Genomic DNA, 56,786 nt, shown 5'->3' on the forward strand with positions numbered 1-56,786 from the left:
GTCCAAACCAACCGTCTCTCAACCGCCAGTCCGTCCCAACAGCACACTCAGCGCCGCCGGTGGACGCCTATCTAAGGAACACCTCAAACCATCGCAAGCGGTTTCTTCAAAAAAGACGGGACGCGCCTCGGGAGTGACAATTTAGGTTATTATTATCAGTGCATTAGGGTTCAAAAAAAGTGTGCGGCAGTCCCCGAGGGCACGTTTTGCCGGCGCGGGCAAGCCGTTTGCGCAGATAGATCGAGACCGATGGCCGGCTCTCCGCAGGGTCATCCGCAGAATCCCGGCGTCCGGTTGCGTGATCGCGCGGGTCGGCAAGGGAAACCATATCGCAGGGTCCTCGAATGACTGATGCAGGTTGTCGATGCTCAGCGCACACTCTGCGACACTCCTGTCCGGCCTCCGGGGAGTCTCGCTTCCATAGGCGCTTTTCACGCGACGCGCGGCTTGATATGAGGCCGCGTCTTTAACCAAGGAGATCCTTCGATGGGTTACAGGGTCGTCGTTGCCGGCGCCACGGGGAACGTGGGCCGCGAAATGCTGAATATCCTGGCCGAGCGCCAGTTTCCGGTTGACGAGATCGCGGCGCTTGCCAGCCGCAAATCGCTCGGCACCGAAGTCAGCTTCGGCGACAAGACCCTCAAGACCAGGGACCTCGACACTTTCGATTTTACCGGATGGGACATCGCGCTATTCGCCGTCGGCTCCAGTGCGACCAAGGCCTACGCACCGAAGGCGGCCGCCGCTGGCTGCGTGGTGATCGATAACTCGTCGCTCTACCGCTACGAGCCCGACGTCCCGCTGATCGTGCCCGAGGTCAACCCCGACGCGATCGAGGGCTATTCCAGGCGCAACATTATCGCCAACCCCAACTGTTCGACCGCGCAGATGGTCGTGGCGCTCAAGCCGCTGCACGACCGGGCGCGACTCAGGCGGGTGGTCGTCAGCACCTATCCATCGGTGTCCGGCGCCGGCAAGGAAGCGATCGACGAGTTGTGGAACCAGACCAAGGGCATGTACGTGCCCGGTCAGGAAGTAGAGCCGCACAGGTTCACCAAGCAGATCGCCTTCAACGTGATTCCGCATATCGATGTCTTCCTCGACGACGGCTCGACCAAGGAGGAATGGAAGATGGTCGCCGAAACGAAGAAGATCGTCGATCCGGCGATCAGGGTCACGGCCACCTGCGTGCGGGTGCCGGTATTCGTCGGCCATTCCGAGGCCATCAACATCGAGTTCGAGGATTTCCTCGACGAGGACGAGGCACGCGACATCCTCCGAGAATCGCCCGGCATCATGGTTGTCGACAAGCGCGAGGACGGCGGATACGTCACGCCGGTCGAATCTGTCGGTGAATACGCAACCTATATCAGCCGCATCCGGCAGGATTCGACCATCGAGAACGGCCTGAACATCTGGTGCGTGTCGGACAACCTGCGCAAGGGTGCGGCGCTGAACGCCGTTCAGATCGCCGAACTCCTCGGCAACCGCGTTCTCAGGAAGGGCTGAGCATCCCGGATTCCGGTACGGCGGCGTATCCCGCCGTACCGTTCGCGGCCCGCCTCAGACCTGCACGAAGCACCGCTCGTCCGGCAGGAAGTGTTCCAGCCGGCCCTCGCCGATATCGAACCAGATACCGTGCAGCGACAGCCGCTCTGCCTCGACCTCCTCGCGCACAAAGGGAAACTCCCAGAGATTTTCCAGCGAGACGATAACCGATTCCTTTTCGAGCGCGCGGATACGTTCGCTTTCCGGCTCGATTCCCGCGACACGCTCGTAGCCGGGTCGCAGGATTTCCAGCCAGCGGCCGACGAAACTGCCCTTTTCCTGAAGTTCCGGCGCCTTCCCCGAACACATGCTGTCGCAACCGGCAATGCCGCCGCAATCGGAATGGCCGATAACGACGACATGCGCCACACGCAGGATCCGCACCGCATATTCCAGCGCCGCCGAGGTGCCGTGCGGGTCTCCGTCGGGCAGATAGGGCGGAACGAGGTTCGCAATGTTGCGGTGCAGGAAGATATCACCCGTCTCGGCACTGAAGATACCGTTCACGTCAACCCGGCTGTCGCAGCAGGCAATTGCCATGATACGCGGGTTCTGGCCGTCTTCGGCCAGGCGCCGGTACCAGATCCTGTTTTCGTTGTAATTGGTTGCGCGCCAGCCGTTGTACCGGACCGTCAGATAGGGCGGCAGCGGACCCGCATGGATCTCCCTGTCTCGCGACAGTTTGGCGTCATCCGTCATCTGGATACTCCCGGATTTGGTCCTCCTTCCCTAGGCGGGAATCCGGGAGAATTCGAGACCAAACTTCCCGCACCCTAACCCTTTGTTCAGGACCTTCGGTGCAGGATGCCGAACGCTCCGGGGGACGACAAGGGCGAGGTGGATGTGAAACGAATCTCGATGCTGCTACACGAGGAACCGGTCGGGCTCGACCGGACGCCGCTCGAAACGCTGCACCGCCAACTGGGGCGGGCGGGCGCCGAAAACGTCACCTGCCGGACGCTCGAGGACCTGTCCGAGCGTCTTGCCGACCTCAGGCCCTTTGCCGGAGGCTGCCGGACAGATACCGAGCGGCTGGCGCGCGGTCTTGCCGGCGTTGCCGAGCAGATCGGCCTGACCATGCTGGCCCGGGTTGCCGGCGATGTTGCCTGTTGCGCGAATCGCGGCGATTTCGCGGCACTTTCCGCCACGCTCGCGCGGCTCGAACGGATCGGCGACCGCTCGCTGTCCGCCATCTGGGACCTTCAGGACCTCAGCGTCTGATTGCCCTTGCGGGCGGGACACAGGGCGATAGGGTTCGGCAAACCCCGACCCGAGCCCGCAGGTAGCCCGATGCCCACCTCCCCTGTCCTATCCTTTGCCGATTCCGGCACGCCTTCGACGCCGCTCCATATCGTCACGCAGGAGGATCTGGAGCACTGGCTCGGCAGCCAGCCGGAGACCGTCGCGGGCTGGCTCGGCCGGCTGGGGTTTTCCGGCGCGATAGGGCAAGGGTTTCTGGCACCAACGAGCGATGGCGCGATCGCCGTTGTCGGCTACGGCACACGGCAGCAGCGCGCGCGCGGGCGCTTCCATCTCGCCGCCGGCGCGGCAAGGGTTCCCGATGGCTGCTATCACATCGTCTCTTCGCTGCCACAGGACGAACTTGCCGCCGAAGCCCTCGGCTGGCTGCTTCTCGGCTACAGCTACCACCGGTTCAAGCCGGGCAAGCCACGGGCGCTCGGCCTGAAGGCGCCTGCCGGGCTCGATCCGGATCCCGTGCTCGCCATGGCGCGGGGCGAGGTTCTGACGCGCGACCTGATCAATACGCCGGCAAATCACATGGGACCGGCGGAACTGGAAGCAGCCATGCGCGCGGTTGCCCAGGACTTCGGCGCGACGGTCGCGGCGACAACGGGCGACGCGCTTCTTGCCGCCGACCTGCCGCTGATCCATGCGGTCGGTCGTGCCTCTGATCGCGCACCGCGCCTGATCGACCTGCGCTGGGGGGGCACGGGGCCACGGCTGACACTGGTCGGCAAGGGGGTCTGCTTCGATACCGGCGGGCTGAACCTGAAACCCGCGTCCTCCATGGGGCTGATGAAAAAGGACATGGGGGGGGCTGCCACGGTTCTCGGACTGGCGCAGATGATCATGTCGCTGGACATGCCTGTCCGGCTGCGGGTGCTTGTGCCCGCGGTCGAGAACAGCGTGGCCGGCAACGCCTTCCGTCCACAGGATGTTCTGGCCTCGCGCAAGGGGCTGACGGTCGAGGTCAACAACACCGATGCCGAGGGGCGGCTGGTGCTCGCCGATGCGCTGGCGCTGGCGGTCGAGGAGGACCCCGATATCCTGATCTCGATGGCGACGCTCACCGGCGCCGCCCGGGTTGCGGTCGGGCCCGACATCGCCCCGTTCTTCACCAGCGACGAGGCGCTGGCCGCGGCGCTGGCGCAAGCTGCCGCCGCCACCGCCGATCCGGTCTGGCGCCTGCCCTTTCACGCCCCTTATGAATCGTTGATCGAACCGGCAGTCGCCGATCTGGACAATGCCCCCAAGGGTGGCATGGCCGGCGCGATCACCGCCGCGCTGTTCCTGCGCCGCTTCGCCGAAGGCGCCCGCAGCTATACCCATTTCGACATCTACGGCTGGCAGCCGACAGCCGCACCGGCCCGGCCGGTTGGCGGTGTCGGACAGGGCGCGCGCGCCCTGCTGCGGGCCCTGTCCGGAGTTCTGAACCTGTGACCGACCGCCGCCTGACCCCCGCCAACGCCCGCGTCGCCGCTGCGGAACTGGCGGGAAAGATCGCGGCGCCCCGCTATGTAAAGGGAACGTGGCATCGCCTGCGGCGGCCCGTCACCGACCTTCTGGGCAGCCCGAACGGTCCGCGCGACCGCCAGATTCTGTGGGGCCAGAGGGTCCGCGCGTTCGAAATCTGCGACGGCCACGCCTTCGTGCAGTCAGACCTCGACGGATATGTCGGCTATCTGGATGCGGAGGCGCTCAGCCCCGACGCGAGGGCAACCCACCGGGTGAGCGCCCCCTCGACCCATCGCTACCCGCAACCGTCTCTCAAGGCGCGCGAGCTTGGCTGGCTCAGTTTCGGCTCCCAACTGACCGTTGCCGGGCAATCGGGCAGCTACGCCGAATGCGACGACGGGAGCTTCGTGCCGGTACGGCATATCGCACCCGTCGATTCGCCGATGCGCGATCCGGTGGCCGTGGCCGAGACGTTCCTCGGCACGCCCTATCTCTGGGGCGGAAATTCGCGGCTCGGTATCGATTGTTCGGGGCTCGTGCAGGCGGCGCTTGTCGCCTGCGGCATCCCCTGCCCCGGCGACAGCGATCTGCAACGTGCGGCACTGGGCGCACCTGTCGCCGCCGGCACACCGCCCCGGCGCGGCGATCTGATGTTCTGGAAAGGACATGTCGCGCTGGTGGCGGACCGCAAGCGGCTGATACACGCCAATGCGCACCACATGGCGGTGTCTTTCGAAGATATCGCCAGCGCCCTGCCCCGGATCGCGGCCGATCCGACGGCGGGGCCGCTTATCGCGCACAGGCGCCTCGATCCGGACTGATCCGGCGGGCTATTCAACGACGCGAATCAGCTTTCGCTCCAGCACCCGCAGCACCGCCTTCAGGTCATGGCCGCGCTTGAGGATCTGACCGTCCATTCCCACCACCGCATACATGCCCTGCCTGAGCCGCAGGCGTGGCCGTTTCTCGATCCGGTAAAGCGGGGTTTCGGCGGTGCGGCGGAAGATGGAAAAGACCGCCAGTTCACGCAGGCACGATATCCCGTAATCGCGCCATTCGCCGGCGGCGACCATCCGGCCGTAGAGCCCCAGGATCATACTCAGTTCCGCCCGATCGAACGCCACCTGCTGCGGCAGGTGGCCACTTGTTATTGGGATGGGACACTCCTGATTCATGCCGCGACTCTGTTGTGCCCGGACCGGCAAATCAAGCCCCCGTCGCAGGGGCGGGCATTGACCTGCCTGTCGCCGCACGCTAACCCGCCGCCCTCACAGGACAGGGAAACCAGGCATGGCACGCAGGCGAAAGGGTCGCGATATCTCGGGCTGGGTCATCGTCGACAAACCCGCCGGCCCAGGCTCGACCGCCGTGGTCAACAAGGTCCGCTGGGCGTTCGACGCGCGAAAGGCCGGGCACGCCGGCACGCTCGACCCCGGCGCGACGGGCCTTCTGGCCATCGCCCTGGGCGAGGCGACCAAGACGATCCCCTATGTCACCGACGCGCTCAAGGCCTACCGCTTCACTATCCGGCTCGGACAGGCCACCAACACCGACGACGCCGAAGGCGAGGTCATCGCCGAAAGCCCGCTGCGCCCCGCGGATGCGACGATCGCGGCGGCGCTGCCGGCATTTACCGGCGACATCATGCAGGTGCCGCCAAGATTCTCGGCGGTAAAGATCGACGGCGAACGCGCCTATGCGCTGGCCCGCGACGACGAGGATTTCGAGATCGTCGCCCGTCCGCTCCATGTCGACAGTCTCGATCTGGTCGGCAGGCCCGACACGGACCACGCAGCGCTCGAAATGATCTGCGGCAAGGGCGGCTACGTCCGCTCGATAGCGCGCGACCTGGGCGGGATGCTTGGCTGCCATGCCCATGTCACCGAGCTGCGCCGTCTCTGGTCCGGCCCCTTCGACACCGAAGGCGCGCTGGACTGGACGACGCTCGAATCGCTCGCACGCACGCCGGACCTCGACCGCTACCTGCGACCGCTGGAGGAGGGCCTTGCCGATCTGCCCGCCCTGCCCTGCACCGCCGAGGCAGCGATGCGCCTGCGCAACGGCAACCCGGCCATGGTGCTCTCGGCCGAGGATGTCGAGTACGGCGATACCGCCTGGGCAATCTCTCGGGGGCGGGCGGTTGCCATCGGAATCTATCGCGCCGGAGAACTCCATCCGATGCGCGTGCTGGTACAGGACTGACACGGGATCGGCCGGGTAGGGCCCCAATAGGCCCGGAACAAAGACGGCTTCGATATGTTTTGCGAGAAATAGTCCGACGATGCCCACAATTCACCTTGTGGTCGCGCCAATGATTATCCTTGCGTTGTCAATGCTCTCGCGGCAGAAAAAACCATGAGTGAACCATCCAGTCTGAACGATACAACGCGCCTCCGGATACGTGTGGTTTTCGATGACGATGCGATGCTGGGGCCGGGCAAGGCCGACCTTCTGGAACGCATCCGCGAAACCGGATCGATTGCAGCGGCCGGGCGCACAATGTCGATGAGCTACAAGCGGGCATGGTCGCTTGTCGAGGAAATGAACGCCGTTTTTCGCGATCCGCTGGTGGTATCGACCCGGGGTGGACGCAAGGGTGGCGGCGCACGCCTGACGGAATCGGGCGAAGCCATTCTGACCCACTACCGGAAACTCGAGGAAATCGCCGCCGAAGCGGGGGCTGCGCGGATAGGTCTCATCAAATCCATGCTGAAGGATATTCCCGAAGGAAAATAACGCTTGATCGGGCGCTTCCACGCAGCGATATGTTCTGAAAACCATATCAACGCGGAGAATCCTCATGACAACCGGTAGCTCAACCGTTGCGCGCGCTGGCGTTGCGGCCTTTGCCCTGAGCCTGATGCAGCTCGCCCCAACGATGGCCGGCGCCGATGAAGTGACCGTCTTTGCCGCCGCAAGCCTGACCAATGCGATGGCGGAGATCGAGGAACGGTTCGAGGCGGAAACGGGCCATGATCTGACCGTCTCGCTGGCCGGATCCTCGGCACTGGCACGGCAGATCCAGCAGGGAGCGCCGGCGGATATCTTCATCTCGGCCAATCCCGGCTGGATGGACGAACTGGAGAATGGCGGGTTGCTGGAGCCGGATTCGCGCTTCGATCTTCTGAACAACTCCATCGTGCTGATTGCCCATGGAACCGATGCCGCGCCGGTCGAGATAGGGCCCGAAACGGATCTGGCGGGGCTTCTCGGGGACGGACGGCTGGCCATGGCGCTGGTTGATGCCGTGCCGGCCGGCATCTACGGCAAGGCGTCGCTCGAAAGCCTGGGGCTGTGGGAGGACGTGGAGCCGCAGGTTGCCCAGGCCGACAACGTGCGCGCCGCGCTGGCTTTTGTCGCCACGGGCGAGGCTCCGTTTGGCATCGTCTACGCCACCGACGCCGCCGCGGACGACAATGTGACAATCGTCGGAACCTTCCCGGCCGACAGTCATCCGCCGATCATCTACCCGGCGGCCGACCTCGCCAACCGCGACTCCGAGGCGGAGAATGCGTTCGTCGACTATCTGCGCGGCCCCGTGGCACGCGCGGCGTTCGAGCGTCAGGGCTTCATCGTTCTCGACCAGTAATCGCATGGCGATGCGCGGCGGCCCTGCCGGACGCGGATTGCGCCACCGCCATCAAATCCCTTGCCAACCCGGGGAAGGGCTACCGGGCCCTTCCCTTTCTAGATTCGTCGCCGGCTATGCGGTTAGGCCCAGTACGGCACCCGGGTTCATGATGCCCTGCGGGTCCAGTGCTGCCTTGATCGCCCGCATTGCCGCCAGCCGCGCCGGATCGCCGTAGCGTTCGAGTTCGGCAACCTTGAGCCGCCCGATACCATGCTCGGCGCTGATCGAGCCATCGAATTCGTCCACCAGATCATAGACGGCGCGCGAGGCTGCGGCGCGCAGCGGGTCGTAGTCGCGCCGGCCACGTCCGGCGGCCGGAAACAGGTTGTAATGCAGATTGCCGTCACCCAGGTGACCGAAGCAGTTGATGCGAAAATCGCCCAGCCGCGCCAGCGCTTCCCCGGCTTTCACGATGAAATCGGGGATGGCGGATATCGGCACCGATATGTCGTGCGACGCGACCGCCCCGATGCGCCGGTTCGCTTCGGGAATCGATTCGCGCAGGTGCCAGAAGGCCAGCCGCTGCGCCTCGCTCCGGGCGATTACCCCGTCCTGCACCAGACCGGCCTCCGCCGCTTCGGCGAACAGCCCTTCCAGTTCGTCCGACGGCTGCCGCTCGCCCGACAGGCCCAGCCCGATCAGCACCACCCAATCGGGATGTGGAACGAACGGTTGACGGATTTCGGGCATCGTGCCGGCCAGAAAATCCAGCCCCGTCCCGCCGATCAGTTCGAAGGCCGAAACGCCCTCGCCCATCCGCCGCTGCGCCATCTCGAGCAGCCGCAGCGCCGCCGCCGGGCTTTCGACAACCATGAACGCCGCCCCCCTGATCCATGGGCGCGGGTAGAGCCTGAGGCTGGCCGCCGTGATCACGCCCAGCGTTCCCTCGGCGCCGATCAGAAGGTTGCGCAGATCGTAGCCGGTGTTGTCCTTTCGCAACCGTTTCAGCCCGCGCAGGACCGATCCGTCGGGCAGAACCGCCTCGAGCCCGAGGCAAAGCTCGCGCGCATTGCCGTAACGCAGCACATTGACCCCGCCGGCATTGACCGACAGCAGACCGCCGATCTGCGCCGAACCTTCCGAGGCGAGCGACAGCGGAAACATGCGTTCGGCATCGCGCGCCGCCTGCTGGACATCGGCAAGAACGACACCCGCCTCGGCGACAAGCACGTTTTCCTCCCGATAGACGGCGCGGACGCGCCTCATCCGTTCGAGCGACAGCAGCACCGGCCGCGGCAGGGCCTCGGAAATCTGCCCGCCGACCAGCCCCGTCCCACCGCCAAAGGGGATAACGCCGGCGCCAAAGGCGTTGGCGGCACGAACAACCGCCGCTACCTCCTCCACCGTCGCCGGCGCGACAAGCAATGCGTCGCAGCCGCGAAACCGGCCGCGCGGTTCTTCCAGGTAATGTGGCGCAAGCGGCCGAAATGCCGCCGCCGGAACCTGCGCGCGCAGCGCGGCCTCCATTTCATCGGTAACGGGGTTCAGCATCCACGGGACCTCCCGCGCCGATCAAGCACGCGCACAGACCGGGCGCAAGGCGCAGCGGTCTCAGTCGCCGTCGTCGGACCAGAGATAGGCCCGTTGCAGCACGACGATCGTCGGCCGCGATGGCAGGGTGCGGAGCGAAACCTCGATCGACCCTTCGCTGCGCCTTTCGATCAGGAACTCCTCCTCCATGCCGGACAGGAACGCCGCCAGCGAGGTGGTGGAAAAGTAGTGCATCGGCAACACCAGCGACGACTGGAAGGTCTGCAACACGCGAATCATCGCCGGCAGGGGCAGCGTCATACCGCCGTCTATGGGGGCCATCACCACGTCGAGCCGCCCTATCGCCGCGTATTGTTCGGGCGTCGGTTCGTGGTGCAGGTGCCCCAGATGCCCGAGGCAAAGCCCCGCCACCTCGAAGATGAAGATCGAATTGCCATCGCGTTCGGCACCGCCACCGAAGCGCGAGCGGATATCGGTGGTGACGTTCCGCACCAGCATTTCGCCCAGATCGAGGTGATGCGCCGCCGGCGCGTCGAACTCCCCCCATCCCTCCAGCACATGCAAAATCGCCGGATCGGGATTGGCGGTCCAGTGCGAGGAATGCGCGTGGTTCATCGTCACGACATCCGGAACCAGCACCCCGCCGCCCGGATGGCCGTTGTAGTCGGTCACAACATCCAGTCCGCCCGGCGTCTGGATCAGGTACATCGAATGGTCGATGTAGCTCAGACGGACGGTATCGGAAGGCACCGGATCGCTCAGCGCGGCCCTCCAGATCACTTCCAGCCCCGGTGTGTTCTCGACCAGCGCGATGCAATGGCTTGGTCGCCGTTCCTGAGCCGATGACGCGCCGGCAAGCAGCAGCACGATCGGAATTGCCCACAGAGGTTTCATCCCGCCCCCTTTCGAATCCCTGGCGAACCCGCGTCTCCCCTCCGGCATGTTTCCATGATTCTGCCGGATAACCGCATGACTTTTCTGTCAGCACCGTTCTGTCAGCGCCGTGCGCTGCCAATCGGTGCATGGCCGGGTCCGGTTGGCGAAGTGGACGAAACACCCGTGCGACGACCTGCTGCGACAGGCTGTCGCTGCCAGTTCCGCCCACCCCAACACATTGACTGCAATGTGTTTTGTCCGCAACCCCGACTCGCGCGGCGCGCGGGAACCACAACGCGATACACTTTTGAGTTGATTGCGGATTGCATGATAGCTAGGAGCGTAATACGACTTAATAAATAAGTCTGATTTATAAACGGGTGGAGGAGAAGATGCTGCAACTCGACGCGTCAGAGGTGCAAATCGGGGCGACCGCAAGGAACAAGGCCGAGGCGATCGAGAAGGTCGGCGCCCTTCTTGTCCGGACGGGGCATATCGAGCCGGGCTACATCGACAGCATGAAGGCCCGGGAAAAGGTGGCCAATACCTTTCTGGGCAACGGCATTGCCATCCCGCATGGCATCCCCAAAGACCGCGACCTGATCCTTCGGACAGGCGTTGCCGTTCTCCAGGTGCCTGGTGGCGTGGAGTGGAACCCCGGCGACATCGTTCACCTTGTCGTCGGAATCGCGGCAAAGTCTGACGAACACCTCCAGGTCCTGACCAACCTGACGGACGTTCTGGGCGACGAGACCGAGGCGGCGCGCCTCGCCCGCACAACCGACCCCGCCGATATCGCGCGCAGGCTCTCGGGCGGGGGCGTGGCGACAAAACCCGAGGAAGCAGCCGCCCCCGAAGACCTCGATCACTGGTTCGACGCGGTGATAGTGGGCCCTCACGGGCTGCACGCCCGCCCGGCCACGGCGCTTGTCGAGTTGTCCAAGGGGTTCGCGTCGGACATCCGCGTGCGTAACGGCGCCCGGGTCGGTGACGCCAAAAGCCTGATATCCCTGCTGAAGCTGGGCGTCGAAGGCGGCGCAACCATTCGCGTGATGGCCGATGGCCCCGACGCCATCGAAGCGCTCGCCGCGATCAAGGCCGCCATCGACGCGGGGCTGGAGGACGAGGAGGACGCCGCAGCCGATGCCGCCCCGATCATTCCGGGCCATACGGCCATCGACTATCAGGGGCGCACCGCGGCGGGCATCTCGGCAAGCCCGGGCATCGCGCTCGGCCCGATCCGCCAGTTCGTTCGCGCCCGGATCGTCGTCGAGGCGACAGCCCGCGATCAGGCGGCCGAATCGAAGAAGCTCGACAAGGCCTTCGCCACTGCACGGGCCGAGCTTTCGCAACTGCATGACGAGGTGATGAACCGCTCGGGCGCGGGAAAGGCGGCCATCTTCCGGGCGCAGGCCGAATTCCTCGACGATCCGGAAATGCTCAGGGAAGCCGGCGCACTGATCCGCGCCGGCCGTTCCGCAGGCTGGGCCTGGCAGAACACCTACGAGGAGCACGCCGGCACGCTCGCCTCGATGAACGATCCGGTGCTGTCAGCGCGCGCGCTCGATCTGCGCGATGTCGGCCGGCGGGTGCTCAGGCAACTCGCCGATACGGTAGAGGACGATCCGCAACTGCCGGACTCGCCCGTCATCCTTCTGGCCGATGACCTTACGCCGTCGGATACGGCCGGGCTCGATCCCAAATTCGTGCTCGGCCTGTGCACCGCATCGGGCGGGCCGACATCCCATACCGCGATCATCGCCCGCAGCCTCGATATTCCGGCAATCGTCTCGGCGGGCGACTCGGTGCTTGACCTAGCCGACGACACCTACGCGATCCTTGACGGAAATGGCGGAGTGCTCGTGGTCGACCCAACCGATGCCGACCGCGAGGCGGCCAGAAGGGCACTGGTCGATCACGAGGCGCAACGCGATGCCGAACGACTCGCCCGCTATCAGCCCGCCATCACCACCGACGACGTACGGATCGAGGTCGTCGGCAACATCGGCGGCGTCGACGAGGCCGAGGCGGCCGTCGAGGCCGGTGGCGAAGGCGTCGGTCTGCTACGCACCGAGTTCCAGTTCCTTCAGCGCGACACGCCCCCGACCGAAGACGAGCAGTTCGGCGCATTGAGCGCCATGACGCAGGCGATGAACGGGTTGCCGATCATCGTCCGCACGCTCGATATCGGCGGCGACAAGGAGGTTCCCTATCTCAGGCTGCCGCATGAGACCAACCCTTTCCTCGGGGTACGCGGCATCCGGCTCTGTCTCGCGCGGGAGGATCTGTTCCGGCCACAGCTTCGCGCGATCTTCCGCGCCGCCGCAACCGGCCCGATCCGGATCATGTACCCCATGGTCGCGACGATCGAGGAACTGCGCAGGGCGAAGGAGATCACCGAAACGGTCCGGCAGGAGCTTGGCGCCGATCCGGTCGAGATCGGGATGATGATGGAAATCCCCTCTGCCGTGATGATGGCGCCGGAATTTGCCAGAGAGGTCGATTTCTTCTCGATCGGTACCAACGATCTGACCCAGTACACGCTGGCGATGGACCGGATGCACCCGCAACTGGCCAAACAGGCCGACGGGCTGCACCCCGCCGTGCTGCGGTTGATCGACCGGCTCGTCCGGGCGGCCGACGACGCCGGCATCTGGGTCGGGGCCTGCGGCGGCATCGCGGGCGATCCGCTGGGGGTCGCCATCCTGACCGGGCTCGGGCTCAAGGAGCTTTCGGTCTCGATCCCCTCGATCGCCGCCGTCAAGGCGCAGGTGCGGGCAATGTCGATGGCCGATGCAAAGCGGCTGGCCGGGCGCGCGCTTGCCTGTGCCACCGCAAGCGAAGTCCGGGCGCTGGTCTGATCGGGAGGAGCGAACATGTCAGATTTTCCACAGATTGCCACGGTCACGCTCAACGCGGCGCTCGACCAGACGGCGCAGGTTGCCAATTTCCGCGCCGGTGAGGTCAACCGCGTCGAATCCGACCAGTCGGATGCGGGCGGCAAGGGGGTAAACGTCGCCTCGTTTCTTGCCCAGTTCGGCCATCCGGTCGCCGCGACCGGGCTGCTTGGCCAGTCGAACGTCCAGCCGTTCGAAAAGCTGTTCGGGGACAAGGGGATCATCGACCGCTTCGTCAAGGTTCCCGGCCAGACCCGGGTCAACGTCAAGATCGTCGATCCGCAGCAGAACAGCGTCACCGACATCAACTTTCCCGGCCTGCGCGCCGGAAACCGCGATGTCGAAGCGGTATCCGCCGCCATCGACGGCCTTGCCGCCGACGGTGTCGAACGGTTCGTTCTGGCCGGCAGTCTGCCCCGGGGCATGTCGACCGATATCTACCGGCTGCTGATCGAACGGCTCAAGGCCAGAGGCAGGTCGGTCATCCTCGATACCTCCGGCATACCGCTCGACCGGGCGCTGGCCGCCGGGCCGGATGTCATCAAGCCCAACATCGACGAATTGCAGGAACTGACCAGGACAGAACTGCACGGCCATACCGGAATCGTGGCGGCCGCCCGCAGCCTTTCGGCCGGCCGCATCGGGCTTGTGGTGGTATCGATGGGCGCGCGCGGCGCGCTGTTCGTCACCTCAGACAGGGCCATTCTGGCCGTTCCGCCCAAGGCTGTCGTCAAAAGCACCGTCGGCGCGGGCGATGCCATGGTGGCCGGCATCGCGCACGGGCAGATGACGGGGCTGTCGCTGCCCGAAACCGCACGGATCGCCACCGGATTTTCGCTCGGCGCGCTGGGGCAGATCGGCCCCTACCTGCCGCCGCGCGCCGAGATCGAGGCCTTCGCCGCGCAGGTGACAATCACCGAACTCAACGCGAAATAGGACAGAGAGGGAGAGAGATGGCAAAAATCGTTGGCGTGACCGCCTGCCCGACGGGCATCGCCCATACACTCATGGCTGCCGAGGCGCTGCGCAGGGTCGCAACGAACGACGGGCATGTCGTTCACATCGAATGTCAGGGCTCTGAAGGGGTCACCAACGCGCTCGGCGCGGACGAAATCGCCGAGGCGGATGTAGTTGTCATCGCGGCCGACATTCATGTCGACGCGACGCGTTTCACCGGAAAGACGATCTACGAAACCTCGACCAGTCGCGCGATCCGCGAAACGGCAAAGGTGATCGGCGATGCGCTTGCCGCAGCAAATGTGGCAGACGAAATCGCGGCCGCCGCTCCGGCACCCGAACCCGAGACCGCGCAGAGCGCCCTGCCCCCGGCCGATGATACGCCACCTGCCGGCAAGCGCATCGTCGCCATCACGTCCTGCCCGACCGGGATCGCCCATACTTTCATGGCGGCCGATGCGCTGAAGAAGACGGCAACCGCCGCAGGGCACCAGATCAAGGTGGAAACGCAGGGATCGGTCGGCGCCAAGGACGCGCTGACGCCCGAGGACGTCGCCGCCGCCGATATCGTCATCATCTCGGCTGATACCCATGTCGACGAAAGCCGCTTTGCCGGCAAGCCGATCTACCGCTCGTCGGTCGGGGCGGCGGTCAAGAAGCCGAAGGAGGTGATCGACTCGGCCTTCCGCGAGGCGACGGTCGCCTCCGGCGCGCCGCAGGGCGCCGCCGGTGGCGGCATGCAATCGGTGGCCGAGGCCAAGGCCGCGCTCCAAGCCAGACGGTCAGGCCCCTACAAGCACATGCTGACCGGCGTATCCTACATGCTGCCGGTGGTGGTGGCGGGCGGTCTGTGCATCGCGCTGTCCTTCGTGTTCGGCATCGAGGCCTTCAAGCAGGAAGGCACGCTTGCCGCTGCCCTGATGCAGATCGGTGGCGGAGCGGCCTTCCAGCTCATGGTTCCGGTGCTTTCGGGCTACATCGCCTTTTCCATCGCCGACCGTCCCGGCCTGACGCCGGGCCTGATCGGCGGGCTTCTGGCAACCCAGCTTGGGGCGGGCTTCCTCGGCGGGATCGTCTCGGGCTTTCTGGCCGGCTACATGGCACTGTGGCTGCGCGAGAACATCAAGCTGCCACCAACGCTCGAAGGGCTGAAGCCGGTGCTGATCCTGCCGCTGCTCTCGACGCTCTTCGTCGGTCTGATGATGATCTATGTCGTCGGTGGCCCGGTGAAGTTCCTCAACGACTCGATGACCCAGATGTTGCAGAACATGGGCCAGGGCAACGCTGTCGCCCTCGGGCTGGTGCTCGGCGCGATGATGGCCTTCGACATGGGCGGTCCGGTCAACAAGGCGGCCTATGCCTTTGCGGTGGGTCTGCTGGCCAGCGACACCTTCACGCCGATGGCCGCCGTCATGGCCGCCGGCATGACACCGCCGCTCGGCATCTTCCTCGCGGCGAAGCTGGTTCCCAACCGCTTCACCCTCGACGAGCGCGAAGCGGCGAATGCCGCCGCCGTGCTCGGCCTGTCCTTCATCACCGAGGGTGCCATCCCCTATGCGGCACGCGATCCGCTGCGGGTCATCCCGGCGATGATGATCGGCTCCGCCGTGACCGGCGCCATGTCGATGTATTTCAACTGCGGGCTCAGGGCGCCGCACGGCGGGGTTTTCGTGCTCGCCATCCCCAATGCGGTCAGCCACCTGGGGATGTATGTCGTGTCGATCGTCACCGGTACAATCGTTACGGCGCTTGCGCTGGCGATCCTGAAAAAGCCGGTCGACGCGCCGGCGCGGGTCACCACCGCAGCCTGACGAATACGGTCCCGACACGGCTGCGGCCCGGCGGTTGAATACCGCCGGGCCGTTTCCGGTCCGCCCTCCGGGATCGGCGCCCTTGTATCGCTAACAGCAAGCGAATAAGTCTGCCGCGTGGCCGATCGGGCCATATCGTTCTCAGGGCGGGGTGAAATTCCCCACCGGCGGTAAGCGGCCAAGCCGCAAGCCCGCGAGCGCCCCTGCTGTCAGGGGGTCAGCAGATCCGGTGCAACTCCGGAGCCGACGGTCACAGTCCGGATGGAAGAGAGCGGGAAGGGCGTGACGGGCCGAGCGGTCCGGCGCGCCGTTGTCCTGTCTGCCTTGGGTCGTGAGCGTAGGGAAAGGGCAACGCCATGACTCGCCTGTTATCCAGCCTTGGACCGGCCACGGCCGGGGCTTTCTTCATGATATCGGCCGGCGCGCTGTTCGCGGTGTCGAACACGCTGGTGCAATACGGCGCCATGCGGCAGGGCATCCCGCCGGCCAGCATCGCCTTCTGGCAATACCTGATCGCGCTTCTGTTCTCGCTTCCGTGGATCTGGACCAACGGCGCCGCCGCGCTGCGCACCACGCAGCCGGGTCTGCACATCCTGCGTGTCGCGCTGGCGGTGGGGGGCGTGCAGCTCTGGACCATGGGGCTGGCACAAGTACCGATCTGGCAGGCCATCGCGCTGATCATGCTGTCTCCATTCTTCGTGACGCTCGGGGCCGGCATCCTGCTGGGCGAGGAGACGACGCTCGACCGCTGGCTGGCGGTTCTTGTCGGGTTTGCCGGGGGGATGATCATCCTTGCACCATGGTCGGAGGCGTTCAGCCTCCATGCCCTTCTGCCGGTCTGCGCCGCCGCCTTCTGGGCCGGAACCTCGCTTCTGACCAAGCGGATGACCCGCAGCGAAAGCCCCGGGGCGCTGACCATCTACCTGTTGCTGCTGCTGACACCGGTGAATGCGGCAATCGCCCTGGGCCACGGACCAGGCGACGGGCTGGCGATCGCCCCCGGCACCTCGGGGGCGCTTCTGCTTGCCGTCGGTCTGCTGACCGGGCTGGCGCAATATGCGCTGGCCCGGGCCTACAGCATCGCCGACGCCGCCTATCTGCAACCCTTCGACCATGTGAAGCTGCCCTTCAACGTGGCGCTCGGCCTTGCCGTCTTCGGCTTCGTTCCGCCCGGTTCGATGTGGTTCGGCTCGGTGCTGATCGTCGGCGCGTCGCTCCTGCTGCTGCGCAGGGAGACGAGCGCGGCGATTGCCTGAAAACGGTTCAGGCGGCGCCGACATCCGTCTTTCCCCGCCGATCGGCGCGGAGGTTGGAATAGAGCACGTGATTGCGCCAGCGCCCGGCGATCTGAAGATAGCTCTGGGCGACGCCCTCGTACTTGAAGCCGCATTTTTCGAGGCAGCCGCGCGAGGCCGCGTTCTCGGGCAGGCAGGCCGCCTGAAGTCGGCTGAGATCGAGCGTGGTGAAGGCGTGATGGGTCAGCGCCAGGATCGCCTCGCGCATGTACCCCTGGCGCGCAAAGGGCTGGCCGACCCAATAGCCGAGCGTTCCGTCCTGCGCCGGGCCGCGGCGGATGTTGTCCAGGGTGATCGCACCCAGAAGCTGATCGTCGGCCGCGCGTATCATGAAGAGAGGCAGCGCCGTATCGGCCGAAACCGACCGCTGCGCCCAGTAGACACGGTTGGTAAACGCCTTGCGGCTCAGGTGATCAGCGGCCCAGAGCGGCTCCCACCGTTCGAGGAAAAGGCGCGAATCGTTGCGAAGACCACTCCAGGCGCGAAAGTCGGCGTGGACCGGCGGGCGCAGTATCATGCGCTCGGTCACGATCCGTACCTTCCTCCGGCCAAGCCGCATCAGGCCGCGAGCCTCTCCTGCAAAACCCCCAGTTGGGGCGCCTTCCCGGCGGGGCCATAAAGCGCCAGCGCCGCCGTGCCGGAGCCGGCAAGCTTCGCGGCAAAGGCCAGCACTCCCGCCCGGTCGACCGCCTCGATCCGGGCAACCGTCTCGTCGAGCGTCGGCACCCTGTCCCAGACCGCCACCAGCCGCGCTAGCCGTTCGGCCCTGGCCGAAGGGCTTTCGAGCCCCATCAGAAGCCCCGCCTTCATCTGGGCGCGGGCCCGATCGACCTCGGCAGTGGTCAGATCGTTCGCCACCCGGCGCAATTCGTCCACCGTCAGGTCGGCAAGCCGGCCGATATCGTCCGCCGAGGTGCCGGCGTAGACCGTCATCATGCCGGTATCGGCATAGGCGCCGGCCTGCGCGAAGATCGAATAGCACAGACCCCGCTTTTCGCGGATCTCCTGAAACAGCCGCGAGGACATGCCTCCGCCCAGCAGCGTCGCATAGACCTGCGCCACATAGACATCGTCGTCGCGATAGGCCGGGCTTTCCAGCGCGAGCGCAAAATGCACCTGCTCCAGCGTCTTGATCTCGCGCCGCTCGCCACCGCGAAAGACGGCGCTGTCATGGCCGCGGAAATCGACGACGGGAAGGTGCCCGAACAGCGTTTCGGCCAGCCGCATGATCTGGTCGTGATCCACCGCGCCGGCCGCCGCCAGCACCATCTGGCCCGGCCCGTAATGCTCGGCGACAAATCCGGCAAGATCGGCCCGGCCAAAGTGCGCCACGCGCTCCGAAGGGCCGAGGATGGTGCGCCCCAGCGCCTGTCCGGGATAGGCGGCCTCCTGCAGCCAGTCGAAAATGATATCGTCGGGCGTGTCGAGCGCCTGACCGATCTCCTGCAGGATCACCCCGCGCTCGATCTCGATCTCGCCCTCGTCGAAGACGGGGTTGAGCACGATATCGGCGATCACGTCCATCGCCAGCGGCACGTCGTTTTTCAGCACGCGCGCATAATAGGCCGTAGCCTCGCGCGAGGTATAGGCGTTGATGAACCCGCCTACATCCTCGATTTCCTCGGCTATCTGCAGCGCGGTGCGTTTGCGCGTGCCCTTGAACGCCATGTGTTCGAGAAAATGGGCGATCCCGTTCTGTTCGAGCCGCTCGTGCCGCCCGCCCGCATTGACCCAGAGGCCCACGGCGGCGCTTTCCAGCCCCGGCATGTCCTCGGTGACGACGCGAAGCCCGTTGGGCAAACTGTCCAGTCTTACGCTCAAATGGCGCGCCTTTCGCTGATGAGGGTCTCAAGCTGACCCAGGTCGTTTGCTACCCGGGTCACCCGTTCGGGCCGCTCATACAGGTCCGCCATGCGATTGGGAAGGGGCGGCCGCAGCCCGGTCGCTGCCTCGACCGCATCGGGAAACTTGGCCGGGTGCGCGGTGGAAAGTGTGATCATCGGTGTCTTGCCCAGATGCTGCCGCGCGACATGGACGCCGACCGCCGAATGCGGGCACAGCACCTCGCCGGTGTCGGCGAAGGTGCGGGCGATCTCGGCCGAGGTTTCCGCCTCCGACGCGCGGCCCGAGGCAAAGGTCTCGCGCAGGGATTCGAGCGCGCCCTGGCTGATGGCGAAGCCGCCCGCGCCTTTCAGTTCGTCCATCAGTTGCGCCACGGCCGCGCCGTCGCGGCCGTAGGCATCGAACAGCGCGCGCTCGAAATTCGAACTGACCTGAATGTCCATCGACGGACTGATCGAGGGGGCAACGCCCGATGTCACATAGCCGCCCGATGTCAGCGCACGGTGAAGGATGTCGTTCTGGTTGGTGGCGATCACCAGCCTTTCGACCGGCAGCCCCATGCGGCGGGCGATATAGCCGGCGAAGATATCGCCGAAATTGCCGGTGGGAACGGTGAAGGAAACCGCGCGATAGGGCGCGCCGAGCGCCACTGCCGAGGTGAAATAATAGACCACCTGCGCCAGCACCCGCGCCCAGTTGATCGAGTTGACGCCAGCCAGGCCGACCGCATCGCGAAAGGCGAAATCGTTGAACATGTCCTTCAGTCGCGCCTGGCAATCGTCGAAATCGCCATCGAGCGCCAGCGCGTGCACGTTGGCCTCGGCCGGCGTGGTCATCTGGCGGCGCTGCACCTCGGACACCCGGCCATGCGGAAACAGGATGAACACATCCACCGCATCGAGCCCGCGAAACGCCTCGATCGCCGCCGAACCGGTATCGCCCGAGGTCGCGCCGACGATGGTGACCCGCTCGCCCCGCCGCTCCAGCGCGACCTGGAACAACTGGCCGATAAGCTGCATGGCAAAGTCCTTGAAGGCCAGTGTCGGCCCGTGGAACAGTTCGAGCAGGAAATGGTTGGGCGCAAGCTGCACCAGCGGCGCCCGCGCCGCATGGCCGAAACCCGCGTAGGCACGGGCGATGGCCTCGCGAAATTCGGTATCGGTGAAGCTGCCACCGACGAAGGGGCGCATGATGCGGAATGCGGCCTCCTCGTAGGAAAGCCCGGCCAGTGCGGCGATCTCGGAAGGGTCCATCGCCGGGATGGTCTCGGGTACATAGAGCCCGCCGTCGCGCGCCAGCCCGGTCAGCATCGCGTCTTCGAAGCTCAGCACGGGCGCCTGCCCGCGGGTCGAGATGTATCGCATCAGGTCTTCTCCTCCGACTCCGGCGTCCGGCGTGCCATACGACGAAGCAGCAGCAGTGTCATCCCCGCCCAGACCGCGGCAAGCCCGAACCACTGCACCGCATAGCCCAGATGGTTGTTGGGGATGCCGGCGCTGTCGACCGGCAGCGGCGTGACCACCCCGCCACCACCGTCGCGGGCGACGACAAGAACCGGCTCCGCCCCCAGCGCCCGCGCCATCTCGGCCACGTCGCGGGCGTACCAGAAATTGCCGCCGACATCGTTTTCGGGTGTAAACCCGTCCCGCTCGTCGGGCCAGTGCAGATTCCCGTTGATCGCAACATGGGTGGGCAGACGGGTTTCGTTCTTGCGGTTGGCCGCTACGAAACCCCGGTCAAGCAGGATGCGGCGGCCGCTGTCGGTATCGAGGCTGGTGACGATACGAAAACCCGGCCCGAGGTCGCGGGTCGAGACAAGGACGTGAAGCTCCCGCGCTCCGGTGCGCCCTTCGACCCGGACCGGCAGGTAACGGTCGGCCCGGCTGTCCGGGGCTGCTGGCAACGGAACCGGATCGGCGGCGATCCGGCTGTCGATCTCGTCCAGGATCGCCTCTTTCCAGTGCAGGCGCTGCATCTGCCAGACACCAAGCGCCAGCAGGACCGCAACGCCGCCCGCACCGACGATCAGGGCAAAGAGATAACGCACGGACAGAACTCCCCGGATGGCGATGCGAAAGGGGCGCGAAACATCGCGCCCCCCGGCAGATACTTCCAAAGACCCGCCCTGGACAGGCCCGGCGGATCAGCTTCCCCAGATGTAGACGACGGTAAACAGGAACAGCCAGACCACGTCGACGAAGTGCCAGTACCACGCCGCCGCCTCGAGCCCGACATGGCTGTCGGGGGTGAACTGGCCGGCACGGGCACGCAGGTAGCAGACAAACAGGAAGATGGTGCCGATGATGACGTGGGCGCCGTGGAAACCCGTCGCCATGAAGAAATTGGCGCCGTAGATGTTGCCGGCGAAACCGAAGGCCGCATGGCTGTATTCATAGGCCTGGAAGAAGGTGAACAGCGCCCCCAGCGCCACCGCCAGAATCAGGCCGTTCCGCAGGTCCCTGCGGTTGTTGTTGTCGTGCACCAGCGCATAATGCGCCCAGGTGACCGCCATGCCCGAGCACAGCAGGATCAGCGTGTTGATGAGCGGCAGATGCCAGGGATCGAAGGGCTCTATCCCCTGCGGCGGCCATGTCTGGTACATGGCGGGCTCTTCCGGACCACCGGGATACATCGCATGCTTGATGAACGACCAGAACCAGGCGACGAAGAACATCACCTCGGAAATGATGAACAGGATGACACCGTAGCGCAGGCCGATCCGCACCACGGGCGTGTATTCGCCGGCCTCGTTCTCGCTGATCGTGTCGCTCCACCAGCCATACATGACGTAGAGCACCGTCAGCGCTCCGGCGAAGAAGATGAACGGGGTGATGCCCTTCATCCACAGGACGGCCCCGAACAGCATGACAAACCCGCCGACCGCGCCCATGAAGGGCCAGATCGACGGGGGCAGGATGACATAATCGTGGTTCTTTTCATGTGCCATTTGGGGTCCCTTGCGCGTTTCTAGTTGGCCACGGCCAGCAGTGCCTGCTCTTCCGGCAGGTCGATTTCGTGAAAGGTATAGGACAGCGTGATATGGTTGACGTATTTCGCATTGCGGTCATCGACGATTTCCGGATCGACAAAGAAACTGACCGGCATGATGACGCTCTCTCCCGGCTGGAGAATCTGTTCGGTGAAACAGAAGCAGTCGATCTTGGCAAAGAACGGGCCCGCCTCGTAGGGCGTCACATTGTAGCTCGCCTGCCCGGCGACAGGGCGCTCCGTCGGGTTGTGTGCCTCGTAGAAGGCAAGCGCCGTCTCCCCGATGCGGACCTCCATCTCGCGCTGGAGCGGCCTGAAGCTCCACGGCATGTCGCGCCCGAGGCTGGCATCGAAGCGGATCTTCATCGTCCGGTCCAGCACCACGTCCGAACCCGCCTGCGCCGTGCTTGTGGTCCCGCCGTAGCCCGTGACGCGGCAGAAGACATCGTAAAGCGGCACCGCTGCCCAGGCGAGCGACCCCATCACCACCACCACGGCGATCGTCTGGGCCAGCGTCCGCTGCGGCCCCCGGAGGCGGCGGAAGATCATTCCGCCGCCTCGCGCGAAACCATCCCGGTTCCCAGCACGTCCTGACCGTCGCCGACCTTGACGATGGTCATGCCGAAAACGATGGCGACGAATGCCAGCAGCAGCAGCAGCAGCCCGAAGTTCCGCCCTCTGCGGCGGCTGTGAAGTTCGTGCGTCGCGCGGATCATGCGTCCGCTCCGATCACGCCCGGCCCGCGCAACGCCGCATCCGCCAGCAGTGCGGAATAGAGCAGGAACAGATACCACAGCGACAGCTTGAAGAAGCGCTTTTCCACCCCGTAGGCGGTTGCCACGGCCTCCGGTGTGCCGCGCCTCATCACCCGCCACGCGCCGGTCACGAAGCGGGCGTTCATCACCAGCGCGGTTGTCAGATAGACCGGCCCGCCAATGGCGGTAGGGACCAGCGCCAGCGAACAGGCCGAAAGCGCCAGCGCATAGCCGAAAATATACCGCCGGGTGGTATCGTGGCCATGGGTGACGGTCAGCATCGGCACGCCGGCATCGTCGTAATCCGAATTCATGAACAGCGCGAGCGACCAGAAATGCGGTGGCGTCCAGACAAGGATCAGCAGGAACATCAGGATCGGCTCGACCGAAACGCCGCCGGTCGCCACAGCCCAGCCGATCATCGGCGGAAACGCCCCCGCGGCCCCGCCAATGACGATGTTCTGCGGTGTCCAGCGTTTCAGCCACATCGTGTAGATCACGACGTAAAAGAAGATGGTGAACGCCAGCAGCCCCGCCGCGACCAGGTTCGCCGCCAGCCCCAGCATCATCACCGAAAGACCAGACAGCGCGATCCCCAGTCCAAGCGCCTCGCCTTCGCCGACACGCCCCGAGGGGATCGGCCGTTTCGAAGTGCGGCGCATCACCCGGTCGATATCGGCATCCCACCACATGTTCAGCGCACCCGACGCCCCGCCGCCGATGGCGATGAACAGAATCGAGACCAGCGCGAGATAGGGATGCACCGGCACCGGCGCCACCAGCAACCCGACAAGCGCGGTAAAGACAACCAGCGACATCACCCGTGGCTTGAGCAGCGCGAAATAATCCGCCAGCCCCGGTTCGGAACCGTGAACGGTGGTCTGTGTACCGATTTCAGACATGGCTCATCCGCTGTGTCCCTCCATCGACCGGCTACCGGGCCGACGCGACATCGACATTGCGCGGCTTGCCGGCGTATTCCTCGATGGCGCTGTCGAGCCATTGCTCATAGGCCTCTTCGCTCACCACCTTGACGGTGATCGGCATGTAGGCGTGGGCGATGCCGCAAAGCTCCGAGCACTGGCCGAAATAGATGCCTTCCTTCTCGGGCTGGAACCACAACTCGGCCAGCCGCCCGGGCACGCCGTCCTGTTTCACGCCCATGGCGGGCAACGCCCATGAATGGATCACGTCCGCGGCCGTGACCTGCACGATCACGTTCCGGCCAACCGGCACGACCACTGCCGTGTCGGTCGCCAGAAGGAAATGCTCTTTCCTGTAACCCGCCTCGGCCAGTTGGGCCTCGACATCCGGCGTCAGCTTGTTGTCGGCATCGAAGCCGATCATGTAACTGTCGAAGCCGAATTCGTGATCGGGATAATCGTAGTGCCAGTACCACTGGTTGCCCGTTGCCTTGATGGTTATATCGGCCACCGGCATCGTCTGTTGCTTGAACAGGATCGGCAACGAGAACGAACCGATCACGATCAGAATCAGGATCGGAATCACCGTCCAGGCGATCTCGACCGGCGAATTGTGCGAGAAACGCGCCGGGTTGGGATTGGCCCGGCTGTTGTAGCGCAGCAGGGCCCACCCCAGCAGACCGACGACGAAAACCACAATCGCAGTGATGATATAGAGCAGAAGCCCGTCGAGCCAGTGGATGTCGCGCGCCACCGACGAGGCGGCAGGCTGCCAGCCCATCCCGCCCGGCACCGGCGCGCCGATCACCTCCAGATCGCCGGCCACGTCCTGCGCAAAGACGGCGGTGGATCCCATGAACCCGGCAGCGGCAGCCACTGCGCTGCCTGCAAGCGTCGAAAGTCGCATCAGTTTTGTCCCGTTCGCTATTCGGCAAAGCCGAAACGAGCATCCTCCCAGACGGCACCCGCCGCCATGCGATCCCACCCGTTGTGTCCTTGGCTCAAGAGACCATATTAGTAAAAACAGCACAAGCCGGTGATTTCCGTCAATGGTCACATGCAACGCACCAGCCAAACGGAGTCTCCGCCTTGAGCACCGCCGATCCCGCGCCCTTCCGTCCGTTCGCGACGCACATCGACCCCGACGCATCGCTCGCCGTCCTGCGCGGGGCGACCGACGGCGCCGACGACGGCGAGATTTTCCTCGAACGCCGGCGCTCCGAAGCGCTGGTTTTCGACGATGGCAGACTGAAAACGGCAAGCTACGACGCCTCGGAGGGATTCGGCCTGCGCGCGGTGCGCGGCGAAACCGCCGGCTACGGACATTCGACCGAGATCAGCGAAGCCGCGCTGAGACGCGCCGCCGAAACCGCCCGGCTTGCCGTCGGCGCGGGTGGCGGAACGCTTGCCGTTAGCCCACAGCCCACCAACCGGCGCCTTTACGGCGATGCCAACCCGATCGACGACGCGACCTTTGCGGTAAAGATCGAAACCCTGCGCGCGATCGACGCCTTCGCGCGCGCGCTCGATCCGCGGGTGGTTCAGGTCTCGGCAACCCTCGCGGCCTCGATTCAGGAGGTGTCGATCCTGCGCCCCGATGGCACGCTGGTGGCCGACACACGCCCGATGAGCCGTCTCAACGTCAGCGTTATCGTCGAACAGGACGGGCGCCGCGAGCAGGGCGGCATGGGCGGCGGCGGGCGCACCGGGCTCGGCGGCCTCGTCGACCGCGGCCACTGGGAGGGGCTGACCCGCGAGGCGCTGCGCATCGCGCTGGTCAACCTTGCAGCCGAGCCAGCCCCGGCGGGGGTAATGGACGTGGTGCTCGGCCCGGGCTGGCCGGGCATACTGCTGCACGAGGCGATCGGCCACGGGCTTGAGGGAGACGCCAACCGCAAGGGAAGTTCGGCCTTCGCCGGGCTGATGGGCCAGCAGATCGCGGCGCGGGGGGTGACGGTGCTCGACGACGGCACCCTGCCCGACCGGCGCGGTTCGATCACCGTCGACGACGAGGGCACGCCATCGGGGCGCAACGTGCTGATCGAGGACGGCATTCTCACCGGCTACATGCAGGACCGCCAGAACGCCCGCCTGATGGGAACAAGGCCGACCGGCAACGGCCGGCGCGAGAGCTTCGCCCATGCGCCGATGCCACGGATGACCAACACCTACATGCTGGGTGGCGAGGCCGACCCGGCCGATATCGTCGCCGACCTGAAGGACGGGCTCTACGCCGTCGGCTTCGGTGGCGGGCAGGTGGACATCACCAACGGCAAGTTCGTCTTTTCCTGCACCGAGGCCTACCGGGTCAGAAACGGCAAGATCGGCGCGCCGGTCCGGGGGGCGACGCTGATCGGCGACGGCGCCACCGCGCTGCGCCGCATCACCGCAATCGGCAACGACATGGCGCTGGATCCCGGCATCGGCAATTGCGGCAAGGCAGGCCCGTGGGTGCCGGTGGGCGTGGGCCAGCCCACGCTCCGGATCGGCGGCCTGACGGTCGGCGGATCGGCCGCCTGACACTGCCCGCGCCACCGGAAACGGGCGAGCCGAATTATTTTCCGGGCGGAGCGTTTGATTTACGGCCGATTAACCCTTTCTCCGTAGCGATTGTCTCAGCAAGAGACGGAGTGGTGCCGGTTTGGATTTGTTTTCTTCCCCACACCCCCTCGCACCACCCACCTCGGAAGGAGCAAAGCGGTCATGGCTTCGTCTCTTGCGCTCGCGCCGGGTCGGCACGGCGACGTTCCATCGGCTGATGGCCGAACACGATTCCAACGCCGAAGCGGCGCTCGACGCGCTTCCGCGCATCGCAGCTGCGGCCGGAATCGAGGATTACACCCCCTGTCCACCTGAAGTTGCCGAACGCGAGATGGCCGCCGGGCGCAGGGCGGGCGCAAGGCTGCTTTGCTTCGGCGCGCCCGGCTATCCCGTGGCGCTGGCCGACCTTGCCGATGCACCGCCGCTCCTTTGGGCAAGGGGCAACCCGGGGATATCGGCGCACCCCGCCATCGCCCTCGTCGGGGCGCGTAACGCCTCCAGCCTCGGGCTGCGCATGGCCAGGGCATTGGCGGGCGGGCTTGGCAGGGCGGAGTTCGCCGTTGTCTCGGGCCTCGCGCGCGGTATCGACACGGCAGCACACGAGGCGGCGCTCGACAGCGGAACCATCGCGGTGGTCGCGGGCGGCGTGGATGTGATCTATCCGCGCGAGAATGCAAAACTGACAGGGTATATCGCGGAACGCGGGTTGATCCTGTCGGAAATGCCGCCGGGCCTGCAACCGCAGGCGCGCCATTTCCCGCGCCGCAACCGGCTGATTTCGGGGCTGGCGCGGGCGGTTGTGGTGGTCGAGGCGGCGGTGCGTTCCGGCAGCCTGATCACCGCGCGCGACGCGCTCGATCAGGGGCGCGAGGTGATGGCGGTTCCCGGCCACCCGTTCGACGCGCGCGCCGCCGGCTGCAATCTGCTTCTCCGCGACGGGGCAACCCTTGTGCGCGGGGCGGAAGATATCATTGCCGCCCTCGGCCCCGCATCAACCCCCGCCAGCGGGCGAAATGCTCCGCGCAACGCGGCGCCCACGCAACAGAAGCCGGGCATGCCTGCGGCCAGCGCACCGAAGCCTGCGGCGAGCGGCGAACCGGCTCCGTTGCGCAGCCGCATCCTGAGCCTTCTGGGCCCCGCGCCGGTGGCGGAAGACCAGCTTCTGCGCGATCTGGCGCTGCCCGGTCAACGGGTCGCCGAGGCATTGCTGGCACTCGAACTCGATGGAGCCATCGTCCGCCAGCCCGGCGGAATGCTCGCCCGCACCGGTTGAGAGGCGTGGAACCGGGGCGCCATCGCTTCTCCGGATTCGCCGCGCCGCCGCATTGACAAGCCCGGAACGGGACCACATGTTCCGCCGGCAATTCCGCAAAGTTGCCTCGAAAAGGGTCCCAATGCCGGTCGTCGTCGTCGAATCTCCTGCCAAGGCCAAGACAATAAACAAGTATCTCGGAGACGATTATACCGTTCTGGCGTCCTACGGCCATGTTCGCGACCTGCCGGCAAAGAACGGTTCGGTCGATCCCGATCATGATTTCGAGATGACCTGGGAGGTTTCGCCCGACTCGAAAAAGCACGTCAAGGCCATCGCCGAGGCCCTGCAGGACGACAACGCGCTGATTCTCGCCACCGACCCCGACCGCGAGGGCGAGGCGATCAGCTGGCATCTGGAAGAGACGCTGCGAAAGCGCCGCGCCATCCGCAAGGATACACCGGTCAGCCGGGTCGTGTTCAACGCCATCACCAGATCGGCGGTAACCGAGGCGATGAAGAACCCGCGCAGCGTGGACCGGCCGCTGGTCGATGCCTATCTGGCGCGGCGGGCGCTCGACTACCTCGTCGGCTTCAACCTGTCGCCGGTTTTATGGCGCAAGCTGCCCGGCGCGCGGTCGGCCGGGCGGGTACAATCGGTCTGCCTGCGGCTGATCGTCGAACGCGAGATGGAGATCGAGGCCTTCAGGCCGCAGGAATACTGGACGGTGAAGGCGGTTCTCGAAACGCCGCGCGGCCAGACCTACGAGGCGCGGCTGACCCTGCTCGCCGGCAGGAAGCTCGACAAGTTCAGCATCGCCAACGAGACGGCGGCCGAAATGGCGGTTCAGGCGATCCGCTCGCGCGATCTGACGGTCGGCGCGGTCGAGGCGAAACCGGCCGGCCGCAACCCGTCGCCGCCTTTCATGACCTCGACCCTGCAACAGGAGGCGAGCCGCAAGTTCGGCTTCGGCGCGCGCGCCACCATGAGCGCCGCCCAGCGGCTATACGAGGCCGGGCTCATCACCTACATGCGGACCGACGGCATCGACATGGCGCCCGAGGCGGTGATGGCCGCGCGCGACGCGATCCGGGACCGGTATGGCGACGAATACGTCCCCGCCTCGCCCCGGATGTACAGGAACAAGGCCAAGAACGCGCAGGAAGCGCACGAGTGCATCCGCCCCACCGACATGACGCGCGATGCCGCACACCTGCGCATCGGCGATGCGGACCAGCGCAAGCTTTACGATCTGATCTGGAAGCGGACGCTGGCCAGCCAGATGGCGGCCGCCCGGCTGGAACGGACCACGGTGGATATCGCAAGCGCCGACGGTCAGGTTGGCCTGCGCGCCACCGGACAGGTCGTGCTGTTCGACGGCTTCATGAAGGTCTACGAGGAGGGGCGCGACGACGTTCCGGGCGAGGACGAGGACGGCAACCGGCTGCCGGCGATCATGCAGGGCGAGCCGGCCGGTAAGCGCCAGGTCGCGCCCGAGCAGCATTTCACCCAGCCGCCGCCGCGCTATACCGAGGCGACGCTGGTGAAGCGGATGGAGGAGCTCGGCATAGGCCGGCCGTCGACCTATGCCTCGATCGTCACGACGATCCAGGACCGCGGCTATGTGCGGAAGGAAAAGAACCGGCTGATCCCCGAGGACAAGGGGCGGCTGGTGACCGCGTTCCTGATGAACTATTTCCGCAAATACATCGGGTACGATTTTACCGCCGGCCTGGAAGAGGAACTCGACGAGATTTCGGCCGGCGATCTCGATTACAAGCTGGTCCTTTCGCAGTTCTGGCGCGATTTCTCGGCGGCGGTGGACGAAACCTCGGAACTGCGCATCACCGACGTGCTCGACAAGATCAACGAGGTACTGGAGCCGCATCTCTTCCCGCCGACGGCCGACGGGTCGGATCCGCGCCTGTGCCCGAACTGCGGCGCGGGGCGGCTTTCGATGCGCACCGCGCGGTCGGGCGGGGCGTTCATCGGCTGCTCGAACTATCCCGAATGCCGCTACACCCGCCCCTTCGGCCCGCCGGGCACCGAACAATCGGGCATCGGCCCCGACGGCAGGCTGCTGGGTCACGACAGGGGCGATGCGATCACCCTGCGCGACGGTCGTTACGGCCCCTATGTCCAGCGCGGCGAACCAACCGAGGAGGCGCCAAAGCCGCCACGCGCCAGCCTGCCAAGGGGATGGGCGGCCGAGGACATGGATCTGGAAAGAGCGCTGACGCTGCTCAACCTTCCGCGCGAGATCGGCCCGCACCCCGAAGACGGCGAGACGATCGAGGCCGCGATCGGCCGCTTCGGGCCCTACGTGCGGCACGGCAAGGTCTATGCCAACCTGCCCGATGTGAACGAGGTATTCACCATCGGCATGAACCGCGCCGTCGAACTGCTTGCCCAGAAGGCGGCACGTGGCGGTCGGGGCGCGGCGGCCAAGCCGCTGAAGGAACTGGGCGAACATCCCGGCGAGGGCGGCCCGGTCAATATCATGGAGGGTCGCTACGGACCCTACGTGAAATGGGGCAGGATCAATGCCACCCTGCCCCGGGACACGGACCCGCAATCGGTGACGATGGAGCAGGCGCTGGACCTGATCGCCGAGAAGGCGGCGAAGAAGGGCGGCCGGAAGAAAACCGCAGCCGCCGGAACGACCGGCAAGGCAGCGACCGCGAAAGCGACCGCCAGACCGAAGAAAAAGACCGCCCCCCGCAAGAAGAAGGCAGGCTGAGCCGCTGCAGGTTGCGGCATTTCACGATCGATACGCGCCGCGTCGCAGCATTCGTTTGACACGCGTCCTCCCAGTCGGCACAAACCTGCTTCAAAGGGTCAACGGGAGGTTCTCGATGAACAAGGTTTACGACAACGCCGCAGAGGCGCTGAACGGGTTGCTGCATGACGGCATGCTGATCGCCGCCGGGGGCTTTGGCCTCTGCGGCATTCCGGAGCTTCTGATAGACGCGATCGTCGACAGCGGGGTCCGGGAACTGACGGTTGCGTCGAACAACTGCGGGGTGGATGGTTTCGGCCTGGGCAAACTGCTCGACACCAAGCAGATCGGCAAGATGATGTCGTCCTATGTCGGCGAAAATGCCGAGTTCATGCGCCAGTACCTCTCGGGCGAGCTTGAACTGGAGTTCAACCCGCAGGGAACGCTGGCCGAGCGCATGCGCGCCGGCGGTTGCGGCATCCCCGGCTTCTACACCAAAACCGGTGTCGGCACCGTCGTCGCCGAGGGCAAGGAGCACAAGGAATTCGACGGCGAGACCTATGTGCTCGAACGCGGCATCTTCGCCGATCTGTCGATCGTCAAGGCGTGGAAGGCCGACCCGACCGGCAACCTCGTCTTCCGCAAGACGGCCCGCAACTTCAATCCGCCGGCGGCGATGTGCGGGCGTGTCTGCGTGGTCGAGGTGGAAGAGATCGTGCCGACCGGCACGCTCGACCCCGATCACATCCACCTGCCCGGCATCTATGTCCACCGCCTGATTCAGGGCGAACACGAAAAGCGCATCGAGCAGCGCACCACCCGCAAGAGGGAAGCGGTCTGATGTTTTCCGACGATGACGACATGACTGCAGGGGAAACCGCGGTTTCCTATACCGATGAATTCCTCGATGCCGCGGTGACCAGGCTCGACGCGACCTTCGGCGAAGGCTATGCGAAGGCCAATCCGGTGCTCGTCGCGGGCTACATTCAGGCCTGCGCCAGCAATCTCGGCGCCTTCATGACAGCCGCTGCCTCGGTTCCTCAGGACGGGCTTGCGGACATGTTCGCCGCCGCGCTCGAAGAGATGGACGACGAGATGCCCGCCCCCAAACCCAAGCGGAGGAAATGACATGCCCTGGGATCGTAACGAGATGGCCGCGCGGGCAGCGCGGGAACTGGAAGACGGGATGTATGTAAACCTCGGCATCGGCATCCCGACGCTGGTGGCCAACTACATTCCCGAGGATGTCGAGGTGACGCTGCAATCGGAGAACGGCATGCTGGGCATGGGCCCCTTCCCCTACGAGGGCGAGGAGGATGCCGACCTGATCAACGCCGGCAAGCAGACGATCACCGAACTGCCGCAGACGGCCTATTTCGATTCTGCCACCAGCTTCGGCATGATCCGCGGCGGCAAGATCGCCATGGCGATCCTCGGCGCGATGGAGGTGTCCGAGCACGGCGATCTGGCAAACTGGATGATACCCGGCAAGCTGGTCAAGGGCATGGGCGGCGCGATGGATCTGGTGGCCGGTGTCGGCAGGGTTGTGGTGGTGATGGACCACACCAACAAGAAGGGCGAATCGAAGGTACTGAAAAAATGCACCCTGCCGCTCACCGGGCAGGGGGTGGTCGACCGGATCATCACCAACCTGGGCGTGCTGGATGTGACCCACAAGGGCCTGCATGTTCAGGAACTCGCCCCCGGCGTCACGCGCGAGGAAATTGTCGCCGCCACCGAAGCGGCGATCGTATAGGACCAGTATCAACAAGACGGGTGCCGGATGACCACTTTCCAGATTCTTCGCGAACAGGGCGAAACACGGGGCCGTTACGTTCTTACACGGGACGGGCTCGAGGCCGAACTGACCTATACGATCGTCAACCCAGGCCTCATCATCGCCGATCATACCGGCGTTCCCGAAGCGCTGCGCGGCCATGGCGAGGGGCTGGCGCTGGTCACCCGGCTGGTCGAGGACGCCCGCACCGACGGCGTGAAGATCGTGCCGCTCTGCCCCTTCGTCAATGCGCAGCGGATGCGGCACCCGGATTGGGCCGACGCGTTCGTCTCCTGAACGGGAGCGGTCCGGCGGCGGGCGCGCCGGCCGCCGCCCGCCCTATCGGGTGACCCGCGCCGCGCTCTGCACCCCGCGCCGGAACACGCAGCCGTCCGAAACCAGTTGCGGCGGCGTCAGGCACAGCCCTTTGGCCACGCTCCACGCGGCCACGACCTTGGGCACATAATCGCGGGTTTCGGCATAGGGCGGTACGCCGCCATGGGTTTTCACCGCGTTTTCCCCGGCGTTATAGGCGGCCAGTGCCAGCACCGGGTCACGACCGAAATGATCGAGCAGCCAGTCGAGATAGGCGACACCTCCGCGAATATTCTCGGCCGGGTCGGTCCGGTCGGACACGCCGAAACGTCTGGCGGTGGCCGGCATCAGTTGCATCAGGCCGGCCGCCCCCGCCGGGCTGACCGCCGCCCGGTTACCCGAGCTTTCGATGCCGATGACGGCAAGTACCAGCGCAGGCGAAACCCCGGTGCCGACCGTTGCCTTCAGAATCTCGGCCCCGTATTCGTCTGCCACCGCCTGCATCGCGGCAAGGCGCGGCGAGCCGACGCTTGCGCCACCCGGCCCCCGGGACAGGGCGGCAACGGCTGCCTCCATTCGCCCCGATCCGCTCTGCGCAATATCCGGCGACAGCACCTCCCAATACCAGGCATAGGCGGATTTCACGCTGCCCCCGACCGTATCGGGGCCGTTGCCCGCACGCGTAGCCTCCGCACCGGGCCGCGCCGAAAAGGGCACTTCGGGCTTTTCCGGAACCGCCGGATTCACCGCCAGAAGCCGTGCCTGTTCCGCCGGGTCGATCTGTACCAGAATGCGCCGCACACCCGTCGCCGGTGCGGCCACCTTTACACGGCGAAAGGTGAAATCCCGTTCGCCGGCGCCCGTTCCCTCGGCATCGGCAGCAGCCGCCGCCATCCCTACCATCAGGATCACCCACGCGATGTTCCGCATGGTTCCGCCCATCTGTTCCGCCTCAATTCATTGTCGCACCCGAGCAGGCACATTTTTTTCGGCGCATTTTCCTCCCGCACAGACAGACAGGCCACATTGCCGCCTGAAAACACGCCGTTTCCCCGAGACGACATTGAAATCGTTAACTTATCCTGAACACCGCCGGGCGCCCCCGCTGCAAAAAACCCGATCGCAGTCAAAGTCCTGCCGCAAACGGCGGGCTTACTACACCATGTCAGGCCGCTGCGGTACGGGAAATCGACCGCACCGCAGCGGCAAGGGCAGATGAAACACAAGCTCCGCAGGAGGAACCATCATGAAGTTCATCTATCTGATCAAGACCTTCGCCCGCGACGAAGACGGCGCGGTAACGGTCGACTGGGTCGTGCTGACCGCCGCCATCGTCGGTCTCGGCATTGCCGTGCTCGCTTCGGTAACCACCGGCGTCAACGGTCTGGGCGGCAAGATATCGACGACGCTCAACAACGACAGCCTGATCGGGGCCGGTACCGGCGTGTCCTGCACCGGAAGCGGTTGCACGGCGCCCGAGAGTGGTGACGGCGGCTGATCGCACGATCACCGATCTCTCCAAAACGCCGGATCGGGCCGCTCTGAACCAGGGCGGCTCGTTCCGTATGCAGGCATTGCACGGCGAAATCCGAGGCTCCGGCCGGAAAACACCCCGAATTGGCAGCCCCCGTTAACCGCTTCTCAGTACGATTTTGCCCAGAATACCCGTGCACGGCCGCATGACCGGGGTCCGGGCCGCAGGAAAGGAAAGCCCATGCGCATTGTCTTCGCCCTCGTTCTGGTCACCGGGCTGGGGCTCGCCGGATTCGCGGTTTTCATGGCGCAGGGCTATGTCTCGCGGATGAGCGCCGAGCGTGATGCGCTGCTCGCCGCCAAGCAGTCCGCGCCGCCGATGACCCGCGTTCTCGCCCTGGCCGAGGCGAAGGCCTATGGCGAACCGCTGACCCCGCAGGACGTGAAATGGATCGTCTGGCAGCAGGACAGCCTGCCCGAAGGCGCGTTCCAGGAGGAAGGGGCCCTGTTTCCCGAAGGCCAGCCGAACCGCTATGTCATCTCGGCGATGCAGCAGTTCGAACCCGTCCTCGCCGCCAAGATCACAGAGCCGGGCGAGGATGCCGGCCTGACCTCGCGGCTATCCAGGGGGATGCGCGCCTTTGCCATAAAGGTCGATGTCGCCTCGGGTGTATCGGGCTTCCTGCGTCCGGGCGACCGTGTAGATGTATACTGGACCGGCCAGCTTTCCGGCCAGAGCATCACCAAGATGATCGAGACCAGCGTCCGCATCATCGCAGTCGACCAGATTGCCGATACCAACCGGTCGGACCCGGTGATCGCCCGCACCGTCACGGTCGAGGCGTCGCCCGCACAGGTCGCAGCGCTGGCACAGGCGCAGTCCACCGGGCGCCTCTCGCTGTCGCTGGTTGGCACCGACGACGATATCGCCACCGAGATGGCGCAAGTCGATCAGCGCAAGCTGCTTGGCATCGCCGAGACGGCCCCGATCGAGGAGATCGAGCGACAGGTTTGCCGGACCAAGGTGCGCCGCGGTGCCGAGGTAATCCTGCAGGAAATTCCCTGCACGGACTGATCTCTGCCGGCGCATTCGCCCGGCCTGTCGCTGCCTTCCCCGGCGTACGGTCCCCACGGAACGCCTCGCTCGCAGGATTGACCATCGCTAATCAAAATTTAACGCATTGATTCTCTAACTAAAATATCGCGCGAAAAACAAAAACGGGCAAAATGCCCGATCACAGGCAAGAACGAGGCAGTCATCATGTCATTCAGGACCCTGTTGCGCGCGGGCCTTATCGGCCTTGCGATGGCGGGCACGGTATCGAGTCTCGCGGCACATGCCGACACGCTCAGGATTGCGGGCGGCACCGTGCAGCGGCCGCTCAAGATTCCGATGAACCGCGCGGTTGTCGTCGAGACCGATGCCGCATTTGCAGAACTTTCGATCGCCAACCCCGGCATCGCCGACATTTCCACCCTGTCGGAACGGTCGATCTATGTCCTCGGCAAGGCGCCGGGGCGGACGACGCTGACGCTGCTCGCCCCCGACGGCACGCTGATCACCAATGTCGAGGTGCAGGTCACCGCAGATGTCGGCGAACTGAAGGAGCGCCTGCGCGAGATCCTGCCGCGGGAGGGCATCGAGGTACGTCCGGCAAATGACGGGATCGTCCTTTCGGGAACCGTTTCCAGCGCCGAGGCGCTCGACCGCGCGCTCGACCTCGCCGGCCGCTATGCCCCCGACCGCGTTTCGAACCTCATGTCGGTCGGCGGCACGCAGCAGGTGATGATGAAGGTGCGCTTTGCCGAGATGAGCCGTCAGGTCAGCAAGCGGCTCGGCATCAGCATGGGGGTTTCCGGGGCAAGCGGCGACGTTTCGTTCATCGGCCGGACCGCATCGCTGCTGAACAACAGCGATACCGGTGGCGGGTTCGTGGCCGGTGCAAACACCGCCGGGGCGTTAGGCCTCAGCGTGGGGGGAAGCGATGTGCAGTTCGCCATGCTTCTCGAGGCACTGGAAGACAAGGGATTCGTGCGCACCCTCGCCGAGCCGAACCTGACCGCCCTGTCGGGCCAGGCAGCTAGCTTTCTGGCCGGCGGCGAATACCCCGTTCCGGTGGCACAGGACGACGACACGGTCTCGGTCGAATTCAAGCCGTTCGGCATCGTGCTGAACATGACGCCACGAGTGACCGGCGAGAACATCAACCTGTCGCTCAGCGCCGAGGTCAGCCAGATCGACAGTTCCATCGGCTTCACCGACAGCGGCTTCACCGTGGCCGGATTCAGCACGCGCAAGACCTCGACCACCGTCGAGATGCGCGACGGCGAGAGCTTCGCGATTGCCGGCCTGCTTCAGGACGATTTTCAGGACATGAGTTCGCAGGTGCCGTGGCTGGGCGATGTTCCGGTTCTGGGCGCGCTCTTCCGCAGCGCCGATTACCAGCGTGCGCAATCCGAACTGGTGATCATCGTCTCCGCCCATCTCGTTACGCCGACACGCGGCGATACGCTCGCCCTGCCGACAGATCGCGTTCGCCCGCCAAGCGAGAAGCAGCTTTTCCTGCACGGGCTGACAGCGGTAACCAACCGCCCCGTCACCGGTGGCCCGGGCGAGGTCGCGCGGCAGGATTTCGCCGGTTCCTACGGCTATGTGATGGAGTAACCGCGATGCGGACCATTCTTCCCAGCCTCATGCTCTGCATCGCCCTTGGCCCCGGCGCCTGCACATCGTGGAACGACGAGGCCGGCGCCGGTCTCGATCAGGGCGATTTCGGCAGCGCCACGCTCCGCAACCGGACGGAAATGACCTGCCGGCCCGTTGCTCAGAAAAACACCGGAAAATACGGCACCCCGCTGTCTGCAAATTGTCCGGGTCGCAGGCAGGACGGAAAATACGCGCATTTTTCCTATCTTGAGACGGTCCGCTCCGCCACGGAGACGCCGTCATCGTCGCTGCTGCAAAACGAAATAACATCCAACTGAGGCGTGCGGCGCTTCGATACAGGGGTGCGCGAAGGTTCCGCGCGCCTTTTTTCTTTGAACACTCCCCATGTGATTTCCAGACTCCGATCAAATGCAACGCGTTCCCGGAAACGAAAAGTTAAACCTCCGAAGCGCAGAATGCTGCCGCGCACCGCCTGAGAACCGGGGCATGTACCCGGAGGCCGGGCAGGAGCGCCGCAATTTCCATGTCGCAGGCTTCAGGGAGCGAACATCGTATGAGCAGCAGCGCGGCCTTGCAGCCAGAGCCGGCCCCAGTCGCTGCATGCACCGTCAGCCGCGACGTCTCGAATTTCGATCTCCTCATCAGCGACATGGAGACAGCGATGGGCGAAAGCTGGGGCGATCTTTCGTTTTCCGACGCGCTCGCCTATCTCGATCAGCCCGAAGCCGGGGCGCTGGAATTCCTCGCCCTCGCGCTGGACGAAACCGACGAGGATCGAATCGACCTGATCCTCGATCTGGTGGCCGAAGCAAGCGACCGGGGAATCAGGATCATCCTGATCGCCAGTTCGGTAAGCCCGGGCACGCTGCATCGGCTGATGCGTTCGGGGGCAAGCGAGTTCCTGCCCTATCCGCTGCCGGAGGGGGCACTGCGCGAAGCACTCGAGAAAATCCGCCGCCCCTCCCCGCCGGCGATTCCGGCAACCGCGCCGCAGGGCGCCATCCCGACCTACGCCGGCGACCAGCCCGCGGGAACGCTGCTTGCGGTTCACGGGCTCGCCGGCGGCGTCGGGGCAACAACCTTCGCTGTCAACCTGGCGTGGGAACTGGCATCGCCCGATGCGACGCGGGTCGCGCTCCGGGTCTGTCTGCTCGATTTCGACCTTCAGACAGGAAGCGTCGCGACTTATCTCGACCTGACACGCCGCGATATCGTGTCCGAGATCCTTTCGGACCCCGAAACGCTCGACGCCGAAACCCTGACACAGGCTATCCAGATTTTCGGCGAGAGGGTGAGCGTGCTGACGGCGCCGCCCGATATTCTTCCCTTCGATATCGTCGGCCCGGACGGGGTCGGGAAGATCATCGAGATTGCGCGCCGGCAATTCGACGTGGTCCTGATCGACATGCCGACAACGCTGATCGCCTGGACCGAAACCGTCCTACGGGCGTCGGATATCTATTTCGCCCTGCTCGAACTCGACATGCGGTCGGCGCAGAACGCCCTGCGCTTCGTGCGGCTTCTCAAGAGCGAGGATCTGCCCCTCGGCAAGCTCCGCTTCGCAATGAACCGTGCGCCGCGCTTCACCGACCTGCAGGGACGGTCGCGGATCAAGCGGATGGCGGACAGCCTCGATATCGATATCGAACTGCTGCTGCCGGATGGTCAGAAACAGGTCACGCAGGCCGGCGACAATGGCCACCCCCTCGCCCAGAGCGCGGCAAAAAACCCCCTGCGCAGGGAGATCGCCAAACTTGCCGGATCGTTGCGCGACCTGATCGCGAAAGAGACGGCTGCAAATTAGCCGCCGCCGTGGAGCGGAACCGAGGAAACGACCGATGTTTTCACGCTACAAGAAACAAGGCACCGTATCTGCCGCCACGGTTGCTGCACCAGCGCGCGCCCGGACCGGCATTCCGCAGCAGGTCGAGGGCGGAGCCGGCGCCAGAGCCGCCCCGGCCAAAACCGCCGCGCCGCCGGCGGTTGCCGACAAGGAGCGCAAGCGCCGCGAGAAACTGGCCGAAATCAAGGTCGAACTGCACAAGGTTCTGCTCGACAACCTGAATCTCGCCGCGCTCGAGACCGCCTCGGAAAAGGACCTCCGCCAGGAAATCGCCGCAATCACCAGCGAGACGCTCGACCAGCAGTCCATCGTCCTGAACCGGGAGGAACAGGCGACGCTGCATCAGGACCTGTTCGACGAGGTGACCGGGCTAGGGCCGCTCGAACCGCTGCTGAAGGATGATACGGTAAACGACATTCTGGTGAACGGTCCGCAGCAGATCTTTGTCGAACGCGACGGCAGGCTTCAGATCTCGGACATCACCTTCAAGGACGAGCGGCACCTGCTCAGGATCATCGACAAGATCGTCTCTGCGGTTGGCCGGCGTGTCGACGAATCCAACCCCTATGTCGATGCCCGTCTCGCCGATGGCTCGCGTTTCAACGCGATGGTTCCGCCGATTGCCGTCGATGGCAGCCTGGTCTTGATCCGCAAGTTCAAGAAGGACAAGCTCGGCATCGGCGATCTTGTCCGGTTCGGTGCCTTCACCGAAGACATGGCGCTCTATCTCCAGGCAGCTGTGGCCACGCGGCTCAACATCATCGTCTCGGGTGGGACGGGTTCGGGCAAGACGACAACGCTCAACGCCCTGTCGAGCTTCATCGACAATTCCGAACGCATCCTCACCATCGAGGATACCGCCGAGTTGCAGTTGCAACAGACCCATGTCGGGCGGATGGAGAGCCGGCCGGCCAACGTCGAGGGCAAGGGGCAGGTCAGCCAGCGCGATTGCCTGCGCAACGCACTGCGGATGCGCCCCGACCGGATCATCGTCGGCGAAACCCGCGGCGAAGAGGTCATCGACATGCTGCAGGCGATGAACACCGGGCACGATGGCTCGATGACGACGATTCACGCCAACTCCGCCCGCGACGCGGTAAGCCGGCTCGAAAACATGGTTGCGATGGCCGGTATCGAGATGCCGCTGAAAGCAGTACGGGCGCAAATCGCCAGCGCCGTGAACCTGATCGTCCAGGCTTCGCGGCTGCAGGACGGATCGCGGCGGATGACCTCGATCACCGAAATTACCGGCATGGAAGGCGAGGTCATCTCGATGCAGGAAGTATTCCGCTACGAACGGCTCGGGCTTCAGAGCGACGGACGGATTCTCGGCCGCTTCAATGCCAACGGCATTCGCTCCTATTATGCAGAACGCTTCAGACAGTGGGGCTACGACCTGCCGCCGTCGATCTATGAACCCGTCGTCTAGGGCAGCGCATCATGGAGATATCTGCCGCCCCCCTGATCTATGTGATCACCTTCGTTGCCGTGCTCGCACTGGTCGAAGGGCTCTACCTGACCGTTTTCGGCAAGTCGATCAGCCTCAACCGCCGGGTAAACCGCCGCCTCGAACTGCTGGAAAAGGGCGGTGCGCGCGGCGAGGTTCTCGAACAACTCCGCAAGGAAATGTCGCAGCACGTCAATGCCCGCGGCATTCCACTCTATTCGATCCTCGCCGAGAGGGCGCAGAAAGCCAATATCGCCTTCTCGCCGCCGCAACTTCTCATGGTGATGGCACTGCTCTCGGCGCTGGCCTTTGCCGGGCTGTCGTTCGCAACCGACACCGGGCTCGCGGTTCGCATGCTCGTCGCCCTGATCATGGGCGTTGGCGGCGTCTATGTCTGGATCAACAACAAGGCGAAGAAACGCCTGGCCATGATCGAGGAACAACTGCCCGATGCGGTTGAACTGATGGTACGCTCGCTGCGCGTCGGCCACCCGTTTTCATCGGCCGTGAACATCGTGGCCCGCGAGGTCGCCGACCCGCTGGGAAGTGAATTCGGCCTCATCGCCGACGAAAGCGCCTATGGGCGCAACATTTCAGACAGCCTGAAAGATCTGGCCGAACGCATGGACATGCAGGACCTGCGTTTTCTGGCGGTGGCGGTCACAATTCAGCAGCAGTCCGGCGGCAATCTGGCCGAGATCCTCGACGGGCTGGCAAAGGTGATCCGCGCACGGTTCAAGCTGTTTCGCCGTGTCAGGGCCATCACTGCCGAAGCGAAATGGTCCGGTATGTTCCTGTCGGGCTTCCCGATTGTTGCCCTCATGGGCATCAACGTCATCCAGCCGGATTACTACGCCGAGATCAAGGATACCCCGGCCTTCGTCCCGGCATGTCTCGTCGTCGCCGCCTTCCTGATCGTTAACGTGATCTTCATGAAGATCATGGTCAACATCAAGGTCTGAGGCACATGATGGAACCGCTTGTCCGCGCATATTCCTGGCTTGTCGAAAGATTCGGCGAACTCGCTCCTCTCTATCTGGTCGGAGCGCTGGGTGTGTTCATGGTGGCCTGCACACTTCCGGTCTTTCTCAATCGCCCTCCGGACCCGCTGTCGAAACTGAAATCGCAGACGAGGGTTCGGAAAGCTGCTGACAGAGGCGGCGCACAAACCGGAAAGCAGTTGCGTCAGCACGGCGGGCAGGCAGAAAAACTCGACAAGTTCTCGACCTTTCTGGAGCCGCAGGACGAGCGGGAAATGTCGAACGCCCGGCTGACAATGCTGCAGGCCGGCTACCGTTCGAAATCGGCCGTCCGCGCATTTCACTTCGCGCAATTCGCGCTTGGCCTCGGTTTTCTCACCCTGGGGCTGCTCTACGCCCTCGTCAGTTCGGCCACGGGCGAGGTTCCGACCCGGAAGCTGATCCTGATGGTCATCCTTCCGGGTGCAATCGGATATTACCTGCCGAAATACTGGGTCAACCGGCGGCTTCAGACCCGCCGGGGCGAGATTACCAACGGCTTTCCGGATTCGCTCGACATGATGCTCGTCTGCGTCGAAGCCGGACAATCCCTCGAACAATCGATCATTCGCGTCGCACGGGAACTCCGCGCCGGGTTTCCGGCACTGGCCGACGAATTCGAGATCGTCGCGAACGAAATGAAGGCCGGTAAGGACAAGATCCAGGTGCTCAAGGACATGTCCGCCCGAAGCGGCGTGCCCGATGTCGGCTCGTTCGTGACCGTCCTCATCCAATCGACAACCTTCGGCACCTCGATCGCCGATGCGCTTCGCGTCTATGCAAGCGAAATGCGCGACAAGCGGGTCATGCGCGCCGAGGAGGCGGCCAACAAGCTGCCGACGAAGCTCACCCTCGGCACGATGATGTTCACGGTGCCGCCGCTGCTGTTGATCCTGATCGGCCCGTCCCTCTACAGTATCGTAAAGACATTTCATGGCGGCGGGTTCTGAGCCTGGCCATCGGACGGCATCGGGCGCCGCACGGCGCAACCGTCTGCTTGCCCTGTTCCTGAGCCTGGCAACGGCGGCCTGCAGCGAAGACCCGCGTCTGGACCCGCAACACAAGGGCCCCCGGGCGCAACATGCGACGCGCGCGCACAACCATTCGGTCGACGGCCTGACGGTAGGGCACCGCCTGATGGATGCCGGCGAACACGAACTTGCACTCAACGCCTACCTGCGGGCCGGTGCCGAGCAGGGGCTTAATGCCGATGTGCTTTCAGCGCTCGGCTCCGCCAACCTGCAACTCGGACGGCTGGGACAGGCCGAGCGGCTGCTGCGCCGCGCGGTCGAAACCGACGAGACGTATGCCGCCGCCTGGAACAATCTGGGTGTTGTCCTGATGGAACAGCAGCAGGTCGGCGAGGCCGCCCGGGTCTTTCGCATCGCATTCGCGCTCGACCGCGGGCAGAGCAGCGAAATCCGGAACAACCTGACGAATGCGCTTGCCCGGATGAAAAATCCGGCCGGAACCACGGAAAACAAAACAAGATACGAACTGGTGCGAGATGGCAGCGGAACCTACCGGTTGCGCGGCGCACCCTGAGGCAGAGCAGCAGAGGACACGGAAAATGCGCAACATGTTTCTCGTCACCCTGTGCATGGGCGGCATCCTGATGCTCGCCGCATGCAACAGGCCCGGTGCAAGCGACGTCGACCGTGCGATCCACAGCGTGAACGCCATCGACGAGAACTCGCTCTCGGACATCATGATAACGGTCGCCGACCCCGAGGAGGCGGTTGCATATTATAAGCGTTCGGCGGCCGAGAACCCGGGTCGTGTCGACCTGCAACGCAATCTGGCGAAGTCGCTGGTCCGTGCGAAGCACAACACCGAAGCAGTTGCGGCATGGTCCAGGGTCGCCGCAATGCAGGGCGCAACTGCCGACGACAAGGTGGGCTACGCCGACGCCCTGATCCGCGCCGGAAAGTGGGAGCAGGCCGAAAAGACGCTCGACAGCGTTCCGCCGACCTACGAGACGTTCGAACGCTACAAGCTCGAGGCGATGATCGCCGACAGCAAACACGAATGGCGCAAGGCCGACAGCTTCTACGAAACCGCTGCGGGCCTTACGACAAAGCCCTCATCGGTGCTGAACAACTGGGGCTACTCCAAGCTATCGCGCGGCGCGTACAGCGAGGCCGAGCGGCTTTTCGGCGAAGCGCTCCAGTACGACCCGAACCTGTTCACCGCAAAGAACAACCTGGTTCTGGCGCGCGGCGCCCAGCGTAACTACAAGATGCCGATTCTGGAAACCACACAGACCGAAAGGGCGCAACTGCTGCATACACTTGCGCTGACGGCGATCAAGCACGGGGATGTGACGATCGGCCGGTCGCTTCTCGAAGATGCGATCGATACCCATCCCCGGCATTTCGCCGAAGCCGTAACCAGCCTCAACGCGCTTGACACACCCGTCTGAAAGGCCCGGCAGGTGAGGGCAAAGCGGACCTCTTAACCGGAATTCAACCTCTGCGGGGCAGAGTGAAGGCCAAACCTGCCACCGTTTCCGGATCGCATCGTGATTCACCTTTCCGCAAGTGCCGCGCAGTGGTTCCTGCCGCTGGTGATTCCCGTCGCGCTCTGGGTATCATGGAGCGACCTCGCCCTTCTGAAAATTCCCAACCGGTCGGTTCTTGCACTCATCGCCGTATATGCGGTGGTCGGGCTGGCTGCACTGCCAGGCGACCAGTATCTGTGGCAATGGCTGCACCTGCCCGTGGTTCTGACGATCGGCTTTGCAATCAACCTCGGCGGACTGATGGGCGCGGGAGACGCAAAATTCGCCGCTGCCGCGGCTCCCTTCGTCGCGGCGGGCGACTTGCCCACAGCTCTGTATCTGCTGGCCGGTGTCACACTGATCGCCCTGGCCTGCCACCGCGCCGTCCGCTCCATTCCGTTGCTCCGGTCGCCCGTCGGGCACTGGCGAAGCTGGCACGGCGCAGAATTCCCGATGGGCGTTTCTCTGGGGGCAAGCCTGACGCTCTATCTGATCCTCGCCGCATTCGGCGATGGCTAGGTCGGGGCAAATGCGACAGGGACAGGTATCATGAACGCTCTTGTCGGCAATCTGATGGCGCCACCCGCACCGCTGCGGATCGAGGATGTGCGGCTTCCCGTCGTCATGATGCGGGACATCCTGCTCAAGACGATCTTCCGCAAGAATATCGAGACGGTCTCCGATCTTTCGCGCGCAATCTGCCTGCCGGTTCCGGTCGCGCAGGAACTGGTCGATCTCGCGCGCGGGCAGAAGCTGGTCGAAGCGACCGGCACCCTGCACGCCAACTCGGGCGGCGAGATGGGGTATCAACTTACCGGGGCCGGCAAGGCCCGGGCGCTTGATGCTTTGGCGCAATCGGAGTATTTCGGCGCCATGCCGGTGCCGCTTGAAACCTACGCCGAGCAGGTGCGGCGGCAGTCGGTGCGCGATATCCCCATCTCGCGCGACGAGCTTGGCCGCGCCATGGGCCAGCTGGTGCTGCCGCAAACCCTGATGGACCAGCTTGGCCCGGCGGTATCGGCTGGACGGTCGATCCTGATGTACGGCCCGCCGGGCAACGGGAAATCCTCGATCTCTAACGGTATTCGCGACGCGATGGGCGACCGTATCTTCATCCCCCGGGCGATCGAATATGCCGGACAGGTCATCACGGTCTACGATCCGATCATCCATAGTGCCGCCGAGGAAACGCCCGACGACCCGACCGCGCTGCGCCGCTCGGCCAACCGCTTTGACAATCGCTACGTGTGCTGCGACCGCCCGACCGTGGTCACGGGAGGCGAGCTGTCGCTCGAAATGCTCGATCTCGTCTACAATCCGACCGCCCGCACCTATCAGGCGCCGCTGCAACTGAAATCGAACGGGGGCATTTTCATCGTCGACGACCTCGGCCGTCAGAAGGAATCACCGCAGGCGCTGGTCAACCGCTGGATCGTGCCGCTTGAGGAAAACCGCGACATCCTCGCCCTCCAGTCGGGCGAGAAGTTCGAGGTGCCGTTCGACACGCTGGTCATTTTCTCGACCAACTTTCACCCCAACGAGATTTTCGACAAGGCGGCGCTGCGCCGGATTTTCTTCAAGATCCGGATCGACGGGCCAACGCAGGAGGACTTCCTGAAGATCTTTGCGCTGGTGGCGAAAAAGCGGAACATGCCGCTCGACCGGCCGGCGCTGGATTACCTGCTGGAGAAAAAATATCCCGATATCGAAAACGTCTATGCCAATTATCAGCCGATCTTCCTGATCGATCAGATGATCTCGATCTGCCGTTTCGAGGGCATTCCCAACCAGATGCGCCCCGACCTGATCGACCGCGCATGGGAAAACATGTTCGTAAGCGCGGCGCATATCGACCACTGAAAGCGCCCCCTTTCGTCTGTTCATGGCCTGTTCTCGGGCCTAAATTCGGCGCATGACCCTGGCCGACCGCCCCTCCACCGCCCTTCCGCCGGTTTTTGCCGACTGGTTTGCCGCGCGCGGCTGGTCGATTCACCCCCATCAGCAAGCCATGCTCGACCGGAGCGCTGCGCCGGCGTTGCTGCTGATCGCCCCGACCGGCGGCGGCAAAACGCTGGCGGGGTTTCTGCCCAGCCTTGTCGAACTGGCGGGCGGGGCGCACACGGGCCTGCACACGCTCTATATCTCGCCGCTCAAGGCGCTTGCGGCCGATATCGGGCGCAATCTTGCCGCTCCCATAGCCGGGATGGGCTTGTCGGTCCGGGTCGAGGACCGTACCGGCGATACCCCGGCCTCGCGCAGGAAACGCCAGCGCGCCGACCCGCCGCATATCCTGCTGACCACACCCGAATCGCTGGCGTTGCTGACCTCGTACCCCGACGCGCCGCGCATGTTCGCCGGGCTGTCGCGCATCATCGTCGACGAGATTCATGCGCTTGCCGAATCGAAACGCGGCGATCAGCTGATGCTGTCGCTCGCCCGGCTGGCCCGGCTCGCACCCGGTTTGCGCCGGGTCGGATTGTCGGCAACCGTCGACGATCCGGCCGCGATCGGGCGGCTGATGGCCCAGGCTTCCCGGCCGGTCGAAATCCTGCAGGCCGACCCGGGCCCGGCACCGGACATCGGCATGCTTGCGACCGGCCGCCCGCCGCCATGGGCGGGGGGCGGTGCCGTTCACGCCATACCGGCCGTGCTCGAACAGGTGCGCGCCCACCGGACGACGCTGATCTTCCACAACACGCGCGCGCAGGCCGAGATCTTCTTTCACCACCTGTGGCTTGCCAATGACGATGCGCTGCCCATCGGCATCCACCACGGCTCGCTCTCGCGCGAACAGCGCACCCGGGTCGAAGCCGCGATGGTCGCCGGAAAACTGCGCGCCGTTGTCTGCACCGGATCGCTCGATCTGGGCATAGACTGGGGCGATGTCGACCTGGTGATTCAGGTCGGCGCGCCCAAGAACGTCAAGCGGCTGGTGCAGCGTATCGGCCGTGCCAATCATCGCTACAACGCCCCGTCCAGGGCACTGCTGGTTCCGGCAAACCGCTTCGAGGTCGTTGAATGCCAGGCCGCGCTCGAGGCGGTGCGGGCGGGCGAGCTCGACGGGGCACCGCGTGGGCCGGGGCCGCTCGATGTGCTCTGCCAGCACATCCTGATCGCCGCCTGCGCCGGGCCGTTCGACGCCGATGAACTGTTCACCGAGATGTCCGGCGCCGGGCCCTATTCCGGGTTGAGCCGCGCCGATTTCGACGCCTGCCTAGATTTCTGCGCCACCGGCGGCTACGCGCTGCGCGCCTATGACCGCTGGCGGCGGCTTCAGCGGCGCGCCGACGGGCTGTGGCAGTTGCGCGACCCGCGCTCGGCACAGCGGATCCGGATGAATGTCGGGACCATTCAGGACAGCGATACGCTCAAGGTCCGGTATCGCGGCCAGGGCCAGCCGCTGGGCGAGGTCGAAGAAGCATTCGCCGCCTCGCTCACCCCCGGCGATACCTTTCTGATCGGTGGCAGGGTCGTGCGCTACGAGGGCCTGCGCGAGATGACGGTCGAGGTCAGCCGGACCGCAGCCCGCAAGCCCAGGGTCGCCGTGTTCAGCGGCACCAGGTTTGCTAGTTCCACCCGGCTGATGGACCGCATTCTGACCATGCTGGCGGCGCCGGACTGGTCCGCCCTGCCCGCCCATACGCGCGACTGGCTCAGGCTCCAGCGCGAGGTGTCGGCGCTGCCCTCGCGCGAGCGGCTCCTGATCGAGAGCTTCCCGCACGAGGGGCAGGAGCATGCCTGCGTCTACGGTTTCGCCGGACGGAACGCCCAGCAGACGCTTGGCCTGCTGCTGACACGGCGGATGGAGGACGCAGGGCTGCAGCCGCTGGGCTTTGTCGCCACCGATTATGCCACCCTGATCTGGGGGCTCGAGCCGCTGCGCGACGCGGCACCGCTTTTTCGCCGCGAGACGCTGCTCGCCGGGCTGGAGAACTGGCTGGCCGAAAACGCGGTGATGAAACGAACCTTCCGCGCCTCGGCCACCATTGCCGGGCTGATCGAGCGCAATTCTGCCGGAACGCGCAAATCCGGACGGCAGGCGACGTTTTCGTCCGACATACTGTACGACACGCTGCTGAAATACGACCCCGACCACTTGCTGATGCAGATCACGCGCGAGGAGGCGCGGCGCGGTCTGGTCGATTTCGGCCGTATCGAGGAGATGATCGCGCGCGTCGAGGGGCGGATCGACCTGCTGCGGCTCGACCGGGTAACGCCCTTTGCCGCGCCGATTCTGCTCGAGGTCGGCAAGGTTCCGATTGCCGGACAGGCGCGCGAGCGGCTGATCGCCGAGGAGGCCGCACGCCTGATGGCCGAAGCCGGCCTGTCGGAATAGCCCCTTGCATCCGGCTCGGTCCCGGGCAAAGGAACAACCCATGAACACATATCCCTTCCGACTCGCCGGCGCCGATCTTGCCGCGTTGCCGTCGGGCGCCATGTGGTGGCCCGGCGAACGGCTGCTCTGCGTGGCGGATCTGCATCTGGGCAAATCGGAACGGATGGCCCGCCGGGGCGGCGGCCTGCTGCCGCCTTACGACGGCACCGAAACGCTGGGCCGGCTCGACGCGGCCATCGCTGCCACCCGGCCCGAAACCGTAATCTGCCTTGGCGACAGTTTCGACGATCTTGCCGCCTCGGCCTGCCTGCCAGAGGCGCAGGATCTGTGGCTGACCCGGATGATGGCCGGGCTGCGCTGGATCTGGATCGAGGGAAACCACGATCCCGGCCCGCTGGATCATGGCGGCGAACATCGGCGCGAATACCGCCGGCAAGGGCTGGTCTTCCGTCACATCGCCGAGACTGGCCCCCAGTCGGGCGAGGTTTCGGGGCATTTTCACCCCAAGGCGACGCTGCGCGGCCGGGGGGCGGCGATCCGGCGCGCCTGTTTCCTGACCGATGGCCGGCGGCTGATCCTGCCCGCCTTTGGCGCCTATACCGGCGGTATGGACTGCACCGCGCCCGAACTTGCGTCCCTGATGGACGCGCAGGCGCACGCCATCCTGACCGGGCCGACGCCGGTCAGCTTTCCCGTAGCGGCCGGCCGTACCCGCCGCTAGACGCCCGCCGCCGCCCGGTCAGGCCGACAGGCCCCTGGGTTCCGGCAGGCCGTTGGCGCGGCAGCAGGCAGTGACGGTATTGGCCAGAAGACAGGCGATGGTCATCGGGCCGACGCCGCCGGGAACCGGTGTGATGGCGGAGGCAACCTCCCGGGCGCTTTCGAAATCCACATCCCCCACCAGTCGGGTCTTGCCGTCTTGCGCCGGAATGCGGTTGATACCGACATCGATCACCGTCGCGCCGCGCCTGATCCAGTCGCCCTTGATCATCTTCGGCTGGCCGACGGCGGCGATCACGATATCGGCGCGCCGCACCACCTCGGGCAGATCGCGGGTGCGCGAATGGGCGACGGTCACGGTGCAATGCTCGCGCAGCAGAAGCTGTACCATCGGCTTGCCGACGATGTTCGAGCGGCCCACCACCACCGCTTCGAGCCCGGAAAGCGAGCCCAGTTCCTCGCGCAGCAGCATCAGACAGCCCAGCGGCGTGCACGGCACAAGGCACTTCTGGCCAGTCGCCAGCAGCCCGACATTGAGGATGTTGAACCCGTCCACATCCTTGGCCGGATCGATGGAATTGATCACGAGATCGGTATCGATATGCCCGGGCAACGGCAACTGGACAAGGATTCCATGTACCTGCGGATCGGCGTTGAGGCTTTGGACCAATACCAGCAGATCCTCCTGCGGAGTATCGGCGGGCAGCCGGTGCTCGATCGACAGCATTCCGGCCTCGCGCGTCTGCCTGCCCTTGTTGCGAACGTAGACCTCGCTTGCCGGATCCTCGCCCACCAGAACCACAGCAAGCCCCGGGGTGATGCCGTGTTCGGCATCGAGCCGGGCCACTTCGGTTCCGACTCTGGCGCGCAGATGCGCCGCAAAGGCCTTGCCGTCGATGATCCGGGCCGTCATGCCTGCTGCTCCTTCTTTCCGTTTCCGCTCTTGCGCCCCGGCCGTTTCAGGCCGGGCCTTCGCCCAGTATCGCCTCTTCGCGGCGGATCGACCAGTCGATCAACTGTCGCCACAGGGTCTCGGCCAGATCGCGGTCCAGCCCGGCCTCGCCCGCCGCCCGCCGAACGTTGGCCACCACCTCCTCCACCCGCGCTTCGATCCGCGCCGGCAGCCCCGCGCCAAGCTTCAGTTCCGCCGCGCGGTCGATATAGCGTGCCCGTTCGGCCAGTGCCGCCACCAGCTGCCGGTCCAGATCGTCGATCTGCAGGCGCAGCACGGCCATCGACGGGCAATCCTCGGGGCGAATGCGTGGCATGCGGGACTCCTGCGGCCTTCCATGAGGCCGCAGACATATACCCCTCACCGGTCAGAACAACCCCTCGATTTCGCCGGCGTCGTTGAGCCCGATGGTCTCGGCCGAGGGCACGCGCGGCAGGCCGGGCATGGTCATGATCTCGCCGCAGATCACCACGATGAAGCCCGCACCGGCCGCCAGCCGCACCTCGCGGACCGGAACCCCGTGACCGCTCGGCGCGCCGCGCAGGTTGGGGTCGGTCGAAAACGAATATTGCGTCTTGGCCATGCAGATCGGCAACCTGCCGTAGCCCTGGCTTTCCCACTGGTGAAGCTGGTTGCGAATGCTCTTGTCGGCCAGAACGCCGCTGGCGTGATAGATTCGCTTGGCGATGGTTTCGATCTTGGCGAACAGGGGCATGTCGTCATCGTAGAGCGGCGCGAATTGCGAAACCCCGCTGTCGGCAATCCTGGCCACACGCTCGGCCAGGTCGACAATCCCCGCCGATCCCTCGGCCCAGTGCGTGCAGACAAACGCCTCGGAGCCGTGTTCCGCGACATATGCCCTGACCACCCCGATCTCGGTGTCGGTGTCGGAAACGAAATGGTTGATCGCGACAACGACCGGCACGCCAAAGCTCTTCAGGTTGGCGATGTGCCGTCCGAGGTTGGGGCAGCCGGCCAGGACGGCCTCGACATTCTCCTTTCCCAGATCGGCCTTGGCCACGCCGCCGTTCGACTTGAGCGCGCGGATCGTGGCGACGATCACCACCGCATCGGGCGCCAGCCCGGCCTTGCGGCACTTGATGTTCATGAACTTCTCGGCCCCGAGATCGGCACCGAACCCCGCTTCGGTCACCACGTAATCGGCCAGTCTCAGCGCTGTTCTGGTGGCTATCACCGAGTTGCAACCATGGGCGATATTGGCAAAGGGCCCGCCGTGCACGAAGGCCGGGTTGTTTTCCAGCGTCTGCACCAGATTCGGCTGCATCGCGTCCTTCAGCAGAACGGTCATCGCACCGTCGGCCTTCAGGTCGCGGCAGAAGATCGGGCTGCGGTCGCGGCGATAGGCGACGATGATATCGCCCAGGCGCTGTTGCAGGTCTTCGAGACCGCTCGCCAGGCAGAGGCAGGCCATCACCTCGGAGGCGACCGTGATGTCGAAGCCCGTCTGGCGCGGAAAGCCGTTGGCGACGCCGCCCAGCGAGGTGACGATGTCGCGCAGCGCGCGGTCGTTCATGTCGACCACCCTGCGCCAGCTTACCCGGCGTTCGTCGATGCCCAGTTCGTTGCCCCAGTAGATGTGGTTGTCGATCATCGCCGAAAGCAGGTTGTGGGCGCTGGTAATGGCGTGGAAATCGCCGGTGAAGTGAAGGTTCATGTCCTCCATCGGCACGACCTGCGCATAGCCGCCGCCGGCCGCCCCGCCCTTCATGCCGAAACAGGGTCCGAGCGAGGCCTCGCGGATGCAGATCGCGGCCTTGCGGCCGATCCGGTTCAGCCCGTCGCCAAGCCCCACCGTGGTTGTCGTCTTGCCCTCGCCCGCCGGGGTCGGGTTGATCGCGGTCACCAGGATCAGCTTGCCATAGGGACGATCCGCCAGGCCGTCGATGAACTGCTGGTCGACCTTTGCCTTGTCGTGACCATAGGGCAGCAGATGCCCGGCAGGAATGCCGAGCATCTCGCCTATTTCCTGGATCGGTTTCTTTTTCGCTTCCCGCGCGATCTCGATATCCGATTTGTGGGCCATGAGTTCCTCCCTTGAACGGCGACGGTAGTTGTATTGCGTTCCGGATACAGGTTGTAACGCCGGAACAGGGCGGCGTTTCCGACATTTCCAATACCGGGGGCGGCGCCGGCCGGTCAGTTTGCCGTAACAACCAGAAACAGGCGCCGGAACGGGAACAGCACCGACCCGTCCGGCTGCGCCGGATATTGTTCGTCAAGGCTCGCGTCATAGGCGGCGAGGAACATCCCCGCCTCGCTCGCTGACAATCTGTCGAGGATCGGCCGCGCCGCGGTCGAGCGGGTGAAGGCGCGCACCGGATGCCCCTCGTCGGTTGCGGCAAGCCGCTGGTAATAGACCGTCTCCCAGACGATGGCCTCGCCCATCGGCGCCAGCAGGGTGAAATAGGCCTCGGGCGGGGCGACGGGTGGCCGCCAGTCCGACCAGTCGAACCTGTCGGGAAACAGCGCCGCCGCCAGCTTCCGCAACAGGCTGTGCGACGGGGCCTCGAACTGGCGCGGCATCTGCACCGCCAGCGTACCACCGGGTGCGAGAAAGCCCATCAGGCGCGGGAAAAGCAGGTCGTGGCGCCCGAGCCAGTGCAGCGCCGCGTTGGAGAAGATCAGCGCCGGCGGCTCCGCCGGTCGCCATGCCGCGATATCGGCTTCGGTCAGCGTATCGTATCCGCCCCCCTCGCGTGCCGCATCGAGCATGGCCGGTGAGGAATCGATGCCTGTCAGCGACCTTGCCGGGAAACGGGCGGCCATCGCCCCGGCGATCGCTCCGCTGCCACAGCCCAGATCGGCAATGCCGCCGGTGGGCAAATCCGGCACGGCGCTCAGCAGATCGAGCGCCGGGCGCAAACGCAAACCCCGGAACCTGAGATAGGCCCCGGGGTTCCAGTCGTTCGCCGGGGTCGCGCTCACGCGGTCGGGTCGGGTTCGAGCCCCGGCTCGGCCTTGGGCGCCTTGGGCTTGGTCTTGGGGATCGCGGTGAGCGAGGACGGCGTGCCGCTGTCGGCGGGGGTATCGTCATCGTCACCACGCTTGAGCGGCTCACCGGCGATGACGCGTGTGATCTCGCTGCCGGTCAGCGTCTCGTATTCGAGCAGCCCCTCGGCCAGTCGCACCAGATCGTCATGCTTTTCTGTCAGCACGCGCTTGGCGGTCTCGTAGCCCTCGTCCACCAGCCGGCGCACCTCCTCGTCGATCCGCTCCTGCGTCTCGGGCGAGGCATTGGCGGCGGCCTGGTAGCTGCCGAGATAGCTGTGCTGCTCGTTGGCGTAGTCGATATTGCCAAGCTCGTCGGACATGCCGAACTGGGTTACCATGGCGCGGGCGATCCGGGTCACCTGCTGGATATCCGAGGCCGCTCCGCTGGTCACGTTCTCCTTGCCGAAGATCAGTTCCTCGGCCACCTTGCCACCCATCGCCATGGCGATTTTCGACGTGTACTTGGTATAGGTGACAGAAAGCTGGTCGCGCTCGGGCAGCGACAGGACAAGGCCGAGCGCCCGGCCGCGCGGAATGATCGTCGCCTTGTGGATCGGGTCGTGCTGCGGCACGTTGAGGCCGACGATGGCGTGCCCCGCCTCGTGATAGGCGGTAAGCTTCTTCTCGTCCTCGGTCATGACCATCGAGCGCCGCTCGGAGCCCATCATCACCTTGTCCTTGGCGTTTTCGAAATCCTCCATGGTCACGAAGCGCCGGCCGATGCGCGCCGCCATCAGCGCCGCCTCGTTGACCAGGTTGGCCAGATCGGCCCCCGAAAAGCCGGGCGTACCGCGGGCGATGATTCGCAGATCCACATCGGGACCGAGCGGCACCTTGCGGGCATGCACGCCGAGGATCTTCTCGCGCCCCTTGATATCGGGGTTCGGCACCTGAATCTGGCGATCGAATCGACCCGGACGCAGCAGCGCCGGATCGAGCACATCGGGGCGGTTGGTGGCGGCGACGATGATGATGCCCTCGTTGGCTTCGAAGCCGTCCATCTCGACCAGAAGCTGGTTCAGCGTCTGTTCGCGTTCGTCGTTACCGCCGCCAGAGCCGATACCGCGCGAACGCCCCACCGCATCGATCTCGTCGATGAAGACGATGCAGGGCGCGTTCTTCTTGGCCTGTTCGAACATGTCGCGCACGCGGGATGCGCCGACGCCCACGAACATCTCGACGAAATCGGAGCCCGAAATGGTGAAGAACGGCACGCCAGCCTCACCCGCGATGGCGCGCGCCAGGAGTGTCTTGCCGGTGCCCGGGGGGCCGACGAGCAGCGCGCCCTTGGGGATCTTGCCGCCGAGGCGGGAGAATTTCTGCGGATTGCGCAGGAATTCGACGATCTCCTCCAGTTCTTCCTTGGCCTCGTCGATCCCGGCCACATCGTCAAAGGTGACGCGGCCCTGCTTCTCTGTCAGCAGCTTGGCCTTGGATTTGCCGAAGCCCATCGCGCCGCCGCGCCCGCCGCCCTGCATGCGGTTCATCAGGAAGATCCAGATGCCGATCAGGATGATGAAGGGCAGAAGCGTGCCGAGATAGGCCAGAAGGCCGTTCTGCTGTTGCGGCTCGGCGGTGACCTGAACGTTCTCGGCCAGCAACCGGTCGGTCACGTCCGTGCCGTCGGGAAGGATCGTGGTGAAAAGCGTGCCGTCGGTGCCGCGCACACGCAGGCGTTCGCCGTCAATGGTAACCGACGAAACGGTTCCGTCCTCGACCTGCCGGATGAAGTCCGAATAGCTCAGTGTTCGCGACGCCATGGTCGACTGGCCGTCGCTGAACAGATTGAATAGCGCAAGGATCAGCAAGAACAGCACGACCCAAAAGGCGATGTTACGGGCATTTCCCACGGGGGCAAGACTCCTCGGTCGGGTCTGCGGACGGCGCAAACCGGGTTCCCCATAAGATAGTGGATCGGGCGCGAGGTTCAACGCGGTTTCCCGCACTCGGTCGATCTAATCCCGGAGGTCACAAGGACGGAGCGTTCGGAATGGTCGGCAACGCGGACGAAGCTGCCGTTCTTCTTTCGCCCGGAACAGCCGCCCTGGCGGCCCGGGCGGCGCCCGTCCGCCCCCTCGGGCGGGCGCCTTGCAACCTCATCGCGCGCACGAACGTTGGAGGTTCGTGGCCGGCATGAAGTGAAGACCACAAGCGCTGCGCGCCCACCCGGCAGACGGGCACCGCCCTCCGTCATGCCAGTTGATTACCGTCACGATGGGCTCAACGCAGACTTCCTGCGGCGAGCGGCAGCACCTGCCGATCCGGCGAAAAGCCGAAACGCTGTACCTTGCCGTGCTGCCGGCAACCGGTGTCAGGCCGAGGTCAGGGCTTCGACGAATCCGCCGCGCGGCGGGCGCAATTCGGCTGTCCACGCGCCCGGCAGCACCCCCGGCAGCGCCAGCACTTCCTCACCCTGGTAGAGCGCCGGCAGCGCGGTCAGCGCCGCCCGCGGGTCGCGCCCGCCCGGGATCGGCCCGATCTGACCCAGCCCGCGCGAGCCGAGCGGACGCACCACGACACCGGGGCGCACCGGCCCGCGCAGCAGCCAGCGCCTGTCCCACACCGTTTCGCCATCGAAGGGCAGCACAAGACCGCAAACCGCCTTTTCCTCGCGCGTCACGCGAATCACCCCGCCGCGCGCGATCAGCAGACAGCCGTGCAGCGTGCGCACCCGCCCGTCGAGCACGTCTTCGGTTACCTCGGCCAGCGCCTGTGCCCTCGGCCGGTAGGCCGCCGACGAAACCCACCTCAGCGCATGAGCCAGAAGCGTGGCACGGGTTTCGGCTTCCAGCCCGGCCAGCGCCTCGCGGCTGAAGATGACATCGCCATGGCGGATGCGGGTAATGCTCCGGGCGACCTGCGCGGCACGCGCCTCCAGCGCGACACGCGCGCGGCGCAGCCGGCCGGCGGTGGCGGCCAGCCCCTCGATGTCGAGGCCAAGGCCGGTATCGCCGCGCAGCGCGTTGCGGATACGCACCCGCTCGAAGCCCGGATCATCGTTGGAGGGGTCTTCCGACCATTCGATCCCCTTTTCGCGCAGCCAGTCGCGCAGCGTTTCCCGCCGTTCGCCCAGCAGCGGGCGCAGCAACACGAAACCCGGGCCGCCCTGTCCGCTGTCTTCCGGCATCGGGCCGAGGCATTCGGCAGGCACAACCGGATCGGGCTGAACGATCCGCATCCGCTCGCCCATTCCCGAAAGACCGGCCACACCCGATCCGCGCGCCAGGTTGATCAGGAAGGTCTCGGCCTGATCGTCCATCGTATGCCCGATCAGGACGTGCCCGATATCGCCGCGCCAACGGTCGATCAGGGCATGGCGCGCCCGCCGCGCCGCATCCTGAAGGTTGCCGCCCGCCAGTCCGGCCAGCCGCAGCGTGGTATGGGGCAGGTTCAGCCCGGCGGCCTGCGCCCCGGTCCGGCCCGCCTCGGCGGCGGATTCGGGGCGCAACCCGTGATCCACCGTGACGACATGAAGCGCCACGCCGGCACGCGCCGCCCATTCCGCAACCAGATACATCAACGCGGTGGAATCGCCGCCGCCCGACACCGAAACCCCCAGCCGCCTTGGGCACGGTTCCGGCAAAAGCCGGTCCATGGCCTCGGCAAAGCGGGTTTCGAGCGTCATGGCGCCTCCTGCATCCCTGCCCTCAGGGGCAGCCGAGCCGGCTGCGGGCGGCATCGGCCGAGGTCACTTCGGCACTGCCGGGAAAGCGCGCGCCAACCTCGCCCAGCATTACGCAGGCTTCATCGGTCTGGCCCAGCGTCCCGAGGCTCTCGCCCAGTTTCAGCAGCGCCTGCGGCGCCGTACCGCCGGCAGGTTCGGCGGAAAAGGCGTTGAGATAGGCCGTCGCCGCCGATCTGGTCTCGCCCAGCTGACTGTGGGCATCGCCGGCCAGCAGATGCGCGCGCGGGGTCAGCGGGCCGGCGGGATAGGTCTCGGCGAAGGTGGCGAACAGCCGCGCCGCGCTGGCGGTATCGCCCGACGAAAGCGCCGCCTCGGCCCGGTCGAAATCGGCCCGCTCCCCCATGGCAAGCTGCGCGCCGCCCCCGGTTTCGGATGCGGCCGTCGCGGGCGGGGCGGGCAGCACACCGCCGCCCAGCGTCGGGGTATCGCCCAGCTTGCTCACGTCGCAGGCGTCCTCAAGCTCGCAAAGCCGGAACTCCAGATCGCCGATCCGGTTGGTGCCATCCTTGACGATCCGGTCGACGCGAAACTGCAGCTCTTCGGTCTGTGCGGTCAGGCGCTGCAATTCGGATTCGATCACATTCACCCGGTCGATGACCGAGGGGGGAAGCTGCTGCGCTCCCGACGCCCCGGTGGTCGAAAGCTCCTGCGTCAGCTTCTTCACCTCGACGTAGAGCACGGTCAGTTCCTGACGGATATCGGCGAGCGTTTCGGAACCGCCCTGCGCCGCAACGGGCTGGGCCAGCGCGACCAGGCCGGCAAGGACAAGAAGGGTCCGGTGCATGGCGTGGCGCCTCAGCTTGTCGGCGCGGCGCG

The 56,786-nt window shown here is 65.4% G+C and carries 54 protein-coding genes and 1 riboswitch (1 of these 55 running past the window's edge); of the genes, 32 read left to right on the forward strand and 22 right to left on the reverse strand.

The features are described from left to right. Nucleotides 1-486 precede the first annotated feature (486 nt). Nucleotides 487-1,509 (forward strand): aspartate-semialdehyde dehydrogenase, encoded by a 1,023-nt coding sequence (locus tag ACK5IR_RS02575; RefSeq protein WP_416925599.1) that lies wholly within the window; start codon nt 487-489, stop codon nt 1,507-1,509. A 54-nt stretch (nt 1,510-1,563) separates the two neighbouring features. Here the strand turns inward: ACK5IR_RS02575 and ACK5IR_RS02580 are convergent, their stop codons facing one another. Next, on the reverse strand, nt 1,564-2,247 hold the full coding sequence (locus ACK5IR_RS02580; RefSeq protein ID WP_416925601.1) for a carbonic anhydrase: 684 nt from the start codon (nt 2,245-2,247) through the stop codon (nt 1,564-1,566). Between the two features lie 105 nt (nt 2,248-2,352). On the opposite strand from ACK5IR_RS02580, the gene ACK5IR_RS02585 reads away from it, so the two are divergent. The 3 genes from ACK5IR_RS02585 (at nt 2,353) to ACK5IR_RS02595 (ending at nt 5,066) form a co-directional block, all read left to right on the forward strand. Then, nucleotides 2,353-2,769 (forward strand): hypothetical protein, encoded by a 417-nt coding sequence (locus ACK5IR_RS02585; RefSeq protein ID WP_416925603.1) that lies wholly within the window; start codon nt 2,353-2,355, stop codon nt 2,767-2,769. 69 nt (nt 2,770-2,838) lie between these two features. Next, entirely contained in the window at nt 2,839-4,230 is a 1,392-nt protein-coding gene (locus ACK5IR_RS02590) for a leucyl aminopeptidase family protein (RefSeq protein ID WP_416925605.1), read from the forward strand. Next, on the forward strand, nt 4,227-5,066 hold the full coding sequence (locus tag ACK5IR_RS02595; protein ID WP_416925608.1) for an NlpC/P60 family protein: 840 nt from the start codon (nt 4,227-4,229) through the stop codon (nt 5,064-5,066). The genes ACK5IR_RS02590 and ACK5IR_RS02595 overlap by 4 nt, the downstream gene beginning before the upstream one ends. 9 nt (nt 5,067-5,075) lie before the next feature. Here the strand turns inward: ACK5IR_RS02595 and ACK5IR_RS02600 are convergent, their stop codons facing one another. Further along, the gene (locus ACK5IR_RS02600) at nt 5,076-5,420 is read right to left on the reverse strand and encodes a DUF2794 domain-containing protein (RefSeq protein ID WP_416925610.1); all 345 of its coding nucleotides are present in this window, start codon (nt 5,418-5,420) and stop codon (nt 5,076-5,078) included. A gap of 115 nt (nt 5,421-5,535) precedes the next feature. Between ACK5IR_RS02600 and truB the strand changes: the two genes are divergently transcribed. The 3 genes from truB (at nt 5,536) to modA (ending at nt 7,834) form a co-directional block, all read left to right on the forward strand. Then, entirely contained in the window at nt 5,536-6,447 is a 912-nt protein-coding gene (gene truB, locus ACK5IR_RS02605; protein WP_416925612.1) for a tRNA pseudouridine(55) synthase TruB, read from the forward strand. A 153-nt stretch (nt 6,448-6,600) separates the two neighbouring features. After that, nucleotides 6,601-6,981: a winged helix-turn-helix domain-containing protein gene (locus ACK5IR_RS02610; protein ID WP_416925614.1), complete on the forward strand. Its 381-nt coding sequence runs from the start codon at nt 6,601-6,603 to the stop codon at nt 6,979-6,981. A 64-nt stretch (nt 6,982-7,045) separates the two neighbouring features. Next, nucleotides 7,046-7,834, forward strand: coding sequence for a molybdate ABC transporter substrate-binding protein (gene modA, locus ACK5IR_RS02615; protein ID WP_416925616.1), 789 nt, complete (start codon nt 7,046-7,048; stop codon nt 7,832-7,834). 114 nt (nt 7,835-7,948) lie between these two features. Here the strand turns inward: modA and ACK5IR_RS02620 are convergent, their stop codons facing one another. Both ACK5IR_RS02620 and ACK5IR_RS02625 read right to left on the reverse strand, forming a co-directional pair. Beyond that, nucleotides 7,949-9,367, reverse strand: a complete 1,419-nt coding sequence (locus ACK5IR_RS02620) for an FAD-binding oxidoreductase (protein WP_416925618.1) — start codon at nt 9,365-9,367, stop codon at nt 7,949-7,951. A 60-nt stretch (nt 9,368-9,427) separates the two neighbouring features. Then, nucleotides 9,428-10,261 carry an MBL fold metallo-hydrolase gene (locus ACK5IR_RS02625; protein ID WP_416925620.1) on the reverse strand — a complete coding sequence of 278 codons (834 nt, stop codon included), beginning with the start codon at nt 10,259-10,261 and terminating at the stop codon, nt 9,428-9,430. Between the two features lie 374 nt (nt 10,262-10,635). Here ACK5IR_RS02625 and ptsP point away from each other — a divergent pair, with 374 nt between their 5' ends. From ptsP to ACK5IR_RS02645, 4 genes are all read left to right on the forward strand, one after another. Continuing rightward, nucleotides 10,636-13,104: a phosphoenolpyruvate--protein phosphotransferase gene (gene ptsP, locus ACK5IR_RS02630; protein WP_416925622.1), complete on the forward strand. Its 2,469-nt coding sequence runs from the start codon at nt 10,636-10,638 to the stop codon at nt 13,102-13,104. 15 nt (nt 13,105-13,119) lie between these two features. Then, a complete protein-coding gene (pfkB, locus tag ACK5IR_RS02635; RefSeq protein WP_416925624.1) occupies nt 13,120-14,076 on the forward strand; it encodes a 1-phosphofructokinase in 957 nt (318 codons plus the stop codon). A 17-nt stretch (nt 14,077-14,093) separates the two neighbouring features. Continuing rightward, nucleotides 14,094-15,908, forward strand: a complete 1,815-nt coding sequence (locus tag ACK5IR_RS02640) for a PTS fructose-like transporter subunit IIB (RefSeq protein WP_416925626.1) — start codon at nt 14,094-14,096, stop codon at nt 15,906-15,908. 133 nt (nt 15,909-16,041) lie between these two features. Beyond that, a riboswitch (FMN riboswitch) is annotated at nt 16,042-16,185 on the forward strand. Between the two features lie 79 nt (nt 16,186-16,264). Further along, on the forward strand, nt 16,265-17,164 hold the full coding sequence (locus tag ACK5IR_RS02645; RefSeq protein ID WP_416925628.1) for a DMT family transporter: 900 nt from the start codon (nt 16,265-16,267) through the stop codon (nt 17,162-17,164). Between the two features lie 7 nt (nt 17,165-17,171). Here the strand turns inward: ACK5IR_RS02645 and ACK5IR_RS02650 are convergent, their stop codons facing one another. The 9 genes from ACK5IR_RS02650 to coxB form a co-directional block, all read right to left on the reverse strand. Beyond that, on the reverse strand, nt 17,172-17,762 hold the full coding sequence (locus ACK5IR_RS02650) for a GNAT family N-acetyltransferase (protein WP_416925629.1): 591 nt from the start codon (nt 17,760-17,762) through the stop codon (nt 17,172-17,174). After that, nucleotides 17,762-19,024, reverse strand: coding sequence for a M16 family metallopeptidase (locus ACK5IR_RS02655; protein WP_416925630.1), 1,263 nt, complete (start codon nt 19,022-19,024; stop codon nt 17,762-17,764). Before ACK5IR_RS02655 ends, ACK5IR_RS02650 begins: the two co-directional genes overlap by 1 nt. Next, nucleotides 19,021-20,409, reverse strand: a complete 1,389-nt coding sequence (gene thrC / locus ACK5IR_RS02660) for a threonine synthase (protein WP_416925632.1) — start codon at nt 20,407-20,409, stop codon at nt 19,021-19,023. Before thrC ends, ACK5IR_RS02655 begins: the two co-directional genes overlap by 4 nt. Beyond that, nucleotides 20,409-21,092, reverse strand: coding sequence for an SURF1 family protein (locus tag ACK5IR_RS02665; RefSeq protein WP_416925634.1), 684 nt, complete (start codon nt 21,090-21,092; stop codon nt 20,409-20,411). Before ACK5IR_RS02665 ends, thrC begins: the two co-directional genes overlap by 1 nt. A 96-nt stretch (nt 21,093-21,188) precedes the next feature. Continuing rightward, on the reverse strand, nt 21,189-21,992 hold the full coding sequence (locus tag ACK5IR_RS02670) for a cytochrome c oxidase subunit 3 (RefSeq protein WP_416925636.1): 804 nt from the start codon (nt 21,990-21,992) through the stop codon (nt 21,189-21,191). A 20-nt stretch (nt 21,993-22,012) separates the two neighbouring features. Next, nucleotides 22,013-22,582, reverse strand: coding sequence for a cytochrome c oxidase assembly protein (locus tag ACK5IR_RS02675; protein WP_416925638.1), 570 nt, complete (start codon nt 22,580-22,582; stop codon nt 22,013-22,015). After that, nucleotides 22,579-22,749, reverse strand: a complete 171-nt coding sequence (locus ACK5IR_RS02680; RefSeq protein WP_416925640.1) for a hypothetical protein — start codon at nt 22,747-22,749, stop codon at nt 22,579-22,581. Before ACK5IR_RS02680 ends, ACK5IR_RS02675 begins: the two co-directional genes overlap by 4 nt. After that, entirely contained in the window at nt 22,746-23,690 is a 945-nt protein-coding gene (locus tag ACK5IR_RS02685) for a heme o synthase (RefSeq protein ID WP_416925642.1), read from the reverse strand. Before ACK5IR_RS02685 ends, ACK5IR_RS02680 begins: the two co-directional genes overlap by 4 nt. A gap of 31 nt (nt 23,691-23,721) precedes the next feature. Then, the gene (gene coxB, locus ACK5IR_RS02690) at nt 23,722-24,618 is read right to left on the reverse strand and encodes a cytochrome c oxidase subunit II (protein WP_416925644.1); all 897 of its coding nucleotides are present in this window, start codon (nt 24,616-24,618) and stop codon (nt 23,722-23,724) included. 182 nt (nt 24,619-24,800) lie between these two features. On the opposite strand from coxB, the gene tldD reads away from it, so the two are divergent. The 7 genes from tldD (at nt 24,801) to ACK5IR_RS02725 (ending at nt 32,297) form a co-directional block, all read left to right on the forward strand. Beyond that, nucleotides 24,801-26,231, forward strand: coding sequence for a metalloprotease TldD (gene tldD / locus ACK5IR_RS02695; RefSeq protein ID WP_416925646.1), 1,431 nt, complete (start codon nt 24,801-24,803; stop codon nt 26,229-26,231). Nucleotides 26,232-26,352: 121 nt separating this feature from the next. After that, nucleotides 26,353-27,525: a DNA-processing protein DprA gene (gene dprA / locus ACK5IR_RS02700; protein ID WP_416925648.1), complete on the forward strand. Its 1,173-nt coding sequence runs from the start codon at nt 26,353-26,355 to the stop codon at nt 27,523-27,525. 121 nt (nt 27,526-27,646) lie between these two features. Then, entirely contained in the window at nt 27,647-30,244 is a 2,598-nt protein-coding gene (gene topA / locus ACK5IR_RS02705; protein WP_416925650.1) for a type I DNA topoisomerase, read from the forward strand. 115 nt (nt 30,245-30,359) lie between these two features. Next, nucleotides 30,360-31,064, forward strand: coding sequence for a CoA transferase subunit A (locus tag ACK5IR_RS02710; RefSeq protein ID WP_416925652.1), 705 nt, complete (start codon nt 30,360-30,362; stop codon nt 31,062-31,064). Beyond that, nucleotides 31,064-31,351: a hypothetical protein gene (locus ACK5IR_RS02715; protein WP_416925654.1), complete on the forward strand. Its 288-nt coding sequence runs from the start codon at nt 31,064-31,066 to the stop codon at nt 31,349-31,351. The genes ACK5IR_RS02710 and ACK5IR_RS02715 overlap by 1 nt, the downstream gene beginning before the upstream one ends. 1 nt (nt 31,352) lies before the next feature. Continuing rightward, nucleotides 31,353-31,979, forward strand: a complete 627-nt coding sequence (locus ACK5IR_RS02720) for a CoA transferase subunit B (RefSeq protein ID WP_416925656.1) — start codon at nt 31,353-31,355, stop codon at nt 31,977-31,979. Between the two features lie 27 nt (nt 31,980-32,006). Further along, nucleotides 32,007-32,297: a GNAT family N-acetyltransferase gene (locus ACK5IR_RS02725; protein ID WP_416925658.1), complete on the forward strand. Its 291-nt coding sequence runs from the start codon at nt 32,007-32,009 to the stop codon at nt 32,295-32,297. Nucleotides 32,298-32,339: 42 nt separating this feature from the next. Here the strand turns inward: ACK5IR_RS02725 and ACK5IR_RS02730 are convergent, their stop codons facing one another. After that, a complete protein-coding gene (locus tag ACK5IR_RS02730; RefSeq protein WP_416925660.1) occupies nt 32,340-33,257 on the reverse strand; it encodes a lytic transglycosylase domain-containing protein in 918 nt (305 codons plus the stop codon). Between the two features lie 304 nt (nt 33,258-33,561). Here ACK5IR_RS02730 and ACK5IR_RS02735 point away from each other — a divergent pair, with 304 nt between their 5' ends. The 14 genes from ACK5IR_RS02735 (at nt 33,562) to pdeM (ending at nt 48,322) form a co-directional block, all read left to right on the forward strand. Then, a complete protein-coding gene (locus ACK5IR_RS02735) occupies nt 33,562-33,813 on the forward strand; it encodes a Flp family type IVb pilin (RefSeq protein WP_416925662.1) in 252 nt (83 codons plus the stop codon). Nucleotides 33,814-34,029: 216 nt separating this feature from the next. After that, entirely contained in the window at nt 34,030-34,863 is an 834-nt protein-coding gene (cpaB, locus tag ACK5IR_RS02740) for a Flp pilus assembly protein CpaB (protein WP_416925664.1), read from the forward strand. Between the two features lie 186 nt (nt 34,864-35,049). Further along, complete coding sequence (locus tag ACK5IR_RS02745) at nt 35,050-36,453, forward strand: type II and III secretion system protein family protein (protein ID WP_416925666.1); 1,404 nt, start codon at nt 35,050-35,052, stop codon at nt 36,451-36,453. A 5-nt stretch (nt 36,454-36,458) separates the two neighbouring features. After that, nucleotides 36,459-36,773, forward strand: a complete 315-nt coding sequence (locus ACK5IR_RS02750; RefSeq protein WP_416925668.1) for a hypothetical protein — start codon at nt 36,459-36,461, stop codon at nt 36,771-36,773. A gap of 236 nt (nt 36,774-37,009) precedes the next feature. Next, complete coding sequence (locus ACK5IR_RS02755) at nt 37,010-38,260, forward strand: AAA family ATPase (RefSeq protein WP_416925670.1); 1,251 nt, start codon at nt 37,010-37,012, stop codon at nt 38,258-38,260. A 34-nt stretch (nt 38,261-38,294) separates the two neighbouring features. After that, entirely contained in the window at nt 38,295-39,728 is a 1,434-nt protein-coding gene (locus ACK5IR_RS02760; RefSeq protein ID WP_416925672.1) for a CpaF family protein, read from the forward strand. Between the two features lie 11 nt (nt 39,729-39,739). Next, a complete protein-coding gene (locus ACK5IR_RS02765) occupies nt 39,740-40,708 on the forward strand; it encodes a type II secretion system F family protein (protein ID WP_416925674.1) in 969 nt (322 codons plus the stop codon). An 8-nt stretch (nt 40,709-40,716) separates the two neighbouring features. Beyond that, complete coding sequence (locus ACK5IR_RS02770; RefSeq protein WP_416925676.1) at nt 40,717-41,715, forward strand: type II secretion system F family protein; 999 nt, start codon at nt 40,717-40,719, stop codon at nt 41,713-41,715. Further along, entirely contained in the window at nt 41,699-42,310 is a 612-nt protein-coding gene (locus ACK5IR_RS02775; protein WP_416925678.1) for a tetratricopeptide repeat protein, read from the forward strand. Before ACK5IR_RS02770 ends, ACK5IR_RS02775 begins: the two co-directional genes overlap by 17 nt. Before the next feature lie 25 nt (nt 42,311-42,335). Next, nucleotides 42,336-43,187, forward strand: coding sequence for a tetratricopeptide repeat protein (locus ACK5IR_RS02780; protein WP_416925680.1), 852 nt, complete (start codon nt 42,336-42,338; stop codon nt 43,185-43,187). A gap of 99 nt (nt 43,188-43,286) precedes the next feature. Further along, nucleotides 43,287-43,784, forward strand: coding sequence for a prepilin peptidase (locus ACK5IR_RS02785; RefSeq protein ID WP_416925682.1), 498 nt, complete (start codon nt 43,287-43,289; stop codon nt 43,782-43,784). A gap of 30 nt (nt 43,785-43,814) precedes the next feature. Then, nucleotides 43,815-45,125, forward strand: a complete 1,311-nt coding sequence (locus ACK5IR_RS02790; RefSeq protein ID WP_416925684.1) for an ATPase — start codon at nt 43,815-43,817, stop codon at nt 45,123-45,125. Nucleotides 45,126-45,177: 52 nt separating this feature from the next. After that, on the forward strand, nt 45,178-47,601 hold the full coding sequence (locus ACK5IR_RS02795) for a ligase-associated DNA damage response DEXH box helicase (protein ID WP_416925686.1): 2,424 nt from the start codon (nt 45,178-45,180) through the stop codon (nt 47,599-47,601). A gap of 40 nt (nt 47,602-47,641) precedes the next feature. After that, nucleotides 47,642-48,322, forward strand: coding sequence for a ligase-associated DNA damage response endonuclease PdeM (gene pdeM, locus ACK5IR_RS02800; protein WP_416925688.1), 681 nt, complete (start codon nt 47,642-47,644; stop codon nt 48,320-48,322). 18 nt (nt 48,323-48,340) lie between these two features. Here the strand turns inward: pdeM and folD are convergent, their stop codons facing one another. From folD to pal, 8 genes are all read right to left on the reverse strand, one after another. Next, the gene (folD, locus tag ACK5IR_RS02805) at nt 48,341-49,234 is read right to left on the reverse strand and encodes a bifunctional methylenetetrahydrofolate dehydrogenase/methenyltetrahydrofolate cyclohydrolase FolD (protein ID WP_416925690.1); all 894 of its coding nucleotides are present in this window, start codon (nt 49,232-49,234) and stop codon (nt 48,341-48,343) included. 46 nt (nt 49,235-49,280) lie between these two features. Next, nucleotides 49,281-49,589 carry a chorismate mutase gene (locus tag ACK5IR_RS02810; protein WP_416925692.1) on the reverse strand — a complete coding sequence of 103 codons (309 nt, stop codon included), beginning with the start codon at nt 49,587-49,589 and terminating at the stop codon, nt 49,281-49,283. A gap of 51 nt (nt 49,590-49,640) precedes the next feature. Then, the gene (locus tag ACK5IR_RS02815; RefSeq protein WP_416925694.1) at nt 49,641-51,317 is read right to left on the reverse strand and encodes a formate--tetrahydrofolate ligase; all 1,677 of its coding nucleotides are present in this window, start codon (nt 51,315-51,317) and stop codon (nt 49,641-49,643) included. Nucleotides 51,318-51,430: 113 nt separating this feature from the next. Further along, nucleotides 51,431-52,219: a methyltransferase domain-containing protein gene (locus tag ACK5IR_RS02820; RefSeq protein WP_416925696.1), complete on the reverse strand. Its 789-nt coding sequence runs from the start codon at nt 52,217-52,219 to the stop codon at nt 51,431-51,433. Further along, nucleotides 52,216-54,135: an ATP-dependent zinc metalloprotease FtsH gene (gene ftsH, locus ACK5IR_RS02825; protein ID WP_416925698.1), complete on the reverse strand. Its 1,920-nt coding sequence runs from the start codon at nt 54,133-54,135 to the stop codon at nt 52,216-52,218. Before ftsH ends, ACK5IR_RS02820 begins: the two co-directional genes overlap by 4 nt. 461 nt (nt 54,136-54,596) lie before the next feature. Beyond that, nucleotides 54,597-55,910 carry a tRNA lysidine(34) synthetase TilS gene (gene tilS / locus ACK5IR_RS02830; protein WP_416925700.1) on the reverse strand — a complete coding sequence of 438 codons (1,314 nt, stop codon included), beginning with the start codon at nt 55,908-55,910 and terminating at the stop codon, nt 54,597-54,599. Between the two features lie 22 nt (nt 55,911-55,932). Beyond that, on the reverse strand, nt 55,933-56,754 hold the full coding sequence (gene ybgF, locus ACK5IR_RS02835) for a tol-pal system protein YbgF (RefSeq protein WP_416925702.1): 822 nt from the start codon (nt 56,752-56,754) through the stop codon (nt 55,933-55,935). 11 nt (nt 56,755-56,765) lie between these two features. Next, nucleotides 56,766-56,786, reverse strand: partial view of a peptidoglycan-associated lipoprotein Pal gene (pal, locus tag ACK5IR_RS02840; RefSeq protein WP_416925704.1) — the 3' portion only. It continues 489 nt past the right edge of the window; only the last 21 of its 510 coding nucleotides appear in the window; its start codon lies off the right edge, out of view — the gene reads right to left on this strand; the stop codon is at nt 56,766-56,768.

The sequence above is a fragment of the Tropicimonas sp. genome (assembly GCF_047971885.1).
In the GTDB taxonomy this organism is placed as follows: domain Bacteria; phylum Pseudomonadota; class Alphaproteobacteria; order Rhodobacterales; family Rhodobacteraceae; genus Tropicimonas.

What these genes read in the sequence shown, in the direction of transcription:
- ACK5IR_RS02575 (WP_416925599.1), top strand. Translation starts at nt 487, where the DNA reads ATGGGTTACAGGGTCGTCGTTGCCGGCGCCACGGGGAACGTGGGCCGC.
- ACK5IR_RS02580 (WP_416925601.1), bottom strand. Translation starts at nt 2,247, where the DNA reads ATGACGGATGACGCCAAACTGTCGCGAGACAGGGAGATCCATGCGGGT.
- ACK5IR_RS02585 (WP_416925603.1), top strand. Translation starts at nt 2,353, where the DNA reads ATGCCGAACGCTCCGGGGGACGACAAGGGCGAGGTGGATGTGAAACGA.
- ACK5IR_RS02590 (WP_416925605.1), top strand. Translation starts at nt 2,839, where the DNA reads ATGCCCACCTCCCCTGTCCTATCCTTTGCCGATTCCGGCACGCCTTCG.
- ACK5IR_RS02600 (WP_416925610.1), bottom strand. Translation starts at nt 5,420, where the DNA reads ATGAATCAGGAGTGTCCCATCCCAATAACAAGTGGCCACCTGCCGCAG.
- truB (WP_416925612.1), top strand. Translation starts at nt 5,536, where the DNA reads ATGGCACGCAGGCGAAAGGGTCGCGATATCTCGGGCTGGGTCATCGTC.
- ACK5IR_RS02610 (WP_416925614.1), top strand. Translation starts at nt 6,601, where the DNA reads ATGAGTGAACCATCCAGTCTGAACGATACAACGCGCCTCCGGATACGT.
- modA (WP_416925616.1), top strand. Translation starts at nt 7,046, where the DNA reads ATGACAACCGGTAGCTCAACCGTTGCGCGCGCTGGCGTTGCGGCCTTT.
- ACK5IR_RS02620 (WP_416925618.1), bottom strand. Translation starts at nt 9,367, where the DNA reads ATGCTGAACCCCGTTACCGATGAAATGGAGGCCGCGCTGCGCGCGCAG.
- ACK5IR_RS02625 (WP_416925620.1), bottom strand. Translation starts at nt 10,261, where the DNA reads ATGAAACCTCTGTGGGCAATTCCGATCGTGCTGCTGCTTGCCGGCGCG.
- ptsP (WP_416925622.1), top strand. Translation starts at nt 10,636, where the DNA reads ATGCTGCAACTCGACGCGTCAGAGGTGCAAATCGGGGCGACCGCAAGG.
- pfkB (WP_416925624.1), top strand. Translation starts at nt 13,120, where the DNA reads ATGTCAGATTTTCCACAGATTGCCACGGTCACGCTCAACGCGGCGCTC.
- ACK5IR_RS02640 (WP_416925626.1), top strand. Translation starts at nt 14,094, where the DNA reads ATGGCAAAAATCGTTGGCGTGACCGCCTGCCCGACGGGCATCGCCCAT.
- ACK5IR_RS02645 (WP_416925628.1), top strand. Translation starts at nt 16,265, where the DNA reads ATGACTCGCCTGTTATCCAGCCTTGGACCGGCCACGGCCGGGGCTTTC.
- ACK5IR_RS02650 (WP_416925629.1), bottom strand. Translation starts at nt 17,762, where the DNA reads ATGCGGCTTGGCCGGAGGAAGGTACGGATCGTGACCGAGCGCATGATA.
- thrC (WP_416925632.1), bottom strand. Translation starts at nt 20,409, where the DNA reads ATGCGATACATCTCGACCCGCGGGCAGGCGCCCGTGCTGAGCTTCGAA.
- ACK5IR_RS02670 (WP_416925636.1), bottom strand. Translation starts at nt 21,992, where the DNA reads ATGGCACATGAAAAGAACCACGATTATGTCATCCTGCCCCCGTCGATC.
- ACK5IR_RS02675 (WP_416925638.1), bottom strand. Translation starts at nt 22,582, where the DNA reads ATGATCTTCCGCCGCCTCCGGGGGCCGCAGCGGACGCTGGCCCAGACG.
- ACK5IR_RS02680 (WP_416925640.1), bottom strand. Translation starts at nt 22,749, where the DNA reads ATGATCCGCGCGACGCACGAACTTCACAGCCGCCGCAGAGGGCGGAAC.
- ACK5IR_RS02685 (WP_416925642.1), bottom strand. Translation starts at nt 23,690, where the DNA reads ATGTCTGAAATCGGTACACAGACCACCGTTCACGGTTCCGAACCGGGG.
- coxB (WP_416925644.1), bottom strand. Translation starts at nt 24,618, where the DNA reads ATGCGACTTTCGACGCTTGCAGGCAGCGCAGTGGCTGCCGCTGCCGGG.
- topA (WP_416925650.1), top strand. Translation starts at nt 27,647, where the DNA reads ATGCCGGTCGTCGTCGTCGAATCTCCTGCCAAGGCCAAGACAATAAAC.
- ACK5IR_RS02710 (WP_416925652.1), top strand. Translation starts at nt 30,360, where the DNA reads ATGAACAAGGTTTACGACAACGCCGCAGAGGCGCTGAACGGGTTGCTG.
- ACK5IR_RS02715 (WP_416925654.1), top strand. Translation starts at nt 31,064, where the DNA reads ATGTTTTCCGACGATGACGACATGACTGCAGGGGAAACCGCGGTTTCC.
- ACK5IR_RS02720 (WP_416925656.1), top strand. Translation starts at nt 31,353, where the DNA reads ATGCCCTGGGATCGTAACGAGATGGCCGCGCGGGCAGCGCGGGAACTG.
- ACK5IR_RS02725 (WP_416925658.1), top strand. Translation starts at nt 32,007, where the DNA reads ATGACCACTTTCCAGATTCTTCGCGAACAGGGCGAAACACGGGGCCGT.
- ACK5IR_RS02730 (WP_416925660.1), bottom strand. Translation starts at nt 33,257, where the DNA reads ATGGGCGGAACCATGCGGAACATCGCGTGGGTGATCCTGATGGTAGGG.
- ACK5IR_RS02735 (WP_416925662.1), top strand. Translation starts at nt 33,562, where the DNA reads ATGAAGTTCATCTATCTGATCAAGACCTTCGCCCGCGACGAAGACGGC.
- cpaB (WP_416925664.1), top strand. Translation starts at nt 34,030, where the DNA reads ATGCGCATTGTCTTCGCCCTCGTTCTGGTCACCGGGCTGGGGCTCGCC.
- ACK5IR_RS02745 (WP_416925666.1), top strand. Translation starts at nt 35,050, where the DNA reads ATGTCATTCAGGACCCTGTTGCGCGCGGGCCTTATCGGCCTTGCGATG.
- ACK5IR_RS02750 (WP_416925668.1), top strand. Translation starts at nt 36,459, where the DNA reads ATGCGGACCATTCTTCCCAGCCTCATGCTCTGCATCGCCCTTGGCCCC.
- ACK5IR_RS02755 (WP_416925670.1), top strand. Translation starts at nt 37,010, where the DNA reads ATGAGCAGCAGCGCGGCCTTGCAGCCAGAGCCGGCCCCAGTCGCTGCA.
- ACK5IR_RS02760 (WP_416925672.1), top strand. Translation starts at nt 38,295, where the DNA reads ATGTTTTCACGCTACAAGAAACAAGGCACCGTATCTGCCGCCACGGTT.
- ACK5IR_RS02765 (WP_416925674.1), top strand. Translation starts at nt 39,740, where the DNA reads ATGGAGATATCTGCCGCCCCCCTGATCTATGTGATCACCTTCGTTGCC.
- ACK5IR_RS02770 (WP_416925676.1), top strand. Translation starts at nt 40,717, where the DNA reads ATGGAACCGCTTGTCCGCGCATATTCCTGGCTTGTCGAAAGATTCGGC.
- ACK5IR_RS02775 (WP_416925678.1), top strand. Translation starts at nt 41,699, where the DNA reads ATGGCGGCGGGTTCTGAGCCTGGCCATCGGACGGCATCGGGCGCCGCA.
- ACK5IR_RS02780 (WP_416925680.1), top strand. Translation starts at nt 42,336, where the DNA reads ATGCGCAACATGTTTCTCGTCACCCTGTGCATGGGCGGCATCCTGATG.
- ACK5IR_RS02790 (WP_416925684.1), top strand. Translation starts at nt 43,815, where the DNA reads ATGAACGCTCTTGTCGGCAATCTGATGGCGCCACCCGCACCGCTGCGG.
- ACK5IR_RS02795 (WP_416925686.1), top strand. Translation starts at nt 45,178, where the DNA reads ATGACCCTGGCCGACCGCCCCTCCACCGCCCTTCCGCCGGTTTTTGCC.
- pdeM (WP_416925688.1), top strand. Translation starts at nt 47,642, where the DNA reads ATGAACACATATCCCTTCCGACTCGCCGGCGCCGATCTTGCCGCGTTG.
- folD (WP_416925690.1), bottom strand. Translation starts at nt 49,234, where the DNA reads ATGACGGCCCGGATCATCGACGGCAAGGCCTTTGCGGCGCATCTGCGC.
- ACK5IR_RS02810 (WP_416925692.1), bottom strand. Translation starts at nt 49,589, where the DNA reads ATGCCACGCATTCGCCCCGAGGATTGCCCGTCGATGGCCGTGCTGCGC.
- ACK5IR_RS02815 (WP_416925694.1), bottom strand. Translation starts at nt 51,317, where the DNA reads ATGGCCCACAAATCGGATATCGAGATCGCGCGGGAAGCGAAAAAGAAA.
- tilS (WP_416925700.1), bottom strand. Translation starts at nt 55,910, where the DNA reads ATGACGCTCGAAACCCGCTTTGCCGAGGCCATGGACCGGCTTTTGCCG.
- ybgF (WP_416925702.1), bottom strand. Translation starts at nt 56,754, where the DNA reads ATGCACCGGACCCTTCTTGTCCTTGCCGGCCTGGTCGCGCTGGCCCAG.